The 44,173-nt window shown below is 63.4% G+C and carries 39 protein-coding genes (1 of these 39 running past the window's edge); 22 read left to right on the top strand and 17 right to left on the bottom strand.

Going from position 1 to position 44,173, the window contains the following annotated elements:
* Positions 1-5,660 (bottom strand): kinesin (locus X750_RS02925; protein WP_023748748.1); only part of this gene is annotated, 5,660 nt, incomplete at its 3' end.
* 312 nt (positions 5,661-5,972) lie between these two features.
* On the opposite strand from X750_RS02925, the gene X750_RS137185 reads away from it, so the two are divergent.
* The 3 genes from X750_RS137185 (at position 5,973) to X750_RS137195 (ending at position 7,923) form a co-directional block, all read left to right on the top strand.
* Positions 5,973-6,311, top strand: coding sequence for an Hpt domain-containing protein (locus X750_RS137185; protein WP_023706163.1), 339 nt, complete (start codon positions 5,973-5,975; stop codon positions 6,309-6,311).
* Positions 6,312-6,466: 155 nt separating this feature from the next.
* Positions 6,467-6,787 (top strand): 2Fe-2S iron-sulfur cluster-binding protein, encoded by a 321-nt coding sequence (locus X750_RS137190; protein ID WP_023748747.1) that lies wholly within the window; start codon positions 6,467-6,469, stop codon positions 6,785-6,787.
* A 104-nt stretch (positions 6,788-6,891) separates the two neighbouring features.
* Complete coding sequence (locus X750_RS137195; protein ID WP_023748746.1) at positions 6,892-7,923, top strand: NAD(P)/FAD-dependent oxidoreductase; 1,032 nt, start codon at positions 6,892-6,894, stop codon at positions 7,921-7,923.
* Positions 7,924-7,943: 20 nt separating this feature from the next.
* On the opposite strand, the gene X750_RS137200 is transcribed toward X750_RS137195, so the two are convergent.
* Both X750_RS137200 and X750_RS137205 read right to left on the bottom strand, forming a co-directional pair.
* Positions 7,944-9,428 carry an MDR family MFS transporter gene (locus X750_RS137200; RefSeq protein WP_023748745.1) on the bottom strand — a complete coding sequence of 495 codons (1,485 nt, stop codon included), beginning with the start codon at positions 9,426-9,428 and terminating at the stop codon, positions 7,944-7,946.
* Positions 9,429-9,656: 228 nt separating this feature from the next.
* A complete protein-coding gene (locus X750_RS137205) occupies positions 9,657-10,277 on the bottom strand; it encodes a DUF922 domain-containing protein (RefSeq protein WP_023728091.1) in 621 nt (206 codons plus the stop codon).
* A 148-nt stretch (positions 10,278-10,425) separates the two neighbouring features.
* Between X750_RS137205 and folP the strand changes: the two genes are divergently transcribed.
* Genes folP through folK form a run of 3 tightly spaced genes read left to right on the top strand, consistent with a single transcriptional unit; the run spans position 10,426 to position 12,186 of the window.
* Positions 10,426-11,271 carry a dihydropteroate synthase gene (gene folP, locus X750_RS137210; protein WP_023748744.1) on the top strand — a complete coding sequence of 282 codons (846 nt, stop codon included), beginning with the start codon at positions 10,426-10,428 and terminating at the stop codon, positions 11,269-11,271.
* A gap of 53 nt (positions 11,272-11,324) precedes the next feature.
* The gene (gene folB, locus X750_RS137215; protein ID WP_023673502.1) at positions 11,325-11,684 is read left to right on the top strand and encodes a dihydroneopterin aldolase; all 360 of its coding nucleotides are present in this window, start codon (positions 11,325-11,327) and stop codon (positions 11,682-11,684) included.
* Positions 11,668-12,186, top strand: a complete 519-nt coding sequence (gene folK / locus X750_RS137220; protein ID WP_023685987.1) for a 2-amino-4-hydroxy-6-hydroxymethyldihydropteridine diphosphokinase — start codon at positions 11,668-11,670, stop codon at positions 12,184-12,186. Before folB ends, folK begins: the two co-directional genes overlap by 17 nt.
* On the opposite strand, the gene X750_RS137225 is transcribed toward folK, so the two are convergent.
* Positions 12,183-12,731 (bottom strand): DUF924 family protein, encoded by a 549-nt coding sequence (locus X750_RS137225; protein ID WP_031243621.1) that lies wholly within the window; start codon positions 12,729-12,731, stop codon positions 12,183-12,185. The genes folK and X750_RS137225 overlap by 4 nt on opposite strands.
* On the bottom strand, positions 12,731-14,578 hold the full coding sequence (locus X750_RS137230; RefSeq protein ID WP_023748742.1) for a monovalent cation:proton antiporter-2 (CPA2) family protein: 1,848 nt from the start codon (positions 14,576-14,578) through the stop codon (positions 12,731-12,733). The genes X750_RS137225 and X750_RS137230 overlap by 1 nt, the downstream gene beginning before the upstream one ends.
* Positions 14,579-14,739: 161 nt before the next feature.
* On the opposite strand from X750_RS137230, the gene X750_RS137235 reads away from it, so the two are divergent.
* The 3 genes from X750_RS137235 (at position 14,740) to X750_RS137245 (ending at position 17,448) form a co-directional block, all read left to right on the top strand.
* Positions 14,740-15,729 carry an AraC family transcriptional regulator gene (locus X750_RS137235; RefSeq protein WP_023748741.1) on the top strand — a complete coding sequence of 330 codons (990 nt, stop codon included), beginning with the start codon at positions 14,740-14,742 and terminating at the stop codon, positions 15,727-15,729.
* A gap of 60 nt (positions 15,730-15,789) precedes the next feature.
* Positions 15,790-16,998, top strand: coding sequence for an MFS transporter (locus tag X750_RS137240; protein ID WP_023688655.1), 1,209 nt, complete (start codon positions 15,790-15,792; stop codon positions 16,996-16,998).
* 183 nt (positions 16,999-17,181) lie between these two features.
* On the top strand, positions 17,182-17,448 hold the full coding sequence (locus X750_RS137245; protein WP_023688654.1) for a hypothetical protein: 267 nt from the start codon (positions 17,182-17,184) through the stop codon (positions 17,446-17,448).
* Positions 17,449-17,791: 343 nt separating this feature from the next.
* On the opposite strand, the gene X750_RS137250 is transcribed toward X750_RS137245, so the two are convergent.
* From X750_RS137250 to X750_RS137265, 4 genes are all read right to left on the bottom strand, one after another.
* Positions 17,792-18,340: a hypothetical protein gene (locus X750_RS137250; protein WP_023673495.1), complete on the bottom strand. Its 549-nt coding sequence runs from the start codon at positions 18,338-18,340 to the stop codon at positions 17,792-17,794.
* A gap of 82 nt (positions 18,341-18,422) precedes the next feature.
* Positions 18,423-19,490 (bottom strand): TIGR01620 family protein, encoded by a 1,068-nt coding sequence (locus tag X750_RS137255; RefSeq protein ID WP_023688653.1) that lies wholly within the window; start codon positions 19,488-19,490, stop codon positions 18,423-18,425.
* On the bottom strand, positions 19,487-20,965 hold the full coding sequence (locus X750_RS137260; RefSeq protein WP_023748740.1) for a YcjX family protein: 1,479 nt from the start codon (positions 20,963-20,965) through the stop codon (positions 19,487-19,489). The genes X750_RS137255 and X750_RS137260 overlap by 4 nt, the downstream gene beginning before the upstream one ends.
* A gap of 86 nt (positions 20,966-21,051) precedes the next feature.
* A complete protein-coding gene (locus X750_RS137265; protein ID WP_023688651.1) occupies positions 21,052-21,555 on the bottom strand; it encodes a histidine phosphatase family protein in 504 nt (167 codons plus the stop codon).
* Between the two features lie 69 nt (positions 21,556-21,624).
* Here X750_RS137265 and X750_RS1000000166115 point away from each other — a divergent pair, with 69 nt between their 5' ends.
* Positions 21,625-21,804 (top strand): hypothetical protein, encoded by a 180-nt coding sequence (locus X750_RS1000000166115; RefSeq protein ID WP_023696495.1) that lies wholly within the window; start codon positions 21,625-21,627, stop codon positions 21,802-21,804.
* Positions 21,805-21,809: 5 nt separating this feature from the next.
* A complete protein-coding gene (dksA, locus tag X750_RS137270) occupies positions 21,810-22,226 on the top strand; it encodes an RNA polymerase-binding protein DksA (protein ID WP_023673491.1) in 417 nt (138 codons plus the stop codon).
* 175 nt (positions 22,227-22,401) lie between these two features.
* Here the strand turns inward: dksA and X750_RS137275 are convergent, their stop codons facing one another.
* On the bottom strand, positions 22,402-23,118 hold the full coding sequence (locus X750_RS137275) for a flagellar biosynthetic protein FliO (protein WP_023693371.1): 717 nt from the start codon (positions 23,116-23,118) through the stop codon (positions 22,402-22,404).
* A gap of 205 nt (positions 23,119-23,323) precedes the next feature.
* Between X750_RS137275 and X750_RS137280 the strand changes: the two genes are divergently transcribed.
* Both X750_RS137280 and X750_RS137285 read left to right on the top strand, forming a co-directional pair.
* The gene (locus X750_RS137280) at positions 23,324-25,894 is read left to right on the top strand and encodes a PAS domain-containing sensor histidine kinase (RefSeq protein WP_023688649.1); all 2,571 of its coding nucleotides are present in this window, start codon (positions 23,324-23,326) and stop codon (positions 25,892-25,894) included.
* 84 nt (positions 25,895-25,978) lie between these two features.
* Entirely contained in the window at positions 25,979-26,689 is a 711-nt protein-coding gene (locus X750_RS137285) for a DeoD-type purine-nucleoside phosphorylase (protein WP_023736554.1), read from the top strand.
* Between the two features lie 5 nt (positions 26,690-26,694).
* Here X750_RS137285 and X750_RS137290 read toward each other — a convergent pair whose 3' ends face one another.
* Positions 26,695-26,997 carry a ribbon-helix-helix domain-containing protein gene (locus X750_RS137290; protein ID WP_023670924.1) on the bottom strand — a complete coding sequence of 101 codons (303 nt, stop codon included), beginning with the start codon at positions 26,995-26,997 and terminating at the stop codon, positions 26,695-26,697.
* A gap of 220 nt (positions 26,998-27,217) precedes the next feature.
* On the opposite strand from X750_RS137290, the gene X750_RS137295 reads away from it, so the two are divergent.
* The 3 genes from X750_RS137295 to X750_RS137305 all read left to right on the top strand — a co-directional run bounded on the left by X750_RS137295 (position 27,218) and on the right by X750_RS137305 (position 29,842).
* Positions 27,218-27,613 carry a VOC family protein gene (locus X750_RS137295; protein WP_023684616.1) on the top strand — a complete coding sequence of 132 codons (396 nt, stop codon included), beginning with the start codon at positions 27,218-27,220 and terminating at the stop codon, positions 27,611-27,613.
* Between the two features lie 81 nt (positions 27,614-27,694).
* On the top strand, positions 27,695-28,219 hold the full coding sequence (locus tag X750_RS137300) for a twin-arginine translocation pathway signal (protein WP_023670927.1): 525 nt from the start codon (positions 27,695-27,697) through the stop codon (positions 28,217-28,219).
* A 51-nt stretch (positions 28,220-28,270) separates the two neighbouring features.
* Positions 28,271-29,842, top strand: a complete 1,572-nt coding sequence (locus tag X750_RS137305; protein ID WP_023693375.1) for a GMC family oxidoreductase — start codon at positions 28,271-28,273, stop codon at positions 29,840-29,842.
* Positions 29,843-29,904: 62 nt separating this feature from the next.
* Here the strand turns inward: X750_RS137305 and X750_RS137310 are convergent, their stop codons facing one another.
* Complete coding sequence (locus X750_RS137310; RefSeq protein ID WP_023688645.1) at positions 29,905-31,818, bottom strand: PhoX family phosphatase; 1,914 nt, start codon at positions 31,816-31,818, stop codon at positions 29,905-29,907.
* A gap of 117 nt (positions 31,819-31,935) precedes the next feature.
* Entirely contained in the window at positions 31,936-32,331 is a 396-nt protein-coding gene (locus tag X750_RS137315; protein WP_023688644.1) for a hypothetical protein, read from the bottom strand.
* A 312-nt stretch (positions 32,332-32,643) separates the two neighbouring features.
* On the opposite strand from X750_RS137315, the gene urtA reads away from it, so the two are divergent.
* The 6 genes from urtA (at position 32,644) to X750_RS1000000165190 (ending at position 39,135) form a co-directional block, all read left to right on the top strand.
* A complete protein-coding gene (gene urtA / locus X750_RS137320; protein ID WP_023688643.1) occupies positions 32,644-33,954 on the top strand; it encodes an urea ABC transporter substrate-binding protein in 1,311 nt (436 codons plus the stop codon).
* Between the two features lie 112 nt (positions 33,955-34,066).
* Entirely contained in the window at positions 34,067-35,683 is a 1,617-nt protein-coding gene (gene urtB / locus X750_RS137325; RefSeq protein WP_023706181.1) for an urea ABC transporter permease subunit UrtB, read from the top strand.
* Complete coding sequence (urtC, locus tag X750_RS137330) at positions 35,680-36,912, top strand: urea ABC transporter permease subunit UrtC (RefSeq protein ID WP_023670933.1); 1,233 nt, start codon at positions 35,680-35,682, stop codon at positions 36,910-36,912. Before urtB ends, urtC begins: the two co-directional genes overlap by 4 nt.
* 4 nt (positions 36,913-36,916) lie before the next feature.
* The gene (gene urtD, locus X750_RS137335) at positions 36,917-37,663 is read left to right on the top strand and encodes an urea ABC transporter ATP-binding protein UrtD (protein ID WP_023696501.1); all 747 of its coding nucleotides are present in this window, start codon (positions 36,917-36,919) and stop codon (positions 37,661-37,663) included.
* A 69-nt stretch (positions 37,664-37,732) separates the two neighbouring features.
* The gene (gene urtE / locus X750_RS137340) at positions 37,733-38,428 is read left to right on the top strand and encodes an urea ABC transporter ATP-binding subunit UrtE (RefSeq protein WP_023700798.1); all 696 of its coding nucleotides are present in this window, start codon (positions 37,733-37,735) and stop codon (positions 38,426-38,428) included.
* Positions 38,429-38,958: 530 nt separating this feature from the next.
* Positions 38,959-39,135, top strand: a complete 177-nt coding sequence (locus tag X750_RS1000000165190) for a hypothetical protein (RefSeq protein ID WP_023670936.1) — start codon at positions 38,959-38,961, stop codon at positions 39,133-39,135.
* A gap of 92 nt (positions 39,136-39,227) precedes the next feature.
* Here the strand turns inward: X750_RS1000000165190 and X750_RS137345 are convergent, their stop codons facing one another.
* The 4 genes from X750_RS137345 to uvrA form a co-directional block, all read right to left on the bottom strand.
* Positions 39,228-40,373, bottom strand: a complete 1,146-nt coding sequence (locus tag X750_RS137345) for a GGDEF domain-containing protein (RefSeq protein WP_023688638.1) — start codon at positions 40,371-40,373, stop codon at positions 39,228-39,230.
* Positions 40,374-40,665: 292 nt separating this feature from the next.
* Entirely contained in the window at positions 40,666-41,469 is an 804-nt protein-coding gene (locus tag X750_RS137350; protein WP_023693383.1) for a DUF72 domain-containing protein, read from the bottom strand.
* Between the two features lie 28 nt (positions 41,470-41,497).
* Complete coding sequence (locus X750_RS137355; protein ID WP_023726687.1) at positions 41,498-41,962, bottom strand: N-acetyltransferase; 465 nt, start codon at positions 41,960-41,962, stop codon at positions 41,498-41,500.
* 34 nt (positions 41,963-41,996) lie between these two features.
* Positions 41,997-44,173, bottom strand: partial view of an excinuclease ABC subunit UvrA gene (gene uvrA / locus X750_RS137360; protein WP_023748739.1) — the 3' portion only. 745 nt of this gene lie beyond the right edge of the window; only the last 2,177 of its 2,922 coding nucleotides appear in the window; its start codon lies off the right edge, out of view; the stop codon is at positions 41,997-41,999.

The following is a 44,173-nucleotide window of genomic DNA, read 5'->3' as shown; positions in this document are numbered from 1 at the left end:
GGGCGGCGTACCGGCTCGGCCGGGCGCTGCACTGGCGCCTGAGGCGCCGGGCGCAGGGCGCGCGGTTCGGCATTGTCGCCGCCGCGTCCCGATTTCGCAACGATATCCGAAAGTTCCTTGAGCGCGTTGATCTGTTCGGCAACGGCACGGCGGATCGCCGAGGTCGATTCCTTGGCCTCTTCCGGCATCTCGATGACGCCCTTCTTGAGCTCGGCGCGGGTGAGGTCGAGCTCGCTCTTGATCGAGCTTGCGGTGCGCCGCATCTCCTCGGTCGCATCGGCGAACCGGCTGGTTGCCGAATCGACCACTTCCGTTATGGCGATCCGGATCTTGTCGGCTGATGCCAGCGTCTTGCCTTCGGCATTCTGCATCGTCTGGCCGACAAGGTTTTCGAACGAACGCATCACCTTCTCGAGGTCTTCCGACTTCTTGACCAGGCCGACGGCGAGATCTTCGAGCGACGACTGCCGCTCAAGCGTGTGCTCCAGATTGCTCTGCGCCGAGCTCAACAGATCCGAAGCCGAGGACAGCAAGCGGCTGTGCTCGTCGAACTTGGTGGCGATCGAGGCCACTTCGCGCAGGGTCGACGACGACAATTCGGTAAGCCGCGTCGTGTTCGAATCGACCAGGCGGGCCGAGCTGGCGAAGGTCTGCGCGGCCTTTTCGGTGGTTGCCGCGAAGCTTTGCGTGCTGCCGCTCAGACGTTCGTCAACCTGGCCGAGGTTGATCGCCGCCTGTTCGATCAGCTCACCAAGCTGCGAGCTGGAGACGCTCATGCGGCCGATGAGGTCGGCGACGCTATCGGCGAGCGACGAGCGCGCGCCTTCGACGGCCGACAGCGTTTCGGCGGTGCGGCTGGCGAGCGCGTTGACGAGGGCGGCATTTTCGCTGCGCAGCTTCTCGGTCGCGCGTTCGGTGACCTCTTCCATGCTCTTTTGCAGTTCCGAGCCGCCCTGGGCGAAGCGCTCGACCAGCGGCCGCGCGGTTTCGTCCAGGATCTTCGCCATCTCGGCCGAACGCGCCGCCAGCATCGTGTTGAGCTCGCGGGTATTGGTGCCGATGGTCTTGGCAGCGTCGTTGGTGCTCTGGCCGATGTGCTGGCCGACCGCGGTAAAAGTCTCCGCAATCGTGTTGGCGCGCGAGATCAGCTGAGCTTCTGCGCTGGAAACCTGCTCGTTGAGCTTCTGACCCATCGTCTCCGTCGTATAAAGAAGGCGGTTCTCGACGTTGGCGACCTGTTCCTCGACGCGCGAAGCTGCGGACGCAACGCTCGCGGCCAGTCGCTCATCGGCGCCGGCAAGAGCCTGCTCCATCTCGCGGGCGTGGACGGCAAGTTCCTGGCCGGTCTGGCGTGCGCGTTCGGCAACACGCTGCTCGGTGCTGGCGAAGGCGCCGACGATGTTGTCGGCATGCTCGCCGATCGTCGACGTGGAGTCGGCGATGCGCGACACCAGGCGGTGATCGGCCTCGTCGAAGATGCGGCTGATCTCGGTGGCGCGTGCCGACAGCGCGTCCGAACCCTCGGCAATGCGCGAGATCAGCTGCTGGTCGGCGGCGTCGAAGATGCGGCCAAGGTCGGAGGCGCGGGCGGCGAGCGCTTCGGCGGATTCGCCGATGCGCATGCTCAGCCGCTGGTCGGCGCCCTCGAAGTTACGCAGGATGTCGCCGGCGCGGTCGGCCAGCGACTGCGCCGTCTCGACCGCGCGGGCGACCAGCTTCTGGTCGGCGGCGTCGAACGTGCCGGCGATCTCGCCGGCGCGGGCAGCCAGCCGTCCGGCCGTTTCTTCGGCGCGGGCGAGCAGCGAGTTCGACGTCTCGTCGTGCCGGGCAAGCAGCACGCTCGACGTATCCTCGGTGCGAGCGAGCAAGGCGTTCGTCGTGTCCTCGGCGCGGGCCAGCAAGGCGTTCGTCGTATCCTCTGCGCGCGCAATCAGGGCGCTCGATGTGTCCTCGGCACGTGCGTGCATACGGCGATCCGCGTCCTCGAAGGTCCGGGCGATGTCCTCGGCCCGGGCCAAAAGGGCGGCCGAGGTCTGCTCGGCACGCTCGGCGATCTTGCGGTCCGCGTCACTGAAGGCAGCACCGGCCTGTTCGTGCAGCGCGCTGGTGACTTCCATCACCTTCTCGCGGAGCGCGCCGGCAACGAAGACGGCGCTCTTTTCGAGCACGCTGCGGACATTGTCGACACCCACCGACAACGCGCGCTCCATGGTTCCGGCGCGCTCTTCGATGATGCCGGTCTGCTTGCTGAAGGCCTGCTCGATCTTCTCGACATCGGCAGCGATTGCCGCCGAGATATCGGTGCTTCTGCCGGCAATCTGGTCGATATGGCCCGACAGCGAGCGGTCGACATCCTTACGAATGTCGGCGAGCTTTGCCAGATCGTCTTCCAGCGCCTGGGTCAACATGTTGCGGCCTTCGGCCAGCTTGCCGACATGGCCGGCGATGATGTCGTCAACCTCACCGCGGCTTGCCGACAGCTTCTGCAGGTCGGCTTCCAGCGCACGTTTCAGGATGTCTCGCCCCTCGGCCAGCTTCTCGACCTGGCCTGCGACCAGTCCGTCGATGCTCGACCGGCTCTCGGCCAGCTTGGCGAGGTCGTCCTCGAGAGCCTTCGACAGCGTCGCGCGATCCCGGACGAGCTTGTCGCTGTGACCCTCGATCAGGCTGTTGACATTTTCCAAATCCGCTTCCAGCACCCGTGCGAACTCGCCACGGTTTTCGCTCAGCTTCTGCGACTGGTCGGCAATGGCGCTCCTGATCGCATTGAGATCGGCTTCGAGCGCCCGTGTGAGGATGTCGCGGCCCTCGGCGAGCTTCTCGACCTGTCCGGCGACCAGCCCATCGATGTTGGAGCGGCTCTCCGCCAGCTTGGCGATGTCGTCTTCCAGTGCCTTTGAGAGCGCCGAACGGTCCTGGACGAGCCTGTTTTGATGATCGGCCATGATGCCGCTGACATTGTGCAAATCGTCCTGAAGCGCCTGAGATAGCGTCGAACGATCCTGGACAAGCCGGCTCGAGTGGTCGGTGATCAGGCTGTTCACGTTCTGAAGGTCATCCTTAAGCGCCTGGGATAGCGTCGAACGATCCTGGACAAGCCGGTTCGAGTGGTCGGCGATCAGGCTGTTCACATTTTGCAGGTCGGCCTCCAATGCCTTGGAAAGCTGACCGCGCTCGTCCGCCACCTTGTCGGAATGATCCGCGATGGCACCCTTGATGGTGTTGAGGTCGGCTTCGAGCGCGCGCTTGAGGATATCGCGGCCCTCGGCCAGCTTCTCGACCTGGCCGGCGACCAGCCCGTCGATGCTCGACCGGCTCTCGGCGAGCTTGGCGAGGTCGGCCTCGAGCGTCTGTGACAACAGGCCACGATCGTCGGCAAGCCGGCTCGAATGGTCGGAGAGCAGGCCCCTGATGCCGGATAGGTCGTTCTCCAGCGCCTTGCTGAGTTCGGTGCGGTCCTCGGCCAGTTTCGCCGAGTGGTTCTCGATCACGCCCTTGATGCCGATAATGTCGTTTTCGAGCGCCTTGGTCAGGATGGCGCGGCCTTCGGCGATCTTTTCAACCTGGCCGGCGACCAGCCCGTCAATCGAGGCGCGGCTGTCGGCGAGCTTGCCGAGATCGGCTTCCAGGGCGCGCGACAGAATGTTGCGGCCTTCGGCCAGTTTACCGACATGTCCGGCGACCATTTCGTCAATGATCGTACGGGCTTGCACAAGTTTTCCGGAGTCTTCATGCAAAGCCTGGTTGAGCCGGTTGCGGCCTTCTTCAAGCCGCTCGAGATGGCTGCCCAGCGACGCGTCGATGGCGGCGCGCGACTCGTTGACCTTGCGCAGATCCTCTTCCAGGGCGCGCGAGATCAGGTTGCGGCCTTCGGCCAGCTTCTGCACCTGGTTGGTTACGGCCGCATCGATGCCGGCACGGCCCTCGGCGAACTTCGCCAGGTCCGCCTGCATGGCAGCCGCCATGCGTTCGCGGCTTTCGGACAGCTTGCGGCTGTGGTTTTCGACGGCGTCCTCGATGCCGACGCGGGCATCGGCAAGACGCTGGATGTCGGTGTCGAAGGAGCGCGACACGACATGGCGGGCGGCTTCCATGCGGCCGGCGAAATCGCTGGCGCGGGCTTCGAGCATCGACGAGGTCGACGAGACGATGTCGGCCATGTCGGCGCCGATCTGGGTCTTGCCCTGATCGATCATCGCCGACAAATGATCCTTGCTCTCGGCAAAGGTGTGGGCGATCTCGCGGGCGCGCTCGACCAGCGTTTCGTTGATCTGGCGGGCGCGCGCCTCGAGCGCGGCGTTGAGCTTCTGCGTGCCGGTATCGAGTGCTTCGGCGCGGGTCTGGAATTCGCTGATCAGCGCCTGGCCGCGCTCGGCCAGCGTCCGCTCGATGCCGTTCAGGCTGGACTCGAATTCCGAGCTCAGGGTGCGGGCGGCGCCGCCGAGCAGCGACACCATACCGGTGGTGCGGTCGTCGAGCAGGTCGGTCAGCGACCGGGTCAGGCCGTCTGTGGTGTCCGTCAGCTTGGCGATGCGGGTGTCGAGCAGCGAAGCAAAGGCTTCGCCCGATGTCGACAGCCGGTCGGTGATCGAATCCAGCCGGGTTTCGACGGAATCGAAGATCGACATCGAGCTTTCATTGATGCGGTCGATCAGCGTGTCGCCGGAATTGGTGATCGTCATCGACAGCTTGGTCGACGCGTTGAGGATAGAGTCGCGAATAATGTCGGAGGCGGCGCCGATCTCGTCCTTCAGCGTTTCATGCGCGCCGGTTATCGAGGCGCGCACGCGCTCGGCATGAGTGACGACGGCTTCGCGCTCGCTGCCCAGCCCGTCGACCAGCGACCGGATGCGCGATTCATTCTCCGAATAGGAGCGTTCGATCTGGTTGACCTCGCTGTGGACCAGCGTTTCGAGCTCGACGGCGCGCGCCAGCGTGCGCTCGATGCCTTCGCCCATCGCCGCCACTTCACGGCGAACGGCCTGGCCGATCATCATCACGCGATCCTGGGCGAGGTTTTCCGGCTCCGCCAGACGGAAAGCCACTTCCGTCATCGACTGGGCGGCAATGCGCATTTCCTGCGCGCGGCGGATCATCGCCGCGAACGCCCAAAACAGGACGACCGGTATGATTGCCGCGATCGCCAGGCCGATCAGTTCAGGGCGGGCCAGGATTTGATCGAAAGTACGAATTTTCCAGATGCTGGGGCCAAACAGCAGATTGGCGAGGCCGCCGGCGCCGGCGATCCAGGCCAGCGACACGAACGCCACGACCCAATAGATCGTGCTCGACGCGCGCCGGTTGAGGCTGTGCAGCAGCGTCTTGTAATCTTTTTGGCGGTCATCGTTTGCCGGCTTGAAGCCGGCTGGCTGGGCGCTGTTGCGCGATTCGACCGGGCGCAGCTCGGCGGGCTTGGCTGCCGGCTTCGCACTCTGGTTTTGTTGGATGGGCGCGTTTTGAGCGGGGGCGGGCTTCTGGGGGCGGCCTTCGCGCGCCAGTTCGTCCGCGGCCTGCGATATCTGCGCTTCCAGATCTTCCATCGACGCCGCGATATCGAGATCGCCGCTGCCGTCTCCGCTGAGATCGAGGTCTAGCGCCTTTTCGAGTTCCCTGGCTACGTCGCTGTCGAGAGTTCTGGTCGTCGTTGGTTTCTTCGCCATGCCTTCGCTACCCTGTACTAGCTGCCGAGGGACTTCTTATTTTTGCCTGATTCTGGCTCGTCTTATCCCACGCAGGAGGCTGAAAATGGACCTTCGTATCGTAATGACACACAGGGGTAAAGAAAACATGCATTCCGCGAGATACGTAAAACTTTAAATATAAGGTTAACGACAACGTGATCTAACCGCCTCAGCGGCAACAATTTTCCAGCCCAGTCATTAACGCGTTGGCGACGGAAATCGCCTAGTTTTTCGGCGATCGGCACAAGGAGTTTCAAATTGGTACGCGGTGAAAGCGGCATTGCCTTCTCAATGCCGGGCGGCGATGCGTCGGGACCGGCCCGTTCGCGCCCAGTGGATCTGGCCCATCTGGCCCGTCAGACAATGGGCGATCGCGCCCTCGAACAGGAGGTATTGGCACTGTTCGTACAGCAGGCGCTTTCCGTCCGCGACAGAATTGTCGATGCCGACGTCAGGGAGCGACTGCTTCTGGCGCATGGGCTGAAAGGTTCGGCGCGCGGGGTCGGCGCCTTTGCCATCGCCGACTGCGCCACCTCGATCGAACAGCAGCCGGAAGATGCGCGCATCCTCAAGCGCCTCGGCGCCCTGATCGAGGAAGTGCGCGATTTCATCGCCGCCATCAGCCGGTAATGGCTGCCGCTCGGCAGCGGCCACCGGGATGAATCGACGGGGCCAGGGCGTGCTTTGGCCGCTTTCCGAAAAACGTCACAAAGCGGCGCTTTCGCGCGGCAGTTGACTTGTCCGGCGGAGTGATTATCTCGGCTGGGACTCCCTTCAGGTGACAAATGACCAAGCTGACCTTCATTGCCCATGACGGCACTCCTTTCGATGTCGAGGCCGAAAACGGCTCGACCGTCATGGAGAATGCGATCCGCAACGCGGTGCCGGGCATCGAGGCAGAATGCGGCGGCGCCTGCGCCTGCGCGACCTGCCATGTCTATGTCGACGAAGCCTGGACGGCCGAGGTCGGCGAGCCGGAGGCGATGGAAGAGGACATGCTGGACTTCGCCTATGACGTCCAGCCGAACTCGCGCCTGTCCTGCCAGATCAAGGTGCGCGACGCGCTTGACGGCCTCCTCGTGCGCGTGCCGGCTCGCCAGGGTTGATCTCCCGTAGCATCTGATTTTTCCCGCCGCCGCTTGGCAGCGGGCCAATGCTCATGCAGTCTCGCGCCAGTTTCGGCCCAGTTTGACAATGAGGCTCGCCTGGCATGACCGATATAATCAAGACGGACGCACTCATTGTCGGGGCGGGGCCGGTCGGCCTGTTCGCCGTGTTCGAACTCGGCCTCTTCGACATGAAGTGCCATCTGATCGATATCCTCGACCGGCCCGGCGGCCAATGCGCCGAACTCTATCCGGAAAAGCCGATCTACGACATTCCAGGCTGGCCCTCGATCTCGGCGCAAGGGCTGGTCGACAAACTGCTCGAGCAAATTCAACCGTTCAAGCCGGATTTTACCTTCAACCGCATGGTCTCCAGCCTGGAAAAGCTGGACGACGGCTCATTTCGGGTCACCACCGACGAGAACGAGGTGTTCGAAGCCAAGGTGGTGGTGATCGCCGCCGGTGGCGGCTCGTTCCAGCCCAAGCGGCCGCCCATTCCCGGCATCGAGGCCTATGAGGGCAGGAGCGTCTTCTATTCGGTGCGCCGTATGGAGGAATTCCGCGGCCACGACCTCGTCATCGTCGGTGGCGGCGATTCCGCACTCGACTGGACGCTGAACCTGCAGCCGGTGGCAAAAAGCGTGACACTGGTCCACCGGCGCGCGGAATTCAGGGCGGCGCCCGACAGCGTCAACAAGATGTATGCCATGCAGGAGATGAAGCAGCTGGAGTTCCGGGTCGGCCAGGTGAGCGGCCTGACCGGCGCCGACGGCGAGCTGGCCTCTGCTACCATCAAGGGCGGGCCTGACGGCGACATCGAGGTGCCGTGCACGCGCATGCTGCCGTTCTTCGGCCTGACCATGAAGCTCGGCCCGATCGCCGAATGGGGGCTCAACCTTCATGAGAACCTCATTCCGGTCGATACCGAGAAATTCCAGACTTCGGTGCCAGGCATCTTTGCCGTCGGCGACATCAACTGGTACCCAGGCAAGCTGAAGCTGATCCTGTCGGGTTTTCACGAGGTGGCGCTGATGGCGCAGGCCGCCAAGCGCATCATCAGCCCCGGTGAGCGCATCGTCTTCCAGTACACGACGTCGTCGACCAGCCTGCAGAAGAAGCTCGGCGTCGTGGAGTAGGTCCTACAGGGCTTTCCGGATCACTCCACCAGAACGACTGGCGCCTCGGCGTCGTCGCGGCCGCGCAGTGACTTCTCCGGCATCAGCGCCAGCGTCATCAGCGCCAGCACGAGCGTGACGGCCGCGGCAAGGAAGATCATCATGAAGGGCGTCGCCGAGACGATCTGTCCGGCAGCCGGCGCGCCTTCGCCGGCAAGCGGCAGGCCATAGCCGAGCGCGACGGCGCCGAGCATGGCGACGCCGAGCGCGCTGCCCAGCGAACGCAGGAAGGTCAGCGCGCCGGTGGCAACGCCGAGATGCGCGCGGTCGACGGCGTTCTGCACCGATACGGTGGCGACCGGGAAAGTGGTGCCGCTTCCAAGGCCGATGCAGATGGTCAAGAGCTCGACCACCAGCAGCGAGGCGCGGCCGGCGACCAGGCTGAGCACGCCAAGGCAGATAATGGCGAAGAGAACGCCGACCATGGCTATACGCTTGTAGTGGAAGAAGCGCGGTATCGTGCGGCCGCTGAAGGTCGCGCCGGCGACCGTTCCGAGCAGCAGGCCGAGCATGGCAAGGCCCGACTGGCTGACCGACAGGCCGATGATCGACTGCAGATAGACCGGCAGGTACACCGACAGGCCGATATTGGCGGCCTGCAGCAGGAACATCGACGCCGTGCCGGCAAGCACGATCGGATTGCTCAGCACTTCAAGCGAAATCAGCGGCTCGGCCGCACGCATCAGCCTGAGGGCGAACGCACCCCAGAAGACCGCCGAACAGGCGAGCAGGCCGACGATCTCGCGCGAGGCCCATGGATAGGCGCTGCCGCCCCAGTTGAGGGCCAAAAGCAGCAATGCCGTCGCCACCACCAGAAGCAGCGCGCCCGGCGCGTCGATGCGATGCCGCTTTGCGGCGACCGGCAGTTTGCGCAGCGGCTTGTTGATGATGGCCATGGCCAAGATGCCGAGCGGGATATTGATCCAGAAGATCAGCGACCAATGCAGATGTTCGGCAAATCCGCCGCCGAGCAAAGGCCCGGCGATGCTGGCGACCGCCCAGGTGCCCGAAATCCAGGCGGCATAACGCGCGCGTTCGCGCGGCGGCACCAGGTCGCCGATGACGATCTGCGCCAGGGCGAACAGGCCGCCGCCGCCCGCACCCTGGATCGCCCGGCCGACAACCAACACGAACATGTTGGGGGCCATGGCGCTGACCAGCGATCCCAGAAGGAAGATCAGGATCGCCGCATAGACGGTCGGCCGGCGGCCATAGACGTCGGAAATCTTGCCGTAGAGCGGCGCCATGGCCGTCGCCGTCAGGAGATAGCCGGTCACGATCCACGGCAGGTAGTCGGCATGGCCGAGCGAACGGCCGATGGTCGGCATGGCCGGCGCGACGATTGTTTGGTCGAGCGCTGCCAGCAGCATCGACAGCAGGATGCCGGCGATGATGACGTTCTTCTCGCTTTCCGTCAGCGGTGCGGCGGGAGGCAGCCTAGCCGGCTTGTCGACAGCTTGGTCCATATCAGTTCATCCATAAAGTTTGAGACCGATTGCGCGGCGCCAAATGGCCGCTCCGCTACGCGCCGCCTCAATTGGTCTTGATCTGGTGTTTCGAAGCTCGCGCCTTGCCAGCCTGACATATCTTGCGAGCCTGACATATGTCGTCCCGTATAGGCCGATTTCGACCTATACCCGAAAATTTCTGGGGCCTCATGTTTCGACAGAATTGGCTTGGTATCGGTCCGTGTTTCAGCCGGGCGGAAGCTGGCCGTTCTCGACGCGCTGCATGCGGTAGCGCAGCAGCCGCAGGATGCGGCTTTCGAAATTCACGCCTTCCACGCGGTCGAAGCGCAATTGGTCCTGGTCATGCCTGGCGAGTTCGGCCGCGGTGATCTGCGCCGCCTTCGCCTTGGCCCCGGCGCAGGTCTTTTGCGCAAAGCTCGCGTTCAGCGCGTCTTCGAGCAGACGGCCGTGGTTCTTGGCGATCTCGACATGACGCTCCTCATGGCGCTTGATGTCGGCCGACAGGGTGTCCCAGAACAGTCTGACATCGGGATCGGCCTTGCGCGGCCTGCGCCACTCCGGAAGGATGACCTTGACCTTGACGGTAACGGCGGCCTTGGCGATGCGGCAGGTGTCTGCGGTTTGCGCGTAGCTGATGCGGGTGGTGAACGCCATCTGGGTGGCGCCTGGATGCCGCATCCCGGTGCTTTTCACCTCGGGTCCATGCTTCGACAATTGCGTCTCGATGTCATCGAGCGTGCTGCCGCCGATGGCAAAATAGCTGTAAGTCTTCACCAGATTGGCAGCATTCGCCGGCAGGACGGTCAAAGCCAGCATCAGGGCGCAGAGCAGGGGTCGTTTCATCATGTTGCCTCTTCACGCACCTTGCTTTACGGCCGTTGCCGGCGCAACGGAATTGATCTTCCACCGATCACGCATCGTTGATGGATTGCAAGCGCTCGATGAGCCACATGCCAATGAGCCACATGCCAATGAGACACATGGTTGAAGGACAATGACGACAAGGCGATGGCAACTGGCGCATAAGTGCCATCTCGACCTTGGCGAGAAAGCCATTGTGGTCGGCATTCTCAACGTCACGCCCGACAGTTTTTCGGATGGCGGACTGTTCATCACGCCTGACCAGGCGGTGGCGCAGGCGCACCGTATGGCGCAAGAGGGCGCCGCCGTCGTCGATATCGGCGGGGAATCGACGCGCCCCGGCGCCTCGCCCGTGACGCCTGAAGAAGAGCAGACCCGCATCCTGCCGGTGATCGCAGCACTTGCCAGTTCAGGCGAAGCCCTGATTTCGGTCGACACCTATCGCGAGGAAACCGCGCGCTTGGCCGTCGCCGCCGGCGCGCATATCGTCAACGATGTCTGGGGCTTGCAGCGTGAACCCGGCATCGCCCGCGTCGCCGCTGAAACCGGCGCCGGACTGGTCATCATGCATACCGGGCGCGAGCGGCAAAAACTGCCCGACGTCATCGCCGACCAGTTTTTGTTCCTCAAGGCTTCGCTGGAAATCGCCAGGCGCAGCGGCGTTGCGGACGATCATATCGTACTCGATGCCGGCTTCGGCTTCGCCAAGGAGACGGCTGAGGAAAACCTCGACCTGATGGCGCGGTTTTCCGAGCTTAAGGAGCTCGGTTTTCCCTTGATGGCCGGCACCTCCAGAAAACGCTTCATCGGCACCGTCACCGACCGCAAAGCCGGCGCGCGCGCCGCCGGGACGGCAGCCACCAGTGTCATTCTGAGGCTGAAGGGCGCCGATCTGTTTCGCGTCCACGATGTCGCAATCAACGTGGACGCACTGGCGGTCGCCGATGCTATGCTGGCGCGCGAAAAGCCAGGACGCTGAGCCCAGGACACCAAGAAATGCCAGGACACTAAGAAATGCCAGGACACTAAGAAATGTACGTCATCCGCATGAAGAACTGCGCCTTCTTTGCCCGGCACGGCGTGCTGGATGAGGAAGAAGCGCTTGGCCAGCGTTTTTATGTCGATGCCGAGTTGACGGTCGAGCCCAGCCGCCCGCTGGAGGATGATTCCATCGAGGACACCGTCAATTACGGCATCGCCTTCACGGTGATTGAAAAGATCGTCACTGGACATCGCCGTTTCCTGATCGAGGCGCTGGCGCTCGAAGTAGCGAAGGCGCTGACTTCACGGTTTCCGCAGATCAGGAAGGCCGAGATCACCGTGCGCAAGCCCAACGCACCGGTGCCCGGCGTGCTCGATTATGTCGAGGTGACCGTTGTCTGGCCAGAGTAACAATAACACGGTCTATCTCAGCCTTGGCGGCAATCTCGGCGATCCCTCGGCCTCGATGGCGGCGGCGCTGCGCCTGCTCGACGCCGACGAGAGCACGCGCGTCGTCGCCGTCTCCTCACTTTACCGCACGCCGCCCTGGGGCAAGCTCGACCAGCCGGATTTCCTCAACGCCGCTGCCGAAATCTCGACCTCGCTGGCGCCAAGGGCGCTGCTCGACCTCTGCCTCGAGGCCGAGCGCAAGCTGAAGCGGGTGCGCGAGGAGCGCTGGGGTCCGCGCCTGATCGACATCGACATATTGGTGTTCGGCGACCGCACAATCCACGAAACCGGGCTGGAGGTGCCGCATCCCCGAATGGTGGAGCGCGCCTTCGTGCTGGCGCCCTTGGCAGAGATCGCGCCGGATCTGGCGGTGGGCGGCAGGAGCGTGACCGAGCGGCTCAGCGCCGTCGATACGTCAGGCATAGAGCGGCTGGCTTCCGGCCGCGATTGGTGGCTGGGTTAACCGGAGAAGCCGCCGCCATCGAGAAATGCCTGTTCGTCCGCCGTCGTCTCGCGGCCAAGCATCTTGTTCCTGTGCGGAAAGCGGCCGAAGCGCTGGATGATGTCGCGGTGCTCGATGGCGTATTTCACATACTCCGGCGCCCTGGCGGTGGTGAGCTCGACCGATCTGTCCTGGTCGGCGGGCAGTTCCGAATGTTCGTAGGGCAGGTACAGGAAGACGCGCAGGTTTTCTTCCAGCGAAAGGTCATGGCCGGCGGCGATTGCCTTGGCGGCAAAATGCCTTGCCAGCGGATCGGTGGCGTACATATGGCCCGAGCCGCGAAAGCAGTTGCGCGGAAACTGGTCGAGCAGGATCATCAGCGCCAGCGAACCCTCGGCATGCTCCGACCATGCGTCGCACTCGCGCCGCGCGGCGGCAAAGTGCAGGTCGAGAAACCTGCTGCGGAAATCCGCGTCGAAGGCGTCGTTCTTCTCGAACCACGCGTCTTCGCCGGCCTCGCGCCAGAATTTTGTGACGGCGAGCGCGCGCTCATCCAATGCGGTCATCAGCTTTCCCCCTGATCGGCGGGCTCCGGCTTGTGCAGCACGCCGGCCGTCTCTTCGTTCAGCGCCTGGCCGGGCCGGCGCGGTTGCGTCAGCGGCGTCGGGATCGGCGTGCCGGTATTGCCCCTGAGGAAACGTTGCCCGGCGCGGACGCCTTCGGCCAGCTGCGTCTCCAGTCGGGCATTGTCGCGCCGTCGCACATCCTCGATGACATCGGCGACATCTTCCGGCTCGACGCCCAAAACCTCGAGCGCGGAACCGCCGAAGACGAGGGCCGATTCGAAGGTCTCGCGCAGTTGGAAGTCGACGCCGGCGCGGATGAGCGAGAGCGCGGTGCCGCGATCGTACGCGCGTGCCAGGACGGTCAGCAGCGGGAACTCCGCCTTGATCAGTTCCGCCATGCGCACCGCGGCGTCCGGCTTGTCGACGCAGATCAGCACGGCGCGCGCGCGGCCTGCACCTGCGGCGCGCAGAATGTCGAGCCGCGTGCCGTCGCCATAATAGACCTTGAAGCCGAAATCGGCGGCCGCCTGTATCATTTCGACATCATTGTCGATGATCGACACATCGATGCCGCGCAACAAAAGCGGCTGGCTGGCGATCTGGCCGAAACGGCCGAAGCCGATGACCAGCACGCTGCCGGTAAGGCCGTCGGCAATGTCGACGCCTTCAAGCGACTGCTCGTCGCGCGGCGTCACATTTTTGAGCGCAATGATGGCCAGCGGCGTCAGAACCATGGAGATGATGATGATCGCGGTCAGCGTTGCGTTGGCCCGGCTGTCGATGATGCCAACCGCCGCTGCGGCCGAATAGAGGACGAAGGCGAATTCGCCGCCTTGCGCCATGATCACGGCGCGTTCCAGCGCTTCACGATGACCGCTCTTCAGCAAGCGGGCGACGAGGTAGATGCCGAGCGCATTCATCGCCATGTAGGCGACGACATAGACGGCGATCAGCCGCCAGTTGTCGGCCACCACATGCAGGTCGAGCGACATGCCGACGGCGAGGAAGAAAAGGCCAAGCAGGATGCCGCGGAATGGCTCGACGTCGGCCTCCAACTGGTGGCGGAAGGTCGATTCCGACAACAGCACGCCGGCGAGGAAGGCGCCCATCGCCATCGAGAGGCCGGAAAGCTGCATAACCAGCGCCGACCCCAGCACGACCAGAAGGGCTGCCGCCGTCATGACTTCGCGCGCCTTGGCGTCGGCCAGGATGCGGAAGAACGGGTTGAGCAGATAGCGGCCGGCCACCACCAGCCCGACGATGGCGCCAAGACCGATGCCGATTTCGGTCAGCCGTTGCTGCAGGGTCATCTCGCTGCCGCCCGGCGCCAGGAAAGCGACCAGCGCCAGAAGCGGCACGATTGCCAGATCCTCGAGCAGCAGGATGGACACGATGCGCTGGCCCTTGGGGCTGGCCATCTCGCCACGCTCTTCCAGAAGCTGCATGACGATAGCCGTCGAGGTCAGGACGAAACCGGCGCCGGCAACGAAGGATTGCGCGATCGGAAAGCCGCCGGCGAGACCAACGCCGGTAAGCAGCAATGCGCAGACGCCGACCTGCAGCGCGCCGAGGCCGAAAATCTCGCGGCGCAGGCCCCATAGCCGCGACGGCTGCATCTCCAGCCCGATGATGAACAGGAACATGACCACGCCGAGTTCGGCGACATGCAGGATGGCTTCCGATTCGGAAAAAATGCCAATACCGAACGGGCCGATGACCACGCCTGCGGCGAGATAGCCGAGGATCGAGCCCAGCCCCATGCGTTTGAAGATCGGAACGGCGACGACTCCTGCGGCAAGCAGCGCCACCACCTGAATGAGATCGCTGCCCGATGCTTCCGCTGCCATGCCTCTGGTCCCTGTGTCTGACAGCACTCCTTGCATGCACCGGGAGCGGGAGGCAAGGGTCGGGAAGCCTGCCAGGATGGGTAGGGTGCCGCGGCAGCGATTCCCCGGTGGAACAACAGTCTGCGCTTGCCTGTCGGACGGCCGGTATCTATATCTGACAAATGCCTGATTATTCGTCCCGGCCGTCGCCGCTGCCACATATCCCGATGGATGCGCTCAGCGAAGTTCTGCAAGACTTTCGCTTGAGTGGCGTCAACTATGGCCGCTGCGAACTCCGGCACCCATGGAGCATAGACTTTCCGCAACAACAACTGCTTCGTTTTCACTTTGTCGGCCAGGGTCCATGCTGGATTCACACCGAAGCGCAAGGCTGGCAGGAGTTGCGCGATGGCGATCTGGTGCTGCTGCCGCAAGGCATCGCCCATCGGCTGGCGAGTGCGCCGGACGTGGTGGGCGACTCGCTCGAGGGCTGCCAGGTGATCAAGTTGGGCGGCAACGTTTGCGAAGTGATACGGCAGGGAACGGGCGCGACAAGCACCCTTTTCTGCGGCTCCATGTCTCTCGGCTCCTATGCGCTCAATCCGTTGATCACGTTGATGCCGCCTCTCATCAAGGGTTGCGACGTGGCCGGCAATGACCCGATGGTCGGCCCTTTGCTGGCGGCCATGACGGTGGAGGCCGCGCAACCGCAGATGGGCAGCGCCACCATCCTGTCGCGTATGGCGGATTTGCTGACAGCCAGGCTCATCCGGTGCTGGGTCAATTGCAACGTGGCCTCGACCGTCGGTTGGCTTGCAGCCATCCGCGACCCCCATATAGGGCGCGCTCTGGCGGCCATGCATCGCGACCCCGGCCACAACTGGACGCTGGGAAGCCTGGCCGGCGTGGCAGGCCAATCGCGTTCGATTTTCGCCGAGCGCTTCAGCGCGGTATTGGGGGAGGGCGCCGCACATTATCTCGCCCGCCTGCGCATGCAGCTTGCCCGCGAATTGCTGGGCCAAAACGGCTTGTCTGTTGCCGAAGTCGCTACCCGTTTGGGCTATGATTCCGAGGCGTCCTTCGCCCGCGCGTTCAAGCGCATCACCAATGTCTCGCCAGGCGTTGTGCGCCGCACAATTCCCGGACGAATGGATATGAATTTCGGATTTTAAGGTACATAACATCCGGGCGGACTCGCCTATCTAAGATCTCCAAACTGTGGAGATCTTTCCGTGACTGACACAACATTACAGCTTGAAGACGCCGCCATTGGCCTTGACGCCGATGCACCAGCCGCGTGGAGCGCGGCCACCTGGTTCGCGGTCCTTTCATTGGCGGCCACCAGCTTTGCCCTGGTGTCTGCCGAATTCTTGCCGGCAGGTCTGTTGACGCCGATGGCGCGCGATCTCGGCATCAGCGAGGGCACGGCCGGACAGGTCGTCACCGCCACCGCCTCCGTTGGCGCCGTGACGGCCATGTTGAGCAATGTTCTCATCGGCCGATTGAACCGCAAGGCGGTGCTGGTTGGCCTCATGGCCCTGGCGGTCGGTTCCAATATTCTTGCGGCGCTGGCGCCCAATTTCTGGCTGCTGTTGCTGGGCAGGGCCGGGTTGGGGATCGCTCTTAGCGCTTTCTGGGCACTTTCCGTTGCCGTCGTGGCGCGGCTGGTTGGCGCCAATGCGACAGGTCGCGGCATGGCGATCGTGACCCTCGGCGTCTCGCTCGCCACCATTGCCGCGCCGTCGATGGGTGCGTTGATCAGTGACTGGCTGGGATGGCGCAGCGCCATGGCCATGACGGCGGGGCTGGCCGCGCTTGCCATGCTGCTGCAGCTTCTCAGCCTGCCGACCTTGCCTGCGGCGGCAAGCAACAGCCTTGCAGACGTCTTTCGGCTGACACGGCGGCGTGGCATCCAACTCGGCATGCTTGCCATTGTTCTGCTGATGACCGGGCATTTTGCCGGCTCGGTCTATGTGCGCCCGTTCCTCGAACAGGTGACGCTCCTCACAACCGGGCCGATTGCCCTGGCGCTGCTCGGGTTCGGCATCGCCGCTGTGATCGGCAATATTGCCGGTGGCCGCCTGGCCGACACCAACATCCACATGGCCCTCGCAGTTACCGCCGCGTTGATGGCGTTTGCGGCACTCGCTTTGGTGCTTTGGGGCGCGCAAACCGGCGTTGCCTTCGGCTTTGTTACGCTGTGGGGCTTCGCCTTCGGCATGGCGCCGGTGGTGCTGCCGACCAATATGTCCCGCGCGGCGCCTGATGCGCTGGAAGCAGCAGGCAGCCTGATGGTCACTTCCTTCCAGGTTGCCATCACCGTCGGCGCGGTTGTCGGCGGTTATGTCGTGGACACCTATGGCGCTACGGGGCCTTTGACCCTTACCGCCGTCCTTGCCGCGGCGACGGCCGCACTGGCGCTGCTGCAGCCTCGTGGCTGAAACCTTGCTTCGTCTGACACGGGCGGCCTCAATCAGGCCGTCCGCGCCGTTGCAGCAGCGCTGCACAGGTTTATGCGCCGCACACGTTGCGTTTTGCCGCAATCGGCGGCTATGGGACGCCAGGCTTCGGCCGTTGGAAGGCAGCGACGATCAAGTTCTGCCTTCGTGAGGAGAATGACTGACATGAAGAAGTTTTTGCTCGTCGGCGTGGGTGTCGCCATGCTTGCCGCATCGGCCTGTTCGAAGGCGCCTGAATGCACGCAGGAGATTGCCGCCAAGAAGGCGCAGGAGATGACCGCCGCGCTGCAGGAGGCGATCACCAAGGATCCGTCCAAGGCCGCCGACCTGACCGCCAAGGTGCAGGCTGTGACGACCAAATATCAGGGCGCCACCACGCCGGCCGACGCCTGCAAGGCCTATGACGAGCTGACGGCCGCCATCAAGGGCTGATTCTTCGTTCGGAAATTGAGAAAGGCGGTGGCTCGAGTAGCCGCCGCCTTTTTTGCTGGCGTTCTTAAAGCGGATCGCGCTGACACGAAGGACGGCCGGCACGCACAGGACCCTGACACGTTGGCCTTGCTGTGGCTTGGGCCGTCGGAGACGCTGACATCGTCGGTTGCGCGCCACATGTCCGATCGCGGCAGAAAGGTGCCGCACCGAGCGGCCCGTGCTTGAGGAGCGCCAACCCGGCCGCAAGGTGGCCTGTCATTTCCCGACATCGAGCTGAGCGGAACAGCTCAGCTATCGCGCAGTGCAACCCCGTTCCGCGCTTTTTGGGGGAACCGCTTGAGAGTCAGTTTTTGGCGATGGAGCCAACTTCGACGGCATCGACGCGCTTGAGGCTCATGCCGATGACCGGCACCAGCTGCTGGTCGACGCGCACGGCGATGGTCACCGTCATCGAATTGTCGTCGGGAATGCGGGCCTGCATGACGCCGCGCAGCTGGTTGCGGTTGATGGTGAAGACGACTTTGCGGGCATCGACCACGTTGCCGCCGATGATGTCCAGGCCCGACCCCGCGGCGCCGCCCATGAAATTGCCCTTGTAGTCGCGGCCCTTGCGCTCGACGGTCGCCGACATTTTCTGGGTGAAGACACCGACGCGGCAGTCGCCATCGAGCGTCATGCCGGTCTTGTTGTCCGGCGTCGAGCCGTCGAAGCTGCAGGTGAACTTCGTGCCCTTGTATTTGCCGGCGATGATTTCGCCCGGGCCGACCCATTTGCCTTCGACGGTGCGGAAGAACTGTTTGTCGGGCTCGGCTGCAAAGGCTTTCCCGGTCGGGCCCAGAGGTGCTGCAAGCGCGACCAGGGGCAGGACGCAGGACAAGATTACGCTTTTCATAGACGACACCCGGCAACAAGGAGGCTGTTGTTGGACGACCATGAACAAGATTGGTTAATGCTTGGTGACCGCGAGGGGGCGTTCACTTGGTCGAGGCGGGTGCTTCATTCTCTTTTCTGGCCGCAAACGAGGTCAGCGCCGACAGGAAATCGCCCATACCCGGCCGCCTGCCGGCAATGAAGGGCAGGGGCCGCGCCGTCTCCATGGCAGCAATGCCGATACGCGCCGTCATCATGCCGTTGACCACGCCTTCGCCGAGTTTCGCCGAAAGCCGTGCGGCAAGGCCATGGCCGACGATCTGCTGGACAAAGCTGTCGCCGACGGCGATCGAGCCGGTCACCGCCAGATGGGCAAGAACGCTGCGCGCCAGCCGGAAAAAGCCCAGCGTGCCCGGCCTGCCGCCGTAGAGTTCGGACAAGCGGCGGATCAGGCGCCCGGCCTCGAACACGACATAGGCAACGTCTACGAGTGCGCGGGGGCTGACGGCGGTGACCAGCGACACGCGTTTGGCTGCTTCGAGGATCATCACCTTGGCTCTCGCATCGAGCGGCCCGAGAATCTCGGTCTCGGCCAGTCGCACCAGATTGCCGCCATCGATGATCTCGCCGCGCAATTCGGCCAGGGAGCGCCTGCCGGCCGCGGTTTCGGGTTTCGCAGCGACAAAGGCCGAAAGCTCTTCGACGACGGCCCTTGCAGCCTTCGGATCGTCGCGCGCCATGGCATCGAGCGCCCGCTTTTGCAGTTTTTCGACCTCGGCCAGCCGGGCGATAGCCAGGAATTCGCGCACCAGCACGACTGCGAGGGCCAACACGGCAATTGCGGCCATTCCCGCTGCCAGCCACCCCAGCCACTCTGCGCGCTCGAACAGGTCGCGGATGAGCTGGTCGGTCCACAGGCCGACGGCGAGCGAAACCAGCACGCCGACCGCGCCGAAAAACAGGCTGGCAAACAGCGAGCGCCTGCGCGGCGCGGTCGCCGGCGGCGGTTCGGCGGCGACAATGTCGGGTTCGTCGAAGACATCGATCTCGGCCGGCACGACGACGGCGCGCGGCTTGCGTGCCGACGGCTCGGCATGGGGGCGGCGCGTTTCCTGCTTCGGTTCGGCCTCCGGCTCGATGCGGAATGCTGCCGGTCTGCGGGGCGCGGTCATGCCAGATGGTCTCCGATCAGGAACTGCAAGACGCGGTCGAGCCTGATATGCGGCAGCGACAGCGTGACGCCTTCAGCGGTGCGTTCGAGCTTTGGCGGGCGAAAGCGCACGAAACGGATCGCCGGATCGTCGCTGCTCTGCCGGTGGTCGGCTTCGGAAACGTCGAAAACCGCATCGATTTTCTCCGGCAAGTCCCCGGGAAATATGGCGGTTTCGGCTTTACCATCAAAGGTTTCGCCGTTGATCTTCTCGCCCTTCAGCGGCGTGCCGATGATCACCGGCAGGGTTTCGCGGCCTTGCTTGACCGTGCCTTCGCGCGTCGCGCGCACCGCCGCCATGGCGACCACGTCGACATCGGCGCCGGTGAAATTTGCCCGCGCCACGGCGCGGTCGGCAAGCCGCCGCACGATTGCCTGCAGCCGGTCATGGCTTTCGTGATGCAGATGGTCGGCCTTGGTCGCGGCAACCAGGATGCGGTCGATGCGGCGTGAAAACAGGTCGGTGAGGAAATTGCCTCGGCCAGGACGGAAACAGGAGAGGATTTCGGTCACCGCGCGTTCCAGGTCGGCCATCGCGCCGGGGCCGGCGTTCAACGCCTGCATAGCGTCGATCACCACGATCTGGCGGTCAAGGCGGGTGATATGCTCGCGGAAGAACGGTTTCACCACATGCGTCTTGTAGGCTTCGTAGCGGCGCTCCATCATCGCTTGCAGCGAGCCGGAGCGCGGCCGTTTCTCACCCTTGAGCAGCAAGGGCGCGAAGGTCAGCGCCGGCGATCCCTCGAGGTCGCCAGGCATCAGGAAACGGCCGGGCGGCAAGGTCGAAAGCGCCCGCTCGTCGAGCTTGCAGGCCTTGAGGTAGGCGGCAAAGCTCTCGGCGAGGCGTCGCGCCGTCATCTCATCGGCATCGGCATTGGGGTCGATGGTCGCCGACAGCGTCCGCCAGTCCTGCGACAGGTCGGCCCGCACCGGCAGCATCGCCATCTCGAACGCCTCGCGCGAAAAATCGGCGAAGGATTTGCCGAGCAGCGGCAGGTCGAGCAGCCATTCGCCGGGGTAGTCGACGATGTCGACCGACAATCGGCCGCTGGAAAACATCCGGTTCCAGCCGGAGGCAGACTCATATTCGATGGTGAGCCTGAGTTCCGAAATGGCGCGCGTCGAGTCCGGCCAGACGCGGTCGTTGACCAGCGCCGAGATATGGTCCTCGTACTGAAAACGCGGCACCGCATCATCCGGCTGTTCCTCAAGGAAGGCGCGCGCGATCCGTCCCGACTTCTGCGCCTCGAACAGCGGCAGGCGCCCGCCATGGATGAGATTGTGGACGAGAGCCGAGATGAACACCGTCTTGCCGGCCCGGGACAGGCCGGTGACGCCCAGCCGAAGCGACGGCGAAAAAAGCCCGCTCGCACGCCCCGACAGCGTATCCAGGGCAATTCTCGCTTTGTCGGTGAAAGTGGTCAGCGATGATGCCAAAATCTGTTCTCTCAGGCGTGCTCTTGCGCCCGATATAGGCTTTGCGGTTCAAGTTTGAAATGGCGCCCGGCCTCGGCCGGCTCGGCTCAGAGATCGACGGGGGTCAGGAAGGCTTCGAGGTAGCCGGCGCCTTGCGAGGCTTCCGCAAGGTTGCCGCTGAAGCGCACGACCGCAAGGCCGGAGGTCGGGAAACCATGGTTCATGATGGCCCGAGCAGCCTCGTCGCCGTCGCCCGAGACCGCCATGGCAAGGTCTTCCGTCATCGGATTGTGGCCTATGACGAGCAGCGAGCCCGGCCCGCCATTGCTGCGGATGATGGCGAGGTAGCCGGCGGCATCCTCGCTGTAGAGCGTGTCGAAGAACAGCACCCGGCCGGTATCGGTGTGGCCGGCGATGCCTTCCAGCGTCTGGCGCGCCCGCTTGGCGTTGGAGCAGAGCGTGATATCGGGGATGTAGTTGCGGGCACGCATCGCAGTCCCCATCATTTCGGCATCGGCAATGCCGGATGCGTCGAGCGGGCGATCGAAGTCGCGCACGCCGGGAAGGGCCCAGCCAGCCTTCGCATGCCTCAACAGATACAGTCTGCTCACCGGACCCCCAATGGTGTGCTGCCCACCAATGACACAACTGGATTAGCCACGAGAAAGGCCTGAGGCACAATGGGCGGCGACGCCCAAGCGCAGCGAATCATGTGCGAATTCGCCCGCGCCCTTGCTATGGAAGGCTTTGCTGAGGATCGCCCGCGCGGCATTAACAATTGCGTGAAACGCGCGCGGATTACGCTTGTGCAGCCTTCTCTGCGCGAATATATAGGCGCCAAATTTGGGGTTGTTGGGTGAGTCGAATGAACGATATCGTTACAGCCAATTACGTACCCTCCGAAGACGAGCCGTTCATGAACGAACGGCAGAAATCCTACTTTCGCCTGAAGCTCGTCACCTGGAAGACCGACATACTGCGCGAAGCGCGCGAAACCCTCGAAATCCTGCAGCAGGAAAACGCCAACCATCCCGATCTCGCCGATCGCGCTTCCTCGGAAACCGACCGCGCCATCGAGCTTCGGGCCCGCGACCGCCAGCGCAAGCTCATTTCAAAGATCGATTCGGCGCTGCAGCGCATCGATGAAGGCACATACGGCTATTGCGAGGAAACCGGCGAGCCGATCGCGCTGAAGCGGCTGGATGCGCGTCCGATCGCGACCTTGTCGATCGAAGCGCAGGAGCGCCACGAACGCCGCGAGAAGGTCTATCGCGACGATTGAGCCGCTGCCGTCAGGCAGGACTGTTTCATCAGAAATGGCCGGGTTTCCCGGCCATTTCTGTTTTTGGCCGAAGGGTTTAGTCCGCCCCCAAGTTAAAGCGCGTCGCGCTGAAACGGACGACACGCTTAAGCGGCGTTCGATCGGCAATCGGCAAGATGTGACGGTTCGCCGGGCTTTACCGTTTCTGGCTGGCGAGTTCGCCGAGCAGCTTGGTCATCTCGTCGTCGAGAGACTGCGGTGCCTTCGCAGCCGGCTTGCTTGCCGGTTTGGGGTGCGAATCGTCGAGCGAGACCTCGAGCTCCCGCATCAGGGTATCGTCGATGGACTCATGCTTCGGTGGCGGGGCCTGCCGGGCAGTATTGGCGGCGGAGCCATAGGCCGGCAGCGGTGTCACATTGCTCGCCTGGTAGATTTGAGCCGGTTTCGGCGCCGGCGCGGCCTGGCGCGGCGGAACGGCGGCTGGAGCAGCCCTTACCGGTTGCGGCGGTGGCGCCTGCCTTGCGGGCGCGGTGGGAGCGGGTTGTGCTGCGCGCGGCCGCGGCGCCTGTTGCTGCTGGCCAACACCGCCATCGCCGGTCAATGCCGGACGGCGTGGCGCTGCAAGTCTGATATCGCGCTCGACGACAACGTCGGTCGGGCCGCCGATCAAAAGCAGGTGTTCGATGTCGTCGCGACGGATGAGCACCAGCCGGCGGTGGCTGTCGACCGCCGTCGCGTCCATGACCGCCAGCCGTGTCTTGCGGTTCCTGCCGCCGGCAACGAAGGTGCCGAAGGTCAGGTTGCGGACCAGCCTGATGATGATGAGCACGATGACCAGCAGGACAAGGGCAGCAAACGTCCACAGCAGCGCTGCGGCATATCCGGGACCCGCCACATTATCCAGCCACTGCATCGGTGCCCCCAATCGGCTTTTGAAGTGGAGGGACACTAGACCGTTGCGGCCAGCCACCGCAAGTTGCCTTCACGCTTCGTGAACAGCTTGAAAACACCGACGCGTCATTTTTATCCGACATTTGCCGCCAGGGCCTTTTCCGGATTAGGAGAATGTGATTCAACCGGCCGGGGGCGGTGTCGGACAACTCACGAGCAGGGGGCATATGGCCAGGGAAACGCGCGGCGATTTCTATCCGGTACCGATCGTCGATCAGAACACGCGGCCAGGCGCGGTTACCCGGCTCATCGTGTTCATCATCGTCCTGACCGGGGCCGCGATCGTTTTCGGCATTTTCCGCGAGCGTCTTGGCGATCCGTTCCTGCTCGGCATGCTGGGCGTGCTTGCCATGATCGGCGTCGGCTTCCTGTTCGCCACGGCCATCGGCTTCGTGCAGATCGCGCCGCGTTCGACCGGGGATGAACTGTCGAAGGCCTTCGTCGATTCCATGTCGCAGGGCCTGATCGTCACCGACACGAAGGGCCGCGTGGTCTACGCCAACCGGGCCTATGCCGAGATGACCGGGGCTGCGTCGGCCGCCGATCTGAAGACGGTCGAAGGCCTGCTTTCCGATGTCCCCGAAGCTTCGGTGACCATATACCGGCTGGCCTCGGGCTTGCGCGATGGCCAGGCCGGCGACGGTGAGTTCCGGCTGGCACAGTCGATCCGGCCGGGCGCCGAACCCGGCGCGCGCTGGTACCGGGCGCGAGCCCGTACCTTCAGCGTTCCCGGTCAGCGCCTGCCGATGCTTGCCTGGCAACTCGCCGACATCTCGCAGGAACGGGCCGAGCAGGAGCGTTTCTTCCTCGACCTGCAAAAGGCTATCGACCATCTCGACCATGCGCCGGCCGGTTTCTTCTCGGCCGACCAGGAAGGCCGTGTCACCTACATCAACGCCACGCTCGCCGAATGGCTGGGCATCGATCTGGCGAGCTTCACCCCTGGCGCCGTGACACTCCCGGAAATCGTCGCCGGCGACGGCATGGCGCTGGTGCGCTCGGTCAAGGCCGATCCCGGCACCACCCGCAACGCCGTCATCGATCTCGATCTGACGACGACAACCGGCGAGGCGGTGCCGGTGCGCTTCATGCATCGGGTCTCGGCCAGCCGCGAGGGGACCAACGGTCCGACCCGCACCATTGTGCTCAACCGCACCCAGGGCGAGGACGCATCGGCCGACCTTCGGGCTTCGGAAGTGCGCTTCACCCGTTTCTTCAATTCGACGCCGATGGCCATTGCTGCCGTCGACAATGGCGGCCGCATCCTGCGCACCAACGCGCCGTTCCTGTCGCTGTTTTCCTCCGTCGTCGACGGCGACGCGGTTGACCGCCGCGTGCGGCTGGACACCGTGATCCATGAGCGCGACCGGCCGGCCTTTGCCGCCGCGTTCGAAAAGGCGCGGCTGAGGCAGGCCGACATCGAGCCGATCGACACGCTGCTGCCAGGCAATGAGGAGCGTCACATCCGCTTCTACGTCAACGCCGTCGCCGACGGCACCGGCGAGGGCGCCGAGGAATCGGCCATCGTCTATGCCGTCGAGACCACCGAGCAGAAGGCGCTCGAGGGCCAGATGGCGCAGAGCCAGAAGATGCAGGCGGTCGGACAGCTCGCCGGCGGCATCGCCCACGACTTCAACAATGTGCTGACCGCCATCATCATGGCGTCGGATCTTTTGCTGACCAATCACCGGCCGTCGGACCCGTCCTTCCCCGACATCATGAACATCAAGCAGAATGCCAACCGGGCGGCCTCGCTGGTGCGGCAGTTGCTCGCCTTCTCGCGCAAGCAGACATTGCGGCCGGAAGTGCTGAACCTGACCGACGTGCTTGCCGATCTCCGGATGCTGCTTGCCCGCCTGGTTGGCAACGAGATCAAGCTGAAGGTCGACCACGGCCGCGATTTGTGGCCGGTCAAGGTCGATATCGGCCAGTTCGAGCAGGTGGTGGTCAACCTGGCCGTCAACGCGCGCGACGCCATGCCGGCCGGCGGCGACCTCACCGTGCGCACCCGCAACGTCACCGCCGAACAATGCAAGAGCTTCTCCTACCGCGAGCTCACGCCTGCCGACTATGTCGTGGTCGAGGTCGAGGATAGCGGCTCGGGCATTGCGCCGGACGTGCTGAAGAAGATTTTTGAGCCGTTCTTCACCACCAAGGAAGTCGGCAAAGGCACCGGCCTTGGCCTGTCGATGGTCTATGGCATCATCAAGCAGACCGGCGGTTTCATCTTCTGCGATTCCGAAGTCGGCAAGGGTTCGACCTTCCGCATCTTCCTGCCGCGCCATATCGTGGAGGCGAAGAAGCCCGGCGACGTCAGCGAGGCGCCGGCTGCGCCGGTGAAAGCCGCCGACAGCGCCAAGGACCTGTCGGGCTCGGCCACTGTGCTCCTCGTCGAGGACGAAGACGCCGTGCGCATGGGCGGCTCGCGGGCGCTGACCTCGCGCGGCTATACCGTCCATGAGGCCTCCTCGGGCGTCGAGGCGCTGGAAGTCTTCGAGGCGCTCGGCGGCAAAGTCGATATCGTCGTGTCCGACGTGGTGATGCCGGAAATGGACGGACCGACGCTGCTCGGCGAACTGCGCAAGCGCCAGCCCGACATCAAGTTCGTCTTCGTGTCCGGCTATGCGGAAGACGCTTTCGCCAGAAACCTGCCGCCGGACGCGCAATTCGGCTTCCTGCCGAAGCCGTTCTCCCTCAAGCAGCTGGCCACCGTGGTCAAGGATGTGTTGGAGTCTTAGGGCGCCCTAATTCAAAGCTTGCGCAATGACGTGACGCTGCCATGATTGCAGGCGAAACGGGCGGCGGGTATTGGGGAGCATGTCGTGACGCCGCACAACGAGGCTGCCAGGGGCGACTATGCCGCAACGGTGCTGTTACCGGGCGATCCGCAACGCGCCGAGTGGATGGCAAAGACATTTCTTGAGGCACCGCGCTGCGTCAACCGCCGCCGGGGCGCACTCGGCTTCACTGGTCTCTATCGCGGCCGTCCCATCAGCATCCAGGCCACCGGCATCGGTGTCCCGTCTTTCCTGGTCTATGTGCATGAACTCCTGGATGTTCACGGCGTCAAAACGCTGATCCGCACAGGTACCTGCGGCGGCCTGACACCCCGCGTGCCGCTGCGCTCCTTGGTGATCTCGCAGTCGGTGCGCGCCGAAAGCGACCAAAGCGGCCAGGTCTTCGGCCTCTACGATGCTGCCGCCGGGCCCGATCCCGGCCTGTTCGCCCACGCTTTGGCCTGCGCCGCCCAGCTCGGCATCGACCACCAGGCCGGGCTGACCATCTGCAGCGATGTCTTCTACCACCCTGAAGGGCGCGACCGCTTTGCCGAAGCGCAGGCGCTTGGCGCTCTCGCTGTCGATATGGAAACCAGCGCACTCTACCGAATCGCGGCGCATTTCGGCGCCCGCGCGCTGTCGCTGCTGACCGTCGTCGACAACATCGTGACCGGCGAACAGACTGCCTATTCCGAACGTCAGGCGCTGTTCACCGATATGGCGCGGCTCGGGCTCGACGTTGCGGCGGAAGGCTAGCTTCCTCAGGCCGCTTCGCGCTTCGGCGTCAGCTCATCCATGTCTGGCCGGTGACCGCGCAGATAGAGCGCGCAGGTGGTACGCAGCATCGACGCGAAGTTGGGAATGGCGCCGTTGATCTCGATCGCCTCGTCATAGAGTTTTGAGATGAACTTCGGCGTCGTCAGGCCTTGGCTGTCGGCAATTTCGTCAAGCAGCGCCCAGAATGTTCCTTCAAGCTGGATACTCGTAGAGTGACCGTCGATGCGGATCGACCGGTTGATCTGTCGATAGCCTTCCGGATCCTGCCCGGCAAAAACCCTGCACATCCTTACCTCCCGATATTGTTGGTTTTGGGCGCAGCGTGTCGCGCCTTCAAGTTGTGGTTGTCCCTGCATGTTCGGCCTTGTGGGCCGAATCGGCAATCGGACTTTCGTCTTTAGGCGCAGGCATAGCAGCGATTGCAAATTTAGCCGTGGTAACCGGCTGCCACCACCTTTCGCGCGTGCCGCCCATAATCGCCTCCAACATGCAGCGGCGGAGACTGATTTGGCGAAGGCAATCCATTCCATGATCCGGGTTCTCCAAGAGGCCAGATCCGTCGATTTCTACAGAAACGCTTTCGGGCTCGATGTCGCCGACAGGCTGGATTTCGAGACATTCACGCTGATTTACCTTGCCAACGCCGAAACGGGGTTCGAGCTCGAACTCACCGTGAACAAGGGCCGCACCGAGCCTTATGGGCTAGGCGACGGTTATGGCCACCTGGCGGTCTCGGTGTCCGATCTCGACAGCGAACACGACCGGATCGGCGCGCTCGGCCTCAACCCCAAGAAGATCGTCGAATTCAACCGCGACGGATCGCTGATCGCCCGCTTTTTCTTCATCGAGGACCCCGACGGCTACAAGATCGAGGTTCTGCAGCGTGGAGGGCGCTTCCAGTAGGGGATTATCGGCCGCATTCAGCCGCGCGGCGCCAGCAACGGCGCTGTTCAAGGGCGCAAACAGCAAGCAGGGAGGAACAAAATGGTCACGATCTATGACGCGAGGCTCTCACGTCGTGAACTTCTCAAACGCGGCGGCATCGGCGCGTTGCTCGTCATTTCCGGCAGCGCCGTCATCAGCCCTGAAAATGCCTGGGGGCTCGAGACATCGGCGCTCAAGCCCGAAACCATGGCAACGCTGATCCAGATGGCGCGCGACATCTATCCGCACGATCAGGTGCCCGACAAATACTACGCCATCGCCGTAAAAGGGCATGATGAGCAGGCCGGCAAGGACGCTGCCTACAAGACGATGATCGAAGACGGCATCGCCGACCTCGACAAGAAGTCGGGCGAGGGCGGCTATCGCGGCCTCGGCTGGGAGGAGCAGCGCGTTGCCGTGCTACAGCAGATCGAGGCGACGCCGTTCTTCCAGTCCATCCGCGGCGGCCTCGTCGTCAGCCTCTACAACCAGCAGGAGGTGTGGCCGATCTTCGGCTACGAGGGCGAATCCTACTCCAAGGGCGGCTACATCGCGCGCGGTTTCGACGACATAGAGTGGCTCTGAGCCCTTCCGTCGTTCTGAAACCCCGCAAACAGGAATTCATGGGAGGAAACCATGGCAGCTTCATTTGATCTCAACAACGACGGCGTGGTCGTGATCATCGGCTCCGGCGCCGGCGGCGGCACGCTCGGCAACGAACTCGCCCAGAAAGGCGTCGATGTCGTCATCCTCGAGGCCGGCGCGCGTCACGAATACGAGGATTTCATCAATGACGAGTGGGGTTCCTTCAGCCAACTCGCCTGGACGGACAAGCGCACGACGTCCGGCGACTGGCGGGTGTCGAAGGATTTTCCGAATTTGCCGGCCTGGATAGTCAAATCGGTCGGCGGCTCGACCACGCACTGGGCCGGCGCCTCGCTGCGCTTCCAGGAGCATGAGTTCAAGACGCTCTCGACCTACGGCAAGCTGGAAGGCGCCAACCTGCTGGACTGGCCGGTCACATTGGCCGAGATGGAGCCTTACTACGCCAAGGCGGAAGCCAAGATGGGCGTCACCGGCACCAATGGCTGGCCGCGGCTGCCCGGCAACAACAATTTCAAGGTGCTCAAGGCCGGCGCCGACAAGCTCGGCTATAAGGAATGTCATACCGGCAACATGGCAATCAATTCGGTCGAGCGTGATGACCGGAACTCCTGCCAACAGACCGGCTTCTGCTTCCAGGGCTGCAAATGGGGCGCCAAATGGTCGACGCTCTACACCGAGATTCCCAAGGGTGAGGCGACCGGCCATCTCGAGGTCCGGCCGAACGCCATGGCGATCAAGATCAACCATGACGCTAGCGGAAAAGTGACCGGCGTCGTCTATGCCGACAAGGACGGCAATCTGCAGGAGCAGAAGGCCCGCATCGTCGCCGTCGCCGGCAACTCGATCGAAAGCCCGCGCCTGCTGCTGAACTCCGAGTCAGCGAAGTTTCCGCAAGGGCTTGCCAATTCGTCGGGGCAGGTCGGCAAGAACTACATGCGCCACACCACCGGTTCGGTCTACGCCATTTTCGACCAACCGGTGCATATGTATCGCGGCACCACCATGGCCGGCATTATCCGCGACGAGGCGCGGTACGATCCCTCACGCGGCTTTGTCGGCGGCTATGAATTCGAGACGCTGTCGCTCGGCCTGCCCTTCATGGCCGCCTTCCTCAATCCCGGCGGCTGGGGCCGTTCCTTCACCACCGCGCTCGACCACTATGATCACATGGCTGGCCTGTGGATCGTCGGCGAGGACATGCCGCGCGCGGAAAACCGCGTCACGCTGCACAAGGACGAGAAGGAGGCGCACGGCATGCCGATCGCCGACGTGCATTTCGATGATCATCCCAACGACACGGCGATGCGCAATCATGCCTACAAGCAGGCCACAGCGCTTTACGATGCGGTCGGCGCGACGCGCTCCTTCCCGACGCCGCCCTATCCCTCAACCCACAATCTCGGCACCAACCGGATGAGTGAAAAGGCGGAAGACGGCGTCGTCAACAAGCACGGCCAGGCGCACGACATCAAAAACCTGTTCGTGTCGGACGGCAGCCAGTTCACCACCGGTGCGGCTGAAAATCCGACGCTGACGATCGTGTCGCTGGCTATCCGCCAGGCCGAATACATCGCTTCGCAAATGTCGGCCAAGACGATCTGAGCCGTCCTCCCGGATCGCTACGCGGAACGCGCATGGCGCGTTCCGCCCTTTTCCCTAGGACACTATGCGCCGACCGGCTGTCCGTCCTTGCGGCGGATGGCGACGACGGACGGCCGCGGCAATTGGCCATCCCTGAAGTCGGGCCACAGCGTCTGCGCCTTGTCGAGCGTCTCTGCATCTTCCGCAGGGTGCTGCACCGACAGGAACAAAGTCGAGCCGTCCGGCGTGAAGCACGGGCCGGTCGCTTCGGCGCCGTGCGGGCAGGTGAACAGCAGCTTCGGCAGGCCGCGCGCCGCACCTTCGGTGTCGACGCCATAGACGCCGTCCGGCAGGTCGAAATCATTGGCGCCGTCCGTCGCCACCCACAGCCGCCCGGCCGGATCGAAGGTGATGTTGTCGGGGCAGACGAACCAGCCATTGTCCGACGTATCCGGATGGAAGGTGGCGCCGACCTTGGCATCCCTGGGATTGCCGCAGAGCACGAACAGGTCCCAGGCATAGTTTTCGGCCGTGTGGTCGGCGTCCGCGCCGCGGCGGCCGGGCGGGATCAGTTCGACAATATGGCCCCAGAGATTTTCCGGCCGCGTGTTGGCCGGATTGACCTTTGACTGGTCGCGCTTCTTGTTCTTGGTCATCACCGCATAGACGCGGCCGGTCACCGGATTGGTCTCGATGTCCTCGGGCCGGTCCATCGGCGTGGCGCCGAGCGCATCTGCCGCAAACCGCGTCTTCAACAGCACCTCGGCCTGGTCGGCAAAACCGTTCTCGACGGTAAGCTTGCCCTGGCCGTGCACCAACGGCAGCCACGTCATCGAGCCATCGGCATCGAAGCGGGCGACCGACAGCACGCCATCGTCGAGCAGATCGGCGCCGGAGGCCGGATTGGCCTTGTCATAGGCCTTGGCCGAGACGAAGCGGTACATATATTCGAAATAGTCGTCGTCACCCATATAGACGACAACGCGGCCGTCCTTGTTGAGGACCACGGTCGAGGCCTCATGCGACATGCGGCCAAGTGCCGTGCGCTTCACCGGCCTGGACTGAGGATCGTAAGGGTCGATCTCGACCACCCAGTCGAAGCGGTTGGCCTCGTTCGGTTCCTTGTCGAGGTTGAAGCGGTCATGGAAGCGGCCGCGGCCATAGATGTCGGAGCCGTCGAAGCCGTAACGGTCGAGCAGGTCGGCAGTCGGCGCCTTTTTCGGGTCGCCGCCGAAAATGTCGGACACGCCTTCCTCGCAGGTCAGCACCGTACCCCAGGGGGTGAAACCGCCGCTGCAATTATAGCTGGTGCCGAGCACTTTCGTGCCAGTCGGGTCGGCCGAAGTTTTCATCAGCGCATGGCCGGCAACCGGTCCGGAAACGGTCATTTCGGTGTTGGCGGTGATGCGGCGGTTGAGCGGGCTGTCCGCCACGCTTGCCCACTTGCCGTCCTTCAATTGCACCTCGACGATCGAATGGCCCATCGCGGCCATGCCGAGATCGACCTGTTCCCTGGTCATCGTCTTGCCGGCATCGCCCTCGGTCATCCCCGGAAACATCACATTGGGCGAGATGTATTCGTTGTTGACGCAGAGCAGGCCATGATCGGAATTCACCGTGCCCTTGGGCAGCGGCATGAAGGCGATGTAGTCGCAATTGTAGCCGAAGCGCTTTTCCTGTTCCTCCGCCGCGACCTTGTTGCCGTCGAATTCGGCGAGGCCGGCTGCAAGCGGGTCGCCCCAGCGCGCGACGATGGTCGTCTCATAGCCTTCGGCGGCGGCATGGGTCTTGCCGTAGACCCGTTTCAGCTCGGGAAAGCCGAGCGTCGACTGCGCTGTGGCGGCATGCGTTTCGCCGGCAAACAAGGAGCCGACAAAGCTGCCGCCGGCAATCAGCGCGCCGGAGGCGAGGCTGCCTTTCAAAAGAGACCGGCGCGAGACGCGCTCGGCAATGATTTCGCGGATGACGGGGGAGGATGAAGACGGTGCATTGGCCATGGTGTCTGCCTCTCAGGGTGGATGTTACGGCGCACCGTTGCCCTAGTCTGCCTAGGCAACATTCACATGACATAAGAGGAAGGTTTTGCCGCAACTGGGCGCGGCACTACGCATCGCTCAGCCCTTGGTGCAGGTCGAGGCGGTGAAGGCGCCGTCGGGCTGCTTCAGAATGATGTCGAATGACGGGGCGGTCTCGCCGTCCAGTGTTGCCTGTGTCATGGAGACGGAGTTGCCACCGGTGGTATAGCCGCCCAGCGGCCCGAGCCAGGTGATCTCGCCATTGGCATTCATCTGATAGTTGTAGCCTTGCGTCGCGGTGCCGAATGTCACCGGACCACTATAGACATTGCCCTTGATAGTGATGTCGCCGAGGTTGAGGAAGGCGCCGAGCAAATAGACCTCGCAATGATAGGTGCCGTCCGGAAGCTTGCCCTCGCTGAAATCGGCGCGCGCGGCGCCGCTCGTTGCCATCAGCAGCAGGATGCCGGAAATGCATGAGGTGCGAGATGTCATGACGTCACTCTTTTGAAGGGCGAGCTTGCCCTATTTTTGCGCGGTACCGCAACATTGTTAGCCCGGAACACACGGCCGGAGATCAAAAACTAGGCATTTGTCTCAATTGGGCAAAAATTAGGCAAAAGCCATGTGCGCTGCGCAAATTTGCCTCAATCAATTTTCGCCGGCTACCACTGTTTTCTCGAGGCTAATATACCAACCGGCTGATAACGCTCGGCTATTCCATCTTCGTGAGCGGCGCCTTTGCGTTTGGCACGGCAGTTGCATTGCATTATCGCGGTGCAATCAAACAGCTTGGGAGTCTTCGGTATGAGGGGTAATTTCTCCACAATAACAAAAATGTTTTCGGCCGGCGTGGTCGCCGCCGGCCTGTCGATGTCGTCTCCGGCCCAGGCCGCCGAAGACACGATCAAGGTCGGCATTCTGCATTCGCTGTCGGGGACCATGGCGATTTCGGAGACGACGCTGAAAGACGCCATGCTGATGCTCATCGAAGAGCAGAATGCCAAGGGCGGTCTGCTCGGCAAGAAGCTCGAGGCGGTCGTTGTCGATCCGGCCTCCAACTGGCCGCTCTTTGCCGAAAAGGCGCGCGAGCTGATCTCGAAGGACAAGGTCGCCGCCGTGTTCGGCTGCTGGACCTCGGTGTCGCGCAAATCGGTGTTGCCGGTGTTCTCGGAACTCGACAACATCCTGTTCTACCCCGTCCAGTATGAGGGCGAGGAAAGCGAGCGCAACGTGTTCTACACCGGCGCCGCCCCGAACCAGCAGGCGATTCCTGCCGTCGATTATCTCATGAGCGAGGACGGTGGCTCGGTGAAGCGCTGGGTGCTGGAAGGCACCGACTACGTCTATCCCCGAACCACCAACAAAATCCTCGAGGCCTATCTGAAGGCCAAGGGCGTCGCCGCCGAAGACATCATGGTCAACTACACGCCGTTCGGCTTCTCCGACTGGCAGACCGAAGTCTCCGCAATCAAGAAATTCGGCTCGGCCGGCAAGAAGACCGCCGTCGTCTCGACCGTCAATGGCGACGCCAACGTTCCGTTCTACAAGGAACTCGGCAACCAGGGCATCAAGGCCGAGGACATCCCGGTCATGGCCTTTTCGGTCGGTGAGGAAGAACTGGCCGGTCTCGATACCGCGCCGCTGGTCGGCCATCTCGCTGCCTGGAACTATTTCGAGAGCGTCGACACACCCGAAAACAAGAAGTTCATCGCCGACTGGCACAAGTTCATCAAGAATGACAAGCGCACCACCAACGACCCGATGGAAGCTCACTATATCGGCTTCAACATGTGGGTGAAGGCGGTCGAAAAGGCCGGCACCACCGATCCCGACAAGGTCATCGACGCCATGGTCGGCGTGTCCGTGCCGAACCTCACCGGCGGCTATTCGACCATGATGCCGAACCATCACATCACCAAGCCGGTGCTGATCGGCGAGATCCAGGCCGACGGCCAGTTCGAGACCGTGTCGCAGACGCCCGGCCTCGTGATGGGCGACGAATGGTCCGACTATCTGCCCGATTCCAAGGACCTGATTTCGGATTGGCGCGCGCCTCTGTCCTGCGGCAACTTCAACGTTGCCACCGGCAAATGCGGCGGCAAGGGCACGAACTGATCCCTCCCGGGACCGACCGATCGTGGACGCGTCCACGATCGGTACCGCCAAGCGTCCGGGCGCTTCAGCCCGCCCGGACGCGGAATTTCCCCACAGAAGAGTATCTGAACGGATGATCCTGTTGCGCACTCTCGGCCTCATGCTGGTGTTCCTGGTGGCAAGCCTATTGCCGTCGAACGCAGCCGAAGCCGATCTGCGCGCCATCGTCGCCAAATTCGCCACGGGCACGGGCTTTGCCGCCACTGAGGCCGTCGTGCGCGAACTTGCCGCCACCGGCGATCCGCTGGTCGAGCGCCCGCTTGCAGCGCTCGCCGAAGGCAATCTCTACATTCGTAAAGCCGATTCAGCCGTCTTCGTCGGCAGTGAGGCCGCCGACAGCGTCACGCTGCTCGACCCGCTGAGCGGCGAGAAAGCCGGCGACGCCGCCAAGGCCGACATCACCAAGATCAAGGTCAACAACACGCTGCGCCGCGTCATCCGCGATGCGCTGGGAACGCTGACGTTGCGCGCGAAAGATCCTTCTGTCCGCATCGCCGCCGCCGACACCATGTTCAAGACCCCCGATGCCGCCAATATCGAGCCGCTCGATGCAGCCATTGCCGCCGAGACCGACGCCAAGGTCAAGGCATTGTTCGAACAGGCGCGCGCGGCATCGGTGCTGGTCTCCGACAAGCCGGAGGCCGACAAGCTTGCCGCCATTGCCCTGATCGGCGCGCGCGGCGACCGCGACGCGGTCTCGCTGCTCACCGCGGTCGAGGCCAATGCGCAAGGCGCGGTCAAGGATGCCGCGACGGCGGCAATCGCCAGCATCAATTCGAGCCTGGCGCTGTGGGATGCCGGCCAGAACATATGGTACGGCATCTCGCTTGGCTCGGTGCTGCTGCTGGCCGCCATCGGCCTCGCCATCACCTTCGGCGTCATGGGCGTCATCAACATGGCGCATGGCGAGATGGTGATGCTCGGCGCCTACACCACCTTCGTCGTCCAGCAGGCGATCCGAACCTCATTCCCCGGCCTGTTCGACTGGTCGCTGGTGATCGCGCTGCCGCTCGCCTTCCTGGTTGCCGCTTCCGTCGGCCTGATCATCGAGCGCGGCGTCATCCGTTTCCTCTACGGCCGGCCGCTGGAAACGCTGCTCGCAACCTGGGGCGTCTCGCTTGTCCTGCAGCAGGCGGTGCGCTCGATCTTCGGACCGACCAACCAGGAGGTCGGCAACCCCTCCTGGATGTCGGGATCGTTCGATGTCGGCCAACTCGCCGTCACCTGGAACCGCCTCTGGATCCTGGTCTTCGCGCTCACCGTCTTCGGCGTGCTGCTCTTTGTTATGAAGCGCACGCCCTGGGGCCTGCAGATGCGCGCCGTCACCGCCAACCGCCGCATGGCCGCCTCGATGGGCATCAGGACGCCTTGGGTCGATGCGCTGACCTTTGCGCTCGGCTCCGGCATTGCCGGCATTGCCGGCGTCGCGCTCAGCCAGATCGACAATGTCTCGCCCAATCTCGGCCGCGGCTACATCATCGACAGCTTCATGGTCGTGGTCTTCGGCGGCGTCGGCAATCTCTGGGGCACGCTGGTCGGCGCCTTCTCGCTCGGCATCGTCAACAAGGTTCTCGAACCCTATGCTGGCGCGGTGCTCGGCAAGATCGTCGTGCTGGTGCTGATCATCCTGTTCATCCAGAAGCGCCCGCGCGGCCTGTTCGCGCTCAAGGGCAGGGCGGTGGAAACATGATCACGGGACGCTTCTTCGCCGCGGGTGCCGACCGTCGCATCGCCATCACTATTTTCATCCTGCTGACGGCCGCCATTATCGTGCCGCTGCTCAACCTCGCAGTGTCGCCGCAAAGCGCGTTCTATATTCCGTCCTACATCGTCGCGTTGACGGGCAAGTACCTCTGCTATGCATTGCTTGCCTTGGCGCTCGATCTCGTCTGGGGCTATTGCGGCATCCTCTCGCTCGGCCATGGCGCCTTCTTCGCCCTCGGCGGCTATGCGATGGGCATGTACCTCATGCGCCAGATCGGCTCGCGCGGCGTTTACGGCAATCCGATCCTGCCCGATTTCATGGTGTTCCTGAACTACAAGGAATTGCCCTGGTTCTGGACCGGTTTCGACCACTTCTGGTTCGCCGCCATCATGGTGCTGGCGGTGCCCGGCCTGCTCGCCTTCGTCTTCGGCTGGTTCGCCTTCCGCAGCCGCGTCACCGGCGTCTATCTCTCCATCATCACCCAGGCGATGACCTACGCGCTGCTGCTCGCCTTCTTCCGCAACGACATGGGTTTCGGCGGCAACAACGGCTTGACCGATTTCAAGGATATTCTGGGCTTCAACGTGCAGGCCGACGCCACCCGCTCGGCCCTGTTTGCCGCCAGCGCCATCATACTCGCGCTCGCCGTCTTCATCACCTGGGCGATCGTCGGCTCCAAATACGGCAAGCTGCTAATGGCGGTGCGCGACGCCGAGAGCCGCACCCGCTTCCTCGGCTGGCGGGCGGAGAACGTGAAGCTGTTTGCCTTCACCGTCTCGGCTGTCATGGCCGGCATCGCCGGCGCGCTCTATGTGCCGCAGGTCGGTATCATCAATCCCGGCGAATTCGAGCCGTCCAATTCCATCGAAGTCGTGATCTGGGCAGCCGTCGGTGGGCGCGGCACCATTGTCGGCCCGATCGTCGGCGCGCTGCTGGTCAATGCCGGCAAATCCTGGTTCACCGGCCTGCTGCCGGAGTTCTGGCTGTTTGCGCTCGGCGGCCTGTTCGTCGCCGTAACCCTGTTCCTGCCCAAGGGCATCGTCGGCATGTGGGATTCCTGGCGCGGTAACGCTCGGGCGATGCGGGCTGCAGCGATTGCAGAGGAAGCGGGCACAGACCCTGATGCCCCGCCGCCATCGAAGATCGTGCGCAGCGCAGCAACAACGCCCGGTGCCTGGTCCGCGTCCGGGCCTGAACCGCAGCCGGCGGAATAGAGCGATGTCGAAGTCCAACACCATCCTCTATCTCGACGGCGTCTCGGTCTCCTTCGACGGTTTCCGCGCCATCAACAATCTGTCGCTGGTGCTCGACAAGGGCGAGATGCGCGCCATCATCGGTCCCAACGGCGCCGGCAAGACGACGATGATGGACATCGTCACCGGCAAGACCCGGCCCGACGAGGGCGAAGTGTTCTTCGACGGCCAGGTCGATCTGACCCGGCACGACGAGGCGGAGATCGCCATGATGGGCATCGGCCGCAAATTCCAGAAGCCGACTGTCTTCGAAAGCCACAGCGTGGAAGACAATCTGATGCTGGCGCTGAAGGGCCCGCGCTCGATCTTTCCGGCGCTGTTCCATCGCCGCTCGGCCGCCGAAGCCAGACAGATCGACGACATCCTCGGCATCATCCGGCTGGGCGACAAGCGCCACGATCTGGCAGCCAATCTCAGCCATGGCCAGAAACAGTGGCTGGAGATCGGCATGCTGCTGGCGCAGGACCCGAAGCTGCTTTTGGTTGACGAGCCGGTCGCAGGGATGACCGATGCCGAGACCGAGGAAACCGCGCGGCTGCTCAAGGACATAGCGCGCGACCATTCGGTCATCGTCGTCGAGCACGACATGCATTTCGTGCGCGAACTCGGCGTCAAGGTCACCTGCCTGCATGAGGGCTCGGTGCTGTCGGAAGGCTCGCTCGATTTCGTCTCGGCCGACGAGCGGGTCGTCGAAGTTTATCTCGGGAGATGAGCATGGTCTGGCGGGTGCAATTCCATCGCTTCGACTTTTCGTTCCTCCGCTTCTGGAGAAGGCGCTGACATGCTCGAAGTTTCCAACGCCACGCTCCATTACGGCGCTGCTCAGGCGTTGCGCGGTGTGTCGCTGACGGCGGGTGCCGGCAAGATCACCTGCGTGCTCGGCCGCAACGGCGTCGGCAAGACCAGTTTGATGAGATCGATCGTCGGCCACCACCGGCTGACGAGCGGAAGCGTTGCCTTCGAGGGGAAGGCGCTCGACCGGAGCGCGGCGTATGATCGCGCCCGGTCGGGCATCGCATTCATACCGCAGGGCAGGGAGATCTTTCCGCTGCTGACGGTGCGCGAAAACCTGGAGTCCGGCTTTGCGCCGTTGAAGCGCGCCGACCGCAACGTGCCGGCGCATGTCTTCGAACTGTTTCCGGTGCTGAAGCAGATGCTGGGGCGGCGCGGCGGCGATCTCTCAGGCGGCCAGCAGCAGCAGCTCGCCATCGGCCGGGCGCTCGTCATGCGGCCGAAACTGCTGGTGCTCGACGAGCCGACCGAAGGCATCCAGCCCTCGATCATCAAGGACATCGGCCGCGCCATCCGCTATTTGCGCGATCAGGCCGGCATTGCGGTGCTTCTGGTCGAGCAATATCTCGATTTCTGCCGCGAGCTCGCCGACGAGGTCAACATCATGGACCGCGGCCAGATCGTCCACACCGGCCCGGCCGAAGATCTCGACCGGGCGGACGTCAGGAAGTTTCTGACGGTTTAACGCAGGTCGACGGCTGCACGGATCGTACACGTCGAAGATTGGCTGAAATGCCCACAATCACTTCGTCATTCTAGGGCGGAGCAAGGAGCGGAGCGACGCGCGCAGACCCTAGAATCCATGCCGCGACATCAGCCAAAGAGTGCCGCGATGCAGAACAAGATCGCTTCTGCGGCACATTGGCCATTCCACATTCTGCACCGTTAATGACGCTTCTTCGTCCCGGCATGGATCCCTGGGTCTTCGCTCCGCTTCGCGTCGCTACGCCCAAGGATGATGAAGTCGCGAAGGTCCGCACCCGTTGCGTCGGACTTTCGTCCGAGGCCGCCACACTCTGGCACGCCGAATACTACATGCTAGTCTTTCCTAGGCCTCGGTGAGTCGGCCGCTTCTGTATCAGTCTGGTTCTGTAGCAGATCGAGGGAATATGCTGGCTCAGCCTGCAAGTTCCACGCAAGCAAGCCACCCTAGCTTCCCTCGCAGTTCTGATTGTCGGTCAATGCGTTCAGATAATCTTGCCAGGAGAATGGGCTATGGAACGGTTCGTCGAGGACCACCAGAAACGACGGCTGACAGAGCGTGTCGACATCATCACCGCCATCAACATTCTGCGCTCGCAAGGCTACCAGCAGGATGAGCTGATCGGCGAAATCACCAAGGTTTTCTACGTCGACCTCGACACTTACAACGAGATCGTCATAGCGGCCTAAAAGCGCGTCGCGCCTGAACGGCCTCATGCGACGCGCTTTGGGGTGTTGTTTTACGTGTGGTGAGGTTCAGGCCGGCTGAATATCAGCCCAGCCTACCCGGCGCGCCGGAAGGCGAGCACACGGTTGCGGCCGCCGCGCTTGGCGCCGTAAAGCGCTTTGTCGGCGGCGCTGAGCACCTTGTCGAATTTGGTGCCGCCCTCGCTGCCGAAGGCGTAGCCGGCGCTGACCGTGCAGGACAGCAGGCGGGTCTCGGTATCGATCCGGCGCATGGCAAAACTGGCCCGGATCCGCTCGGCTATGAATTCCACCTTTTCAGGCAAGGTGCGATCGAGCACCAATGCAAATTCCTCTCCGCCCATGCGCGCGGCGACATCGCCCGGCTGGAGATTGGCGGTCAAATCCTTGGCGAACAGTTTCAGCACCTCGTCGCCGGTGGCATGGCCGAACTCGTCATTTATCGCCTTGAAGCCGTCGAGATCGAACACGATCACGGCGGTGAAGGACCGGACAGGTGTTTTGCCGTGCAGATCGAACAAAGCGCGCCGGTTGAGCAGTCCGGTCAGCGGATCGGTCAGCGCTTCGCGGCGATGATACTGCGCCAGGCGTCCCTGGTTGAGCGCCAGCGAGAGCGCGCCGATGCCGGTCATGCACGCGATGACGACGATGAGGCTGAAATCCTCGGCCCAGTTGCTCGGCGCATGGCCAAGCACCAGCCTGCCATCCCAGACAAGTGCACCGGAGCACAGCACGAAGGAAATTGCGGTGGCTGTGTAGAGCCCGGCAATGCCGAGGATCGGGGCAGGGAATTCGGTGCGGCCCTTCCAGTATTCATAGGCCGTCGCAAACAAAAGCAGCGCGGCGAAGGCATTCTCCAGCATGAAGCCCAGCCCGTCATAGCCAAGCGCCATCGGCGGCAAGGCGACTGCCAGCGAGACGCCGGCGCCGACAGCAATGCGGGGCAGCGGTGACCTCCCTGTCGTGAACTGATGGGCAGCGCCCAGCATGGTCGCGAAGCCGAGCAGCAGGAACGTGAAGCTGGCGAGGCCGAGCAGGCGTCCGGGCGCGTCGATATAGGCCTGGTAGGCGAAGACGTCGGCGACGATCAGAAGCACGCTGACCGCCCAGGTCAGCAGGAATTTTTCCGAGCGCGCGGTAAGCCAAATGCCGAACAGCGTCAGGCCGAGGCAAGCGGCGGAAAACCCGACAGCCAACAGAAGGGAACTGTAGTCGAGCGACATGCCCTCGTCCTTGCGCGCGGCGGCCGGCCTCTAGAAAGGACCCGCACCGGATTTATGCAGGAAGGAGGTATCGATAAGGTTACGATGCGCATAAGCTATCACGCTTCGGTTGATCGTAGCAATTCTGGGTTGAAACCCTTTTCAAGGGAAAGCGCTACCCGGTTTTCCGGGAAAACCGGTCCGCACTTTTCCTGGAATTGCTCCTAATGCATGTCGCCCAGAAGTGTGCCGCGGTTCTGGCACAACGGCGTGCATCAAGACAAAGACTTAAATCGCGACGCGCTTTAACCGATCAGCTCACCCGCTTCATCAGCGCCATGGCGCCGAACGGCGCGCGCACCTTGCCCTCGGTGATGAAGTAGACGAACACATCGCGCGGTTTCACCGGCGCGTCGAAAGTCGGATCGGCGCGCCGCAGATCTGCCGGCTGCTTGCCTTGCGCCCAGGTCTTCACCCGCGCTGCCCATTCGTCCAGGCCATTCGGCGTGTAGCAATCCGGATTGTCGTCGCTGCCGGTCTGCAGCCGCGCATAGATAAAATCGCCGGTGATGTCGGCGATACCAGGATATTTGGCATGGTCGGCATAGACGATCGCCGCCTTGTATTTACGCGCCAGGCCTACAAATTCCGGCACGCTAAAACTGTCGTTGCGCACTTCCAGCGCATGGCGCAGCGCGACGCCATCCTGCTTTTCCGGCAGCAGCTTCAGAAAGGCCTCGAAATCGTCGGCGTCGAACTTTTTCGTCGGCGCGAACTGCCACAGGATCGGGCCCAGCTTGTCGCCCAGCGCGGCAATGCCGGAGCCGAGGAAGCGCGTCATGGACTCGCCGGCTTCGCCAAGCACGCGGCGGTTGGTGACGAAGCGATTGCCCTTCAGCGAATAGACGAAACCGTCCGGCGCCTCTCCCGCCCATTTGACGAAGGTCGGCTCCTTGAAGCTGGAATAGTAGGTGCCGTTGACCTCGATGCTCGGTACCTGGCGGGTGGCGTAACTCAGCTGCTTGGCCTTGGAAAGCTTGTCCGGGTAGAAAGACGTATCCCAGGGTTCGAAAGTCCAGCCGCCCATCCCGGCGCGGATTGTTCCTTGGCTGATCATCGTCTTCCTCCCAGTTCTAAAAATGCGGTCAGGCTATTTTTCCAACCGGTTTGATCATGTCGACCACGGTCCATCCGGGACGGTGGGGATTGGCTCGGCGGCCCGTTTCGTGGAAGCCATAGGCCGTATAGATCTCGATGTTCCGCTCCATGCGCGAATTGGTGTAGAGCCGCACCTCCGGCACACCCCATAGCCGCGCCTGTTCCTGGGCGAAGTCGAGCAGCGCGGTACCGAGTTTCCTCCCCTGAAAAGCGGGGGAGACCGCGACGCTGAAGATCATCGCATGATCGGGGTGGCGCTCAATAACGATCAGCCCGGCGAGCTCAGCGTCGCTCTCCAGCAGCCAGACCTCGCCTCGCTCGATGCGTGGCGCATAGCCCTCGGTGACTGGGATCGGCGGCGCGCCGAACAAGGCGGTGTAATGCCCATAGGCGGCTTCCGTCAGCGAAACGACTCCGTCGAGATCACCTGCAAGCGCCTGTCGGACTGTCATTCAAAGCTCTCCAGGCGCCCGGCCGGTCTGCCAGTCACTCCGCCGCTTCGCGCTTGCCTCCGGGCCGCCGCTCCAAAAGCTCCTTCAGGAAGTGGCCGGTGTAGCTGCGCTTTTCGCGCACGATGGCTTCCGGTGTGCCCTGTGCAACCAGTTCGCCGCCGCCATCGCCGCCTTCGGGGCCGAGGTCGAGCACCCAGTCGGCGGTCTTGATGACTTCGAGATTATGCTCGATGACCACCACCGTGTTGCCCTGGTCGACCAGCTCGTGCAGCACTTCCAGCAACTTGGCGACGTCGTGGAAGTGCAGGCCGGTGGTCGGCTCGTCGAGGATGTAGAGCGTCTTGCCGGTTGCCTTGCGCGACAATTCCTTGGCGAGCTTGATGCGCTGCGCCTCGCCGCCCGACAGCGTCGTCGCCTGCTGGCCGATATGGATGTAGCCGAGGCCGACCTGCTTCAGCGTGTCGAGCTTGTCGCGCACGCCGGGCACGGCGGCAAAGAAATCGACACCTTCCTCGACCGTCATGTCCAGGACGTCCGCGATCGACTTGCCCTTGAACACGACATCCAGCGTCTCGCGGTTGTAGCGCTTGCCATGGCAGACGTCGCAGGTGACGTAGACGTCGGGCAAGAAGTGCATCTCGATCTTGATGACGCCGTCGCCCTGGCAGGCTTCGCAGCGGCCGCCCTTGACGTTGAAGGAGAAGCGCCCCGGCTGGTAGCCGCGGGCCTTGGCTTCGGGCAGACCGGCGAACCAGTCGCGGATCGGTGTGAAGGCGCCGGTGTAGGTGGCCGGGTTCGAACGCGGTGTGCGGCCGATCGGCGACTGGTCGATGTCGATGACCTTGTCGAGGAATTCGAGGCCCTCGATGCGGTCGTGATCGGCCGGATGCTCGCGCGAGCCCATGATGCGGCGCGACGCCGCCTTGAACAGCGTCTCGATCAGGAAGGTCGATTTGCCGCCGCCAGACACGCCGGTGACGGCGGTAAAAGTGCCGAGCGGGATTTCGGCAGTGACGTTCTTGAGATTGTTGCCGCGCGCGCCGACGATCTTCAGCCGGCGGTTTTTCTTGGCCTCGCGCCTGACACCGGGCGTGGCGACTTCGAGCGCGCCCGACAGATATTTACCGGTGATCGAGTTGGGATTGGCCATCACCTGCTGCGGCGTGCCCTGGGCGATGATCTCGCCGCCATGAATGCCGGCGGCCGGACCCATGTCGACGACATAATCGGCATGCAGGATGGCGTCCTCGTCATGCTCGACGACGATCACCGTGTTGCCGATGTCGCGCAGATGCTTGAGCGTGTCGAGCAGGCGGGCATTGTCGCGCTGGTGCAGGCCGATCGACGGCTCGTCCAGCACATAGAGCACGCCGGTGAGGCCGGAGCCGATCTGCGACGCCAGCCTTATGCGCTGGCTCTCGCCGCCCGACAGCGTGCCGGAATTGCGCGACAGCGTCAGATAGTCGAGGCCGACATCGTTGAGGAAGCGCAGGCGGTCACGGATTTCCTTGAGAACGCGCACCGCGATCTCGTTCTGCTGGTCGTTGAGATGTGGCGGCAGTTCGGTGAACCACTGGTCGGCCTTGCGGATCGACAGCTCTGTGACTTGGCCGATATGCTTGCCGGCGATCTTCACCGCCAGCGCTTCCGGCTTCAGCCGGTATCCCTTGCAGACCGGGCAGGGCGTCGCCGACATGAAGCGCTCGATCTCCTCGCGCATCCAGGCGGATTCGGTTTCCTTCCACCGCCGTTCGAGATTGGGAATGACGCCCTCGAACGTCTTGGTGGTCTTGTAGGAGCGCAGGCCGTCATCATATTGGAAGGTGACCTCGCGCTCGCCGGTGCCACGCAGGACGGCATCCTTAGCCTCTTCGGTCAGGTCTTTGAACTTGTCGCCGAGCTTGAAGCCGTATGCCTTGCCCAGCGCTTCCAGCGTCTGCGCATAATAGGGCGAGGTCGATTTCGCCCACGGGCTGACGGCGCCGTCGCGCAGCGAGACGTTTTCGTCCGGCACGATCAGGCTGGCGTCGATGGCGCGCTGATTGCCGAGGCCGTCGCAGGTCGGGCAGGCGCCGAACGGGTTGTTGAACGAGAACAGCCTGGGCTCGATCTCCGGAATGGTGAAGCCGGAAACCGGGCAGGCGAATTTTTCCGAGAACAGGATGCGCTCATGCGTCTCGTTCTTCGATTTGTTGACCGAGTCCTCGCCGG

It is taken from the genome of Mesorhizobium sp. LNJC391B00 (assembly GCF_000502535.1).
Taxonomy (GTDB): domain Bacteria; phylum Pseudomonadota; class Alphaproteobacteria; order Rhizobiales; family Rhizobiaceae; genus Mesorhizobium.
The sequence above is the reverse complement of the archived record's forward strand: the minus strand, read 5'-3'. Positions and strand labels throughout refer to the sequence as shown.

Coding starts and splice junctions, on each gene's coding strand:
- urtE (WP_023700798.1), top strand. CDS start 37,733: ATGCTCGAAGTTTCCAACGCCACGCTCCATTACGGCGCTGCTCAGGCG.
- urtB (WP_023706181.1), top strand. CDS start 34,067: ATGATCCTGTTGCGCACTCTCGGCCTCATGCTGGTGTTCCTGGTGGCA.
- X750_RS137225 (WP_031243621.1), bottom strand. CDS start 12,731: ATGACCGCATTGGATGAGCGCGCGCTCGCCGTCACAAAATTCTGGCGC.
- X750_RS137290 (WP_023670924.1), bottom strand. CDS start 26,997: ATGTGCAGGGTTTTTGCCGGGCAGGATCCGGAAGGCTATCGACAGATC.
- dksA (WP_023673491.1), top strand. CDS start 21,810: ATGAACGATATCGTTACAGCCAATTACGTACCCTCCGAAGACGAGCCG.
- X750_RS137250 (WP_023673495.1), bottom strand. CDS start 18,340: ATGAAAAGCGTAATCTTGTCCTGCGTCCTGCCCCTGGTCGCGCTTGCA.
- X750_RS137205 (WP_023728091.1), bottom strand. CDS start 10,277: ATGATGAAACGACCCCTGCTCTGCGCCCTGATGCTGGCTTTGACCGTC.
- X750_RS1000000165190 (WP_023670936.1), top strand. CDS start 38,959: ATGGAACGGTTCGTCGAGGACCACCAGAAACGACGGCTGACAGAGCGT.
- urtD (WP_023696501.1), top strand. CDS start 36,917: ATGTCGAAGTCCAACACCATCCTCTATCTCGACGGCGTCTCGGTCTCC.
- X750_RS137230 (WP_023748742.1), bottom strand. CDS start 14,578: ATGGCAGCGGAAGCATCGGGCAGCGATCTCATTCAGGTGGTGGCGCTG.
- urtC (WP_023670933.1), top strand. CDS start 35,680: ATGATCACGGGACGCTTCTTCGCCGCGGGTGCCGACCGTCGCATCGCC.
- X750_RS137245 (WP_023688654.1), top strand. CDS start 17,182: ATGAAGAAGTTTTTGCTCGTCGGCGTGGGTGTCGCCATGCTTGCCGCA.
- folP (WP_023748744.1), top strand. CDS start 10,426: ATGACGACAAGGCGATGGCAACTGGCGCATAAGTGCCATCTCGACCTT.
- X750_RS137255 (WP_023688653.1), bottom strand. CDS start 19,490: ATGACCGCGCCCCGCAGACCGGCAGCATTCCGCATCGAGCCGGAGGCC.
- X750_RS137190 (WP_023748747.1), top strand. CDS start 6,467: ATGACCAAGCTGACCTTCATTGCCCATGACGGCACTCCTTTCGATGTC.
- X750_RS137350 (WP_023693383.1), bottom strand. CDS start 41,469: ATGATCAGCCAAGGAACAATCCGCGCCGGGATGGGCGGCTGGACTTTC.
- X750_RS137200 (WP_023748745.1), bottom strand. CDS start 9,428: ATGGACCAAGCTGTCGACAAGCCGGCTAGGCTGCCTCCCGCCGCACCG.
- X750_RS137315 (WP_023688644.1), bottom strand. CDS start 32,331: ATGACATCTCGCACCTCATGCATTTCCGGCATCCTGCTGCTGATGGCA.
- X750_RS1000000166115 (WP_023696495.1), top strand. CDS start 21,625: ATGGGCGGCGACGCCCAAGCGCAGCGAATCATGTGCGAATTCGCCCGC.
- X750_RS137280 (WP_023688649.1), top strand. CDS start 23,324: ATGGCCAGGGAAACGCGCGGCGATTTCTATCCGGTACCGATCGTCGAT.
- X750_RS137300 (WP_023670927.1), top strand. CDS start 27,695: ATGGTCACGATCTATGACGCGAGGCTCTCACGTCGTGAACTTCTCAAA.
- X750_RS137235 (WP_023748741.1), top strand. CDS start 14,740: ATGCCTGATTATTCGTCCCGGCCGTCGCCGCTGCCACATATCCCGATG.
- X750_RS137345 (WP_023688638.1), bottom strand. CDS start 40,373: ATGTCGCTCGACTACAGTTCCCTTCTGTTGGCTGTCGGGTTTTCCGCC.
- X750_RS137355 (WP_023726687.1), bottom strand. CDS start 41,962: ATGACAGTCCGACAGGCGCTTGCAGGTGATCTCGACGGAGTCGTTTCG.
- folB (WP_023673502.1), top strand. CDS start 11,325: ATGTACGTCATCCGCATGAAGAACTGCGCCTTCTTTGCCCGGCACGGC.
- X750_RS137275 (WP_023693371.1), bottom strand. CDS start 23,118: ATGCAGTGGCTGGATAATGTGGCGGGTCCCGGATATGCCGCAGCGCTG.
- X750_RS137305 (WP_023693375.1), top strand. CDS start 28,271: ATGGCAGCTTCATTTGATCTCAACAACGACGGCGTGGTCGTGATCATC.
- X750_RS137185 (WP_023706163.1), top strand. CDS start 5,973: ATGCCGGGCGGCGATGCGTCGGGACCGGCCCGTTCGCGCCCAGTGGAT.
- X750_RS137310 (WP_023688645.1), bottom strand. CDS start 31,818: ATGGCCAATGCACCGTCTTCATCCTCCCCCGTCATCCGCGAAATCATT.
- urtA (WP_023688643.1), top strand. CDS start 32,644: ATGAGGGGTAATTTCTCCACAATAACAAAAATGTTTTCGGCCGGCGTG.
- X750_RS137195 (WP_023748746.1), top strand. CDS start 6,892: ATGACCGATATAATCAAGACGGACGCACTCATTGTCGGGGCGGGGCCG.